52 protein-coding genes (2 of these 52 cut by a window edge) are annotated in these 57,671 nt (G+C 36.2%); 34 read left to right on the top strand and 18 right to left on the bottom strand.

Going from position 1 to position 57,671, the window contains the following annotated elements; all coding sequences use genetic code 11:
* Nucleotides 1-1,864: the 3' portion of a type IA DNA topoisomerase gene (locus A1704_RS07490; RefSeq protein ID WP_062672082.1), read on the top strand. It extends 263 nt beyond the left edge of the window; only the last 1,864 of its 2,127 coding nucleotides appear in the window; its start codon lies beyond the left edge, outside the window; it ends in the stop codon at nucleotides 1,862-1,864.
* A 536-nt stretch (nucleotides 1,865-2,400) separates the two neighbouring features.
* Here A1704_RS07490 and A1704_RS07485 read toward each other — a convergent pair.
* The 3 genes from A1704_RS07485 to A1704_RS24420 all read right to left on the bottom strand — a co-directional run bounded on the left by A1704_RS07485 (nucleotide 2,401) and on the right by A1704_RS24420 (nucleotide 4,343).
* Complete coding sequence (locus A1704_RS07485; RefSeq protein ID WP_062672080.1) at nucleotides 2,401-2,892, bottom strand: hypothetical protein; 492 nt, start codon at nucleotides 2,890-2,892, stop codon at nucleotides 2,401-2,403.
* A gap of 193 nt (nucleotides 2,893-3,085) precedes the next feature.
* Nucleotides 3,086-3,937, bottom strand: a complete 852-nt coding sequence (locus A1704_RS07480) for a helix-turn-helix domain-containing protein (RefSeq protein WP_062672078.1) — start codon at nucleotides 3,935-3,937, stop codon at nucleotides 3,086-3,088.
* A 259-nt stretch (nucleotides 3,938-4,196) separates the two neighbouring features.
* Nucleotides 4,197-4,343, bottom strand: coding sequence for a hypothetical protein (locus tag A1704_RS24420; protein ID WP_157885758.1), 147 nt, complete (start codon nucleotides 4,341-4,343; stop codon nucleotides 4,197-4,199).
* 21 nt (nucleotides 4,344-4,364) lie between these two features.
* On the opposite strand from A1704_RS24420, the gene A1704_RS07475 reads away from it, so the two are divergent.
* From A1704_RS07475 to A1704_RS07465, 3 genes are all read left to right on the top strand, one after another.
* The gene (locus A1704_RS07475; protein ID WP_062672076.1) at nucleotides 4,365-4,661 is read left to right on the top strand and encodes a GMC oxidoreductase; all 297 of its coding nucleotides are present in this window, start codon (nucleotides 4,365-4,367) and stop codon (nucleotides 4,659-4,661) included.
* A 122-nt stretch (nucleotides 4,662-4,783) separates the two neighbouring features.
* The gene (locus A1704_RS07470; protein ID WP_062672074.1) at nucleotides 4,784-5,206 is read left to right on the top strand and encodes a PaaI family thioesterase; all 423 of its coding nucleotides are present in this window, start codon (nucleotides 4,784-4,786) and stop codon (nucleotides 5,204-5,206) included.
* Nucleotides 5,207-5,324: 118 nt separating this feature from the next.
* Nucleotides 5,325-5,669 (top strand): phage holin family protein, encoded by a 345-nt coding sequence (locus A1704_RS07465; protein WP_062672072.1) that lies wholly within the window; start codon nucleotides 5,325-5,327, stop codon nucleotides 5,667-5,669.
* Between the two features lie 56 nt (nucleotides 5,670-5,725).
* Here the strand turns inward: A1704_RS07465 and A1704_RS07460 are convergent, their stop codons facing one another.
* Nucleotides 5,726-5,980, bottom strand: a complete 255-nt coding sequence (locus tag A1704_RS07460) for a hypothetical protein (RefSeq protein WP_062672070.1) — start codon at nucleotides 5,978-5,980, stop codon at nucleotides 5,726-5,728.
* Nucleotides 5,981-6,256: 276 nt separating this feature from the next.
* Here A1704_RS07460 and A1704_RS07455 point away from each other — a divergent pair, with 276 nt between their 5' ends.
* Together A1704_RS07455 and A1704_RS07450 are read left to right on the top strand one after the other, a co-directional pair.
* Complete coding sequence (locus tag A1704_RS07455; RefSeq protein WP_062672068.1) at nucleotides 6,257-8,251, top strand: S9 family peptidase; 1,995 nt, start codon at nucleotides 6,257-6,259, stop codon at nucleotides 8,249-8,251.
* 151 nt (nucleotides 8,252-8,402) lie between these two features.
* Nucleotides 8,403-8,894 (top strand): DNA-deoxyinosine glycosylase, encoded by a 492-nt coding sequence (locus A1704_RS07450; protein ID WP_062672067.1) that lies wholly within the window; start codon nucleotides 8,403-8,405, stop codon nucleotides 8,892-8,894.
* 146 nt (nucleotides 8,895-9,040) lie between these two features.
* On the opposite strand, the gene A1704_RS07445 is transcribed toward A1704_RS07450, so the two are convergent.
* From A1704_RS07445 to A1704_RS07420, 6 genes are all read right to left on the bottom strand, one after another.
* On the bottom strand, nucleotides 9,041-10,096 hold the full coding sequence (locus A1704_RS07445; protein WP_062672065.1) for a phosphotransferase enzyme family protein: 1,056 nt from the start codon (nucleotides 10,094-10,096) through the stop codon (nucleotides 9,041-9,043).
* Complete coding sequence (locus tag A1704_RS07440) at nucleotides 10,087-11,001, bottom strand: sugar phosphate nucleotidyltransferase (RefSeq protein WP_062672063.1); 915 nt, start codon at nucleotides 10,999-11,001, stop codon at nucleotides 10,087-10,089. The genes A1704_RS07445 and A1704_RS07440 overlap by 10 nt, the downstream gene beginning before the upstream one ends.
* Nucleotides 10,991-12,388, bottom strand: a complete 1,398-nt coding sequence (locus A1704_RS07435; protein WP_062672061.1) for a Gfo/Idh/MocA family protein — start codon at nucleotides 12,386-12,388, stop codon at nucleotides 10,991-10,993. The genes A1704_RS07440 and A1704_RS07435 overlap by 11 nt, the downstream gene beginning before the upstream one ends.
* 221 nt (nucleotides 12,389-12,609) lie before the next feature.
* On the bottom strand, nucleotides 12,610-14,145 hold the full coding sequence (locus A1704_RS07430; protein WP_082798734.1) for a M61 family metallopeptidase: 1,536 nt from the start codon (nucleotides 14,143-14,145) through the stop codon (nucleotides 12,610-12,612).
* A 57-nt stretch (nucleotides 14,146-14,202) separates the two neighbouring features.
* Complete coding sequence (locus tag A1704_RS07425) at nucleotides 14,203-14,895, bottom strand: AIM24 family protein (protein WP_062672057.1); 693 nt, start codon at nucleotides 14,893-14,895, stop codon at nucleotides 14,203-14,205.
* A gap of 36 nt (nucleotides 14,896-14,931) precedes the next feature.
* Complete coding sequence (locus A1704_RS07420; protein WP_202967939.1) at nucleotides 14,932-15,645, bottom strand: hypothetical protein; 714 nt, start codon at nucleotides 15,643-15,645, stop codon at nucleotides 14,932-14,934.
* Nucleotides 15,646-15,798: 153 nt separating this feature from the next.
* On the opposite strand from A1704_RS07420, the gene queA reads away from it, so the two are divergent.
* The 8 genes from queA (at nucleotide 15,799) to A1704_RS07375 (ending at nucleotide 25,618) form a co-directional block, all read left to right on the top strand.
* Nucleotides 15,799-16,848, top strand: a complete 1,050-nt coding sequence (gene queA / locus A1704_RS07415) for a tRNA preQ1(34) S-adenosylmethionine ribosyltransferase-isomerase QueA (RefSeq protein ID WP_034696367.1) — start codon at nucleotides 15,799-15,801, stop codon at nucleotides 16,846-16,848.
* 42 nt (nucleotides 16,849-16,890) lie between these two features.
* Nucleotides 16,891-17,238, top strand: a complete 348-nt coding sequence (locus tag A1704_RS07410) for a four helix bundle protein (RefSeq protein ID WP_062672053.1) — start codon at nucleotides 16,891-16,893, stop codon at nucleotides 17,236-17,238.
* Between the two features lie 32 nt (nucleotides 17,239-17,270).
* Nucleotides 17,271-18,305 (top strand): 23S rRNA (adenine(2503)-C(2))-methyltransferase RlmN, encoded by a 1,035-nt coding sequence (rlmN, locus tag A1704_RS07405; RefSeq protein WP_062672050.1) that lies wholly within the window; start codon nucleotides 17,271-17,273, stop codon nucleotides 18,303-18,305.
* Between the two features lie 74 nt (nucleotides 18,306-18,379).
* Nucleotides 18,380-19,330 (top strand): sterol desaturase family protein, encoded by a 951-nt coding sequence (locus tag A1704_RS07400; protein ID WP_062672048.1) that lies wholly within the window; start codon nucleotides 18,380-18,382, stop codon nucleotides 19,328-19,330.
* Between the two features lie 215 nt (nucleotides 19,331-19,545).
* Complete coding sequence (locus A1704_RS07395) at nucleotides 19,546-20,454, top strand: hypothetical protein (protein ID WP_062672047.1); 909 nt, start codon at nucleotides 19,546-19,548, stop codon at nucleotides 20,452-20,454.
* Between the two features lie 71 nt (nucleotides 20,455-20,525).
* Nucleotides 20,526-21,503 (top strand): polyprenyl synthetase family protein, encoded by a 978-nt coding sequence (locus A1704_RS07390; protein WP_062672045.1) that lies wholly within the window; start codon nucleotides 20,526-20,528, stop codon nucleotides 21,501-21,503.
* 245 nt (nucleotides 21,504-21,748) lie between these two features.
* Nucleotides 21,749-22,543, top strand: a complete 795-nt coding sequence (locus tag A1704_RS07385; protein WP_062672043.1) for a hypothetical protein — start codon at nucleotides 21,749-21,751, stop codon at nucleotides 22,541-22,543.
* Nucleotides 22,544-23,185: 642 nt separating this feature from the next.
* Nucleotides 23,186-25,618, top strand: a complete 2,433-nt coding sequence (locus tag A1704_RS07375; protein ID WP_062672037.1) for an alpha-ketoacid dehydrogenase subunit alpha/beta — start codon at nucleotides 23,186-23,188, stop codon at nucleotides 25,616-25,618.
* A 54-nt stretch (nucleotides 25,619-25,672) separates the two neighbouring features.
* Here A1704_RS07375 and A1704_RS07370 read toward each other — a convergent pair whose 3' ends face one another.
* Both A1704_RS07370 and A1704_RS07365 read right to left on the bottom strand, forming a co-directional pair.
* Nucleotides 25,673-26,089, bottom strand: a complete 417-nt coding sequence (locus A1704_RS07370) for a carboxymuconolactone decarboxylase family protein (protein WP_062672035.1) — start codon at nucleotides 26,087-26,089, stop codon at nucleotides 25,673-25,675.
* Between the two features lie 108 nt (nucleotides 26,090-26,197).
* Nucleotides 26,198-26,590, bottom strand: coding sequence for a winged helix-turn-helix transcriptional regulator (locus A1704_RS07365; RefSeq protein ID WP_062672033.1), 393 nt, complete (start codon nucleotides 26,588-26,590; stop codon nucleotides 26,198-26,200).
* Between the two features lie 165 nt (nucleotides 26,591-26,755).
* Here A1704_RS07365 and A1704_RS07360 point away from each other — a divergent pair, with 165 nt between their 5' ends.
* A complete protein-coding gene (locus A1704_RS07360; RefSeq protein ID WP_062672031.1) occupies nucleotides 26,756-27,817 on the top strand; it encodes an NADH:flavin oxidoreductase in 1,062 nt (353 codons plus the stop codon).
* Nucleotides 27,818-28,030: 213 nt separating this feature from the next.
* Here the strand turns inward: A1704_RS07360 and A1704_RS24415 are convergent, their stop codons facing one another.
* Complete coding sequence (locus tag A1704_RS24415) at nucleotides 28,031-28,195, bottom strand: bacteriocin-like protein (RefSeq protein ID WP_157885757.1); 165 nt, start codon at nucleotides 28,193-28,195, stop codon at nucleotides 28,031-28,033.
* 198 nt (nucleotides 28,196-28,393) lie between these two features.
* The gene (locus A1704_RS07355; protein WP_062672029.1) at nucleotides 28,394-29,596 is read right to left on the bottom strand and encodes a C1 family peptidase; all 1,203 of its coding nucleotides are present in this window, start codon (nucleotides 29,594-29,596) and stop codon (nucleotides 28,394-28,396) included.
* 205 nt (nucleotides 29,597-29,801) lie between these two features.
* Between A1704_RS07355 and A1704_RS07350 the strand changes: the two genes are divergently transcribed.
* From A1704_RS07350 to A1704_RS07280, 15 genes are all read left to right on the top strand, one after another.
* Entirely contained in the window at nucleotides 29,802-30,320 is a 519-nt protein-coding gene (locus A1704_RS07350; RefSeq protein ID WP_062672027.1) for an RNA polymerase sigma factor, read from the top strand.
* Nucleotides 30,321-30,332: 12 nt separating this feature from the next.
* Entirely contained in the window at nucleotides 30,333-32,645 is a 2,313-nt protein-coding gene (locus tag A1704_RS07345; RefSeq protein ID WP_062672025.1) for a T9SS type A sorting domain-containing protein, read from the top strand.
* 66 nt (nucleotides 32,646-32,711) lie between these two features.
* A complete protein-coding gene (locus A1704_RS07340) occupies nucleotides 32,712-35,480 on the top strand; it encodes a TonB-dependent receptor (protein ID WP_131797485.1) in 2,769 nt (922 codons plus the stop codon).
* 3 nt (nucleotides 35,481-35,483) lie between these two features.
* A complete protein-coding gene (locus tag A1704_RS07335) occupies nucleotides 35,484-40,004 on the top strand; it encodes a TonB-dependent receptor plug domain-containing protein (protein ID WP_062672021.1) in 4,521 nt (1,506 codons plus the stop codon).
* Nucleotides 40,005-40,160: 156 nt separating this feature from the next.
* Nucleotides 40,161-40,664, top strand: a complete 504-nt coding sequence (locus A1704_RS07330; protein WP_034696386.1) for a GbsR/MarR family transcriptional regulator — start codon at nucleotides 40,161-40,163, stop codon at nucleotides 40,662-40,664.
* A gap of 71 nt (nucleotides 40,665-40,735) precedes the next feature.
* Entirely contained in the window at nucleotides 40,736-41,368 is a 633-nt protein-coding gene (locus A1704_RS07325; protein WP_131797484.1) for a hypothetical protein, read from the top strand.
* Between the two features lie 77 nt (nucleotides 41,369-41,445).
* A complete protein-coding gene (locus A1704_RS07320; protein WP_062672017.1) occupies nucleotides 41,446-42,390 on the top strand; it encodes a hypothetical protein in 945 nt (314 codons plus the stop codon).
* Entirely contained in the window at nucleotides 42,383-43,045 is a 663-nt protein-coding gene (locus A1704_RS07315) for a class I SAM-dependent methyltransferase (protein WP_062672016.1), read from the top strand. Before A1704_RS07320 ends, A1704_RS07315 begins: the two co-directional genes overlap by 8 nt.
* 132 nt (nucleotides 43,046-43,177) lie before the next feature.
* Nucleotides 43,178-43,540 carry a hypothetical protein gene (locus A1704_RS07310; protein WP_062672015.1) on the top strand — a complete coding sequence of 121 codons (363 nt, stop codon included), beginning with the start codon at nucleotides 43,178-43,180 and terminating at the stop codon, nucleotides 43,538-43,540.
* Nucleotides 43,537-44,349: a DCC1-like thiol-disulfide oxidoreductase family protein gene (locus A1704_RS07305; RefSeq protein WP_065119571.1), complete on the top strand. Its 813-nt coding sequence runs from the start codon at nucleotides 43,537-43,539 to the stop codon at nucleotides 44,347-44,349. Before A1704_RS07310 ends, A1704_RS07305 begins: the two co-directional genes overlap by 4 nt.
* A gap of 32 nt (nucleotides 44,350-44,381) precedes the next feature.
* On the top strand, nucleotides 44,382-44,858 hold the full coding sequence (locus A1704_RS07300) for an SRPBCC family protein (RefSeq protein WP_062672013.1): 477 nt from the start codon (nucleotides 44,382-44,384) through the stop codon (nucleotides 44,856-44,858).
* Nucleotides 44,859-44,875: 17 nt separating this feature from the next.
* Entirely contained in the window at nucleotides 44,876-45,580 is a 705-nt protein-coding gene (locus A1704_RS07295) for a YqjF family protein (protein WP_062672012.1), read from the top strand.
* Nucleotides 45,581-45,703: 123 nt separating this feature from the next.
* On the top strand, nucleotides 45,704-46,603 hold the full coding sequence (locus A1704_RS07290; protein WP_062672010.1) for a TIGR01777 family oxidoreductase: 900 nt from the start codon (nucleotides 45,704-45,706) through the stop codon (nucleotides 46,601-46,603).
* A 50-nt stretch (nucleotides 46,604-46,653) separates the two neighbouring features.
* Complete coding sequence (locus A1704_RS07285) at nucleotides 46,654-48,096, top strand: alpha-L-fucosidase (RefSeq protein ID WP_062672008.1); 1,443 nt, start codon at nucleotides 46,654-46,656, stop codon at nucleotides 48,094-48,096.
* Nucleotides 48,096-50,759 (top strand): beta-glucosidase, encoded by a 2,664-nt coding sequence (locus tag A1704_RS07280; protein ID WP_062672006.1) that lies wholly within the window; start codon nucleotides 48,096-48,098, stop codon nucleotides 50,757-50,759. Before A1704_RS07285 ends, A1704_RS07280 begins: the two co-directional genes overlap by 1 nt.
* Before the next feature lie 53 nt (nucleotides 50,760-50,812).
* On the opposite strand, the gene A1704_RS07275 is transcribed toward A1704_RS07280, so the two are convergent.
* Complete coding sequence (locus tag A1704_RS07275) at nucleotides 50,813-51,700, bottom strand: hypothetical protein (protein WP_062672003.1); 888 nt, start codon at nucleotides 51,698-51,700, stop codon at nucleotides 50,813-50,815.
* Nucleotides 51,701-51,825: 125 nt separating this feature from the next.
* A complete protein-coding gene (locus A1704_RS07270) occupies nucleotides 51,826-52,212 on the bottom strand; it encodes a hypothetical protein (RefSeq protein ID WP_062672001.1) in 387 nt (128 codons plus the stop codon).
* A gap of 188 nt (nucleotides 52,213-52,400) precedes the next feature.
* On the opposite strand from A1704_RS07270, the gene A1704_RS07265 reads away from it, so the two are divergent.
* On the top strand, nucleotides 52,401-52,664 hold the full coding sequence (locus tag A1704_RS07265; protein WP_228432475.1) for a hypothetical protein: 264 nt from the start codon (nucleotides 52,401-52,403) through the stop codon (nucleotides 52,662-52,664).
* 228 nt (nucleotides 52,665-52,892) lie between these two features.
* Entirely contained in the window at nucleotides 52,893-54,281 is a 1,389-nt protein-coding gene (lpdA, locus tag A1704_RS07260) for a dihydrolipoyl dehydrogenase (RefSeq protein WP_047378183.1), read from the top strand.
* 150 nt (nucleotides 54,282-54,431) lie between these two features.
* Here lpdA and chrA read toward each other — a convergent pair whose 3' ends face one another.
* Nucleotides 54,432-55,556 (bottom strand): chromate efflux transporter, encoded by a 1,125-nt coding sequence (gene chrA / locus A1704_RS07255; protein WP_062671997.1) that lies wholly within the window; start codon nucleotides 55,554-55,556, stop codon nucleotides 54,432-54,434.
* Nucleotides 55,557-55,833: 277 nt separating this feature from the next.
* Between chrA and A1704_RS07250 the strand changes: the two genes are divergently transcribed.
* Nucleotides 55,834-56,634 carry a patatin-like phospholipase family protein gene (locus A1704_RS07250; protein ID WP_062671996.1) on the top strand — a complete coding sequence of 267 codons (801 nt, stop codon included), beginning with the start codon at nucleotides 55,834-55,836 and terminating at the stop codon, nucleotides 56,632-56,634.
* Between the two features lie 135 nt (nucleotides 56,635-56,769).
* On the opposite strand, the gene A1704_RS07245 is transcribed toward A1704_RS07250, so the two are convergent.
* A complete protein-coding gene (locus tag A1704_RS07245; protein WP_062671994.1) occupies nucleotides 56,770-57,207 on the bottom strand; it encodes a hypothetical protein in 438 nt (145 codons plus the stop codon).
* A 442-nt stretch (nucleotides 57,208-57,649) separates the two neighbouring features.
* On the opposite strand from A1704_RS07245, the gene A1704_RS07240 reads away from it, so the two are divergent.
* A protein-coding gene (locus A1704_RS07240) for an SPFH domain-containing protein (protein WP_062671992.1) crosses the window boundary here: on the top strand, nucleotides 57,650-57,671 show its 5' end (the start). The gene runs 1,916 nt beyond the window's last position; only the first 22 of its 1,938 coding nucleotides appear in the window; the start codon lies at nucleotides 57,650-57,652; its stop codon lies off the right edge, out of view.

Here is a 57,671-nt window from a genome sequence, read left to right as displayed (position 1 = left end):
TGAAAAGTTAGTTGAAGAATGTGATGAGGTCATTAACTGCGGGGATGCCGGGCAGGAAGGAGAACTGATTCAGCGTTGGGTGTTGCAGAAAGCAAAATGCAACAAACCGATTCAGCGTTTATGGATTTCTTCACTAACGGAAGATGCTATTAAAGAAGGATTTGCCAGTTTAAAACCGGCAGAAGATTATAAAAACCTTTATCTGGCCGGAAATGCCAGAGCCATAGGAGATTGGTTATTGGGAATCAATGCTACGAGACTATTTACGAAAAAATTTGGGGGAAATAAAGCAGTTCTTTCCATTGGAAGAGTGCAGACTCCTACATTGGCGATGCTTGTGCAGCGTCAGAAAGAAATCGATGCCTTTACCACGGAAGAATATTGGGAACTGAAAACCAAATACCGTGACGTGATTTTCAATGCAGCCATTGACCGTTTAAAAACGTTGGAACGTGCAGAAAAAGGATTGGAATATCTTAAAGTAAATCCTTTTGAGATCGTTTCTTTCGAAATTAAAGAAGGAAAAGAAAAAAATCCACGGCTTTTCGATTTGACCGGACTTCAGGTAGAAGCCAATAAAAAATACGGGTATTCAGCAGAAAATACCTTGAACTATGTGCAAAGTCTTTACGAAAAGAAGCACGTAACTTATCCCCGTGTTGATACCACCTACTTATCAGATAGTTTATATCCGAAAATTGCAGGAATTCTTCAGAAAATGTATCCTTATCAGGATCTGATTGCTCCGTTGCTGGAAGCTCCGATTCCAAAATCAAAAGCGGTTTTCGACGATACCAAAGTAACCGATCACCATGCGATCATTCCTACGGAAATTCCGCCTTCTCAGAATTTGAGCAGAGAAGAAAAACTGATTTATGATCTGATTGCAAAACGTTTTATAGCAGTATTCTATCCGGAATGTAAAATTTCCAATACTTTGGTAGAAGGAAAAGTAGGAACCATTCCTTTCAAAACCAGTGGAAGACAGGTTCTTGAAGCAGGATGGAGAGCCGTTTACGCCAAAGAGCCTAAAGAAGAAACCACCGATAAGGAAAAAGAAAAAGAGGAAGAACAAACCATCCCTGAATTTACTGTAGGAGAAACCGGACCCCACGATCCGATGATTCACCAGGGAAAAACAACGCCTCCAAAACCTTATACCGAAGCAACACTGCTGAGAGCGATGGAAACTGCCGGAAAACAGGTTGAAGATGAAGAATTGCGTGAAATGCTGAAAAACAACGGGATCGGAAGACCATCTACCCGTGCCAACATCATCGAAACCCTTTTCAAAAGAAAATACATCGAGAAAAAAAGAAAAAATCTGATCGCTACCCAAACCGGAATCCAGCTGATCGATACCATCGAAGACGAACTGTTAAAAAGCCCGGAACTGACCGGAGAATGGGAATCCAAACTTCGTAAAATTGAAAAAGGAGAGTATGAAGCTAATCTTTTCAAAGAAGAACTGATTCAGATGGTGACAGAACTCACTGAAAAAGTGGTGTACGGAAAAGGAAAAGTAATTACCCTCCAGGAAGAAGAAAAAGAAGAAGTCAAGGAGAAGAAAAAAAGAGAACCCGCACAGAAAAAAGAACTTCAGTCCTGGGAAGAAACGAAATGCCCGAAATGTAAAGAACATAATCTGATCAAAGGAAAAACCGCTGTAGGCTGCTCCGATTTCAAAAACTGCGGTTTTAAAATTACGTTCGAAATCTTCGGCAAGAAACTATCCGATAAACAACTTTTAGATTTGGTATTAAAAGGAAAAACTTCAAAATTAAAAGGCTTCTCTACCCACCCGGAAGCAATCACAGAAGGTGTTTTGACTTTAAGTGATGATTTCCAGGTGCAATTGAGCTAATCAATAGTATACTTAATCTAAATTATCAGCTACCATTTGGAAAGAATAAACTAACTGGAATTATCAGGTGGAGAATACGGGATTCGAACCCGTGGCCTTTTGACTCCCAGCCAAACGCAATAGTTTTTTGTATACGCTATACATAATGGAATGAGATAAACATTCTCTCAAAGATAATAAAATAATTGCATGAACTTGGCGCAGATAGGTGATTCAGCTTTTGATGTTATCACATTTTATCGGAGATAAAATCCTTGCGTCTTACAATATAAAACTTAGGAGCAAAACTTGCGCCTTTGCGTTTTCCAACCCATCTATACATAGATTCTATGGAATGACAAAGTGTACGGATAAGCAAAACGTTGTATTTGTTATTCAGCGGAAGCCAACCATACAATTATTTTTAGAATTAGAATAGTTATCCTATTTACAAATACCCCAACTAAAGACGTAAAAATTCCCCTCCAGTGGAGGGGTGGCCAAAATTCAAAGAATTTTTGACGGGGTGGTTTTACAGTTTCTTAAATACCGTGTCATCATGAAACTTCAACATTCTCCCTTTTCTGTTTGATAAACTGAAAAACAGATCCAACAATAAAAAGCAGAAGAATAACAAGAAGAGTCTGCCCGATGATGGGATCTTTGATATCTTTAGCCAAAGGATGTCCAATCGGAACCCGTGTGAATGTCTCGTTAACAGTGGGAACCAGCGACAGGAAAAAGCTGAATGACAACAGGAAATTCTCAAAATACCTGGCTTTCTTACTTTCTTTTTTATTGGCAAAAAGAAAATAGGCCACAGTGATCAAAACAAGGATAAATAATGAGAACACATGTCCTGCATTAAAACCTCCGTTTTTGGAGATACCTAATGCTGTAAGTGAAGTGACGGCCGTCGCATAAAAATAGACTTTTCCTGACGGCTGAGCCAGATTGATTTTACCATATCTGATAAATCCTATCACTGCGCCAATAAGAGCTGTTACGCCAATAATAGTGTGAAAAATTCCTAAACCTGATAGATTCATATTGATTGTATTTTAAAATTGATACTTATAAGCTGCAGGTATATTACTGTTCCCTGTAACTGACAGTACAAATTTGCGATAGAAATACAGAAATGATTTTGTGATTTAGTTCAAGAATTTGGGATTTTGGTTCAAAAAAGAACTCCTTATCAAAACAGGAAATACATTCATAATCTTTAAAAAGGTACGATTATCATCCTTTCCTTTCCTGGCGGTAATTGGAGGGCGTTATATGAAATTTATCGCTGAAGTTTTTGGTAAAAGTGGCCAGATCGTTGAATCCGCATTCGAACGCGATATCGGTAATGCGTTCATCGGATATTAAAAGTAATTCGGCGGCTTTTTCCAGTTTTTTGTTTCTTATATAATTGGCGGGGGTATCGTTGTAAAGTTTTGAAAATTCTCTTTTGAAAGATGATACACTTAAATTGCTTTGCTCAGCAAGCTGTTCGATTGTTAGCTGTGAAAATAAATTCGCTTCAATGATTTGCTTAAAAGAATAGGTGGTGGGAGAGAAAAGCTGTGACAGGATCAGCTGAACGGCCTTAGCATTCTGTGACTGAGCCAACAGCAAAATGATTTCCTTGAGTTTTAGAACCAATATATCTTCATTAACGAGGGAAGGGTTTTCAAAATAAAAAAGCAGCCCTTCTACATACTTCTGAATCAGAAAGTCATTGTTTATTTTCTCATTGGATTTATTCGAAACGATATCGGAAGGTTTTTGCAGTAATAAAGGCAATTCTCTGTCATAGATTTTTTTCAGGATGTCAGGATAGAACGTAACGATCACAATCTCACAATGATCTTCTGACGCTGAGTTCTGAATATGTTTTCCGGAGCTGATACAGTTCAGAAAAAGAGAATAATTTGCAGAAACATCAAACTCCTGTTCCTCTGTTTTGTACTGAAACTCACCTTTAAGCACATACAGAAAGCAGGCTTGCTCCGAAACCGGAAAATCATACCTGAAGGACCCTGATATATCAATTTTCTGTATCAGGGTTTTCCCAAACAATTCGTGTTTTTTGTAATCATTCAGCATAATGGAGTACGTGAGTTTTTGAATTCAATAATAGGAAAGTTAAATAAATTTTTTTGTAAATGTAAAGCAATATTATATTTTATCGGAGATCAAATCTTAACGCTTCAAAAACAAATAGTTTGGCGACAATTGGCGACTTTGCGTTTTTCAACCTATCTATCCAGAGATTCTTACGAAACCACATTATGTACGAATAAACTAAACGTCGTAAATTTCATTCCGAAGAAATCCGGCCTTACACTTTTTTTGACAGGTGGTTTTACCGGAATAACTCGTCATACCAGCCATCCACATCGCTTTTAATCTCCTCATGATGCTTACATAAAATCATAGCCAGCTCCAGTTCATATCTCTCAGATTGATAAGGATTCTTTCTGAAGAATCCGATCTGGAAGCACTTTATCAATGTGTTGAAATATGCCGCGAAATGGGAAAAACAAAAGAGGAAGTGATAGATTATATTAAAAAATCATGTTCCACCTATCATCATATGACCGGAACCTGTAAAATGGGAATCGACAGCCTTTCTGTAGTAGATCCGAGACTGAGAGTATATGGAATAAAAGGATTAAGGATAGCTGACGTATCGATCATGCCGGATGTGGTTTCCGGAAATACCAACGCACCTACCATTATGATTGGTGAAAAAGAAGCCGATATGATCAGAGAAGATCATCATCTGAAAGCGTCAGGTTTATCTGAAAAATTATCATTTGTTGTGTAAGCAGGGTTTAAAAACTTGGAAAGAAGCCGTTTCCTGTTCATGGAGCGGCTTTTTAATGAAAAATTGAAAGATCATTGAGATCAAAAACTTTATAGCGCTTACCTTTGTTTAAAATAAAATCCATGACACCAGAAAAAAAGAAACTCATTACAGACAGCTTCAGCCGCTCGGAAACCTTGAAATTCTATAAAGCAGAACTGCTGGAAGTAGAAACTGATTTTATATCGATGAAGATCCCTAAGATGGAAATGATGACCCGAAAAGCAGGCATGTTCAATGGCGCAATGATCGCCTCTCTGGTAGACGTTTCTTCAGGATATGCCGCTGTGAGCCATTATCCGGAAGACTGTTATGTAGTGACCGTTGAATTGAAAGTGAACTACCTTCGTCCGGCAATGGGTGATGCTTTGATTTCGAAATCCTATGTTATCAAAGGGGGAGGGAAAATTGTTGTGGTGAGAACGGAAATCTATGTCCAGACCGAAGGTTCTGATTCTGAAAGTCATGTAGCCACCTCATTAGTAACCATGATGAAAATAAAATAAGAAATTAAGAGAAAATAAAAGACAAGATATTCCTTCAATAAAGGGTTTCAAAGCATTTTTTTTCCGAAATGGAATAGCTTTTGCTCAACAAACCCCATAAACATTAAAAAATATCACAATGAACTTAATTATCCGACTTTTTATTACAGCAATTGTTGCTTATCTTTTAACTAAAATTTTACCGGGAGTACAGTTTGAAGGATTTTCTTCAGCCATCATCTTTGCGATTGTGCTTGGGGTTCTTAACATATTTGTAAAGCCAATTTTAAGTCTGTTTGGCCTTCCGCTGACTATTCTTACCTTAGGATTCTTTGCGCTGGTAATTAATGCCGCAATTGTCCTTATTGCAGACTATTTCATAGACAGTATGGTTGTAGATGGCTTCTGGTGGGCATTTATCTTCAGTATATTATTATCAATCGTAACTTCTCTGGCGAATTCAATGTTCTCAGATGGAGAATAGAATACCAATAACGATTACATACAATAGGCTGTCCTTTTGGACAGCCTATTCTTTTTTTAACAGTTCTTTTTAATCCACTTAATACAGTCTTCGTAAGTCAGTTTCTGGTTATCTTTCTTCATGTAAGGGGCATTAATCGGTTCGTTTTCTGCAATATTTGCCATGATCTGTTCAAGAGTCCTTCCTGCAAAATTGACTCTCGTTTCCTTTATAGATCCATACTTGAAATGGCCTTCATGGACGTGCCAAAGATTGGGTGCGCCTGCGTCTACACGCGTTGCTTTAAAATCGCCTGTGTCTGGTGTACTCATAATGTAAAATTTTAATTAGGTTGTTATTGGTTATATCGGACGTCTGATATTGTAAATTTCACTATTTCAGACAGGCAGAGTAACAGAGAAAATCCCCATATTTAAAAAGTAGGTGTTTTCCCCGAAAAGAGCTCATCTGTGAAAAAAGAATTTTAATGTTAATTCTTTCGTCCGTTTTTATTTTAAATATTAACTTTGGCAATCTTTGAATTTAATAAAAGGATGAATGAAATCACTGCAATTTCATAAATCCGTTAAAAAAATGAATATCAACATATGAAACTTAAGTACAGTCTGCTGGCTTTGGCAGCTCCGCTTTTAATGAATGCACAACAAGTAATGACGCCTGAAATCCTTTGGACTTTGAAAAAAGTTGGAGTACAGGCAGTTTCACCGGATCAGGGTTCCCTTATCTATAAAGTAGGACAGGTAGACCTGAAAACAGAGAAAACGAAAAACGAGAACTATTTTCTGAATGTTCTTAATCATCAGTCTTCCAAAATTGATTTCGGTAAAAAAGCACTTATTCAGTGGGATAAAAACGGAATTTATGCTCAGGAAGGAGATAAAATTTATCTTTCCAAAGATGCCGGAAAAACCTGGACAGAATTTTATACCATCGGGGAAGCTGATAATATTGTCATTTCTCCTGACGGGAAGAAGATTGCCTTCAGCAAGCAGGTATTGGTGGAGAAAGTAATGGGGAAAGATAAATTCAGCGATACTCCTAAAACAACGGCTCAGGTATACACAGACCTGAACCACAGACACTGGGATTACTTCAATGAAGGTAAGTACAACCATGTATTTGTAGTGAATACAGCCGATAAAGTAGAAGGAGCGAAAGATCTTCTGGAAGGAAAAACCTGGGATTCTCCGCAAAGACCTTTCGGTGGTGCTGAAGATTTTATCTGGAGCCCGGATTCTGCACAGCTTTTATATGTTACAAAACCTAAAAGTGGTAAAGAATATGCTACAAGTACCAATACCGATATCTTTGCTTATGATCTGGCATCAGGTACTACCAAAAACCTTACGGAATCCAACAAAGGATATGATGTAAACCCAAAATTCAGCCCGGACGGAAAATCTTTAATCTGGCAGAGTATGGCCAGAGACGGATATGAAGCTGATAAAAATGATGTGAAAATTTTAGACTGGAAGTCAGGGAAGACGACTAACCTTACTTCAGGTTGGGACGAAAGTGTTTCAGGAGATGTGCTTTGGGGAGCAGATTCAAAAACAATCTACTTCACAGCGGCATTCAGAGGTACAAAACAGCTTTTCTCGCTGGATTCAAAATCAGCAAAAGTACAGCAGATCACCAAAGGAGATTTTGACGTTAACGAAATCTTTACAGATAATAAAACTTCACTTCTGGTAGGAAGAACAGACGTAAACCATGCCACAGAATTATTCTCTGTAAACGTTAAAAATGGAGAAATGAAGCAGGTTACTGAAGCCAACAAGGAAACTTATGCTAAGCTGGCTCAGGGGAAATCTGAACTTAAAATGGTGAAAACTTCAGACGGTAAAGAAATGGGAGTTTGGTTCCACTATCCACCGAACTTTGACCCGAACAAAAAATATCCTACTTTGGTATACTGCCAGGGTGGACCACAGTCTGCACTTACTCAATATTTCAGTGTAAGATGGAACTTTGCTCTTATGACAGCTAACGATTATATCGTAGTAGCTCCAAACAGAAGAGGAATGCCAGGCTGGGGAACAAAATGGAACGAAGAAATTTCAAAAGACTGGGGCGGACAGCCAATGAGAGATTATCTGGCGGCAACAGACTTTGCGAAAACTTTACCATACGTGGATGGTGACAGAGTAGCAGCTGTAGGAGCTAGTTACGGAGGATACAGTGTATTTATGCTCGCTGGAATCCATGAGAACAGATTCAAGACTTTCATCGCTCATGATGGGTTATTTGATATGAAATCCTGGTATCTGACTACGGAAGAATTGTGGTTTGCAAATTGGGATCTTGGTTCTCCATGGGAAAAACCACTTCCAAAAGCATACACAGAATTTAATCCAAGCAACTTCGTAGAAAAGTGGAACAAGCCGATCATGATTGTTCAGGGAGGAATCGATTTCCGTGTTCCTTACGAGCAGGGTCAGGAAGCTTTCCAGGCTGCAAAATTAAGAGGATTAAAATCTAAACTGGTGTACTTCCCGAACGAAAACCACTGGGTACTTCATCCACAAAACGGATTGGTATGGCAGAGAGAATTCTTCGACTGGTTGAAGGAAACTTTGTAGACAAACAATATAAAATATCAATAGAAACGGGCTTTAGCCCGTTTTTTTTAATTAAAAAAACAATGACTTTAGCCAAAACCTCAATAACTTCTTTCTTCAGGCTCCCGGCTTCCAGCCTAATTAAAAATAAATTAAATCTTTATATTTGAATATGCAAAGCCGTATTTCTTCATTTCCACCCATTATTGACGCTCAGTCTGAAATTCTGATTTTAGGATCAATTCCCGGAGTGAAATCACTGGAAAAACAGCAGTATTATGCCCATCCGCAAAATAAATTCTGGAAAATCATTTTTGAATTGCTGAACGAACAATTTACTGATGATTACACACAAAGAATTGAAACGATAAAGAAACATCATATTGCCCTGTGGGATGTCATTGATTCCTGCGAGAGAAAAGGAAGCCTGGATTCTGAAATCAGGAATGAAGAAGCCAATCAGATTGCTGAACTGTTGGAAAAACATCCGAATGTAAAAGCTATTTTCTGCAATGGCGGAAAGTCTTACAAAAACTTACAAAAGTTGTTGGGGAAAAATTATAAACTTCCCGTTTTTTTATTGCCTTCTACAAGTCCGCTTCATACCGTTTCCTTTGACAAAAAGCTGGAAGAGTGGAGGAAAATACTGGATTTTTTGGTTTGAGTGTGGGAGAATTTGAGAGTTTTGGAATGACAGGGTTTGAGAGTGAGAAGATAAAGCTAGATTTCTGAGAAATGACAAACAGAGCGCTTTATTTATATGCACCCTTTGTCATTTTTTAGAAATCTATGGTCTTACAAAACTAACCCTCAAACTTTCCCACTCTGAAACCCATTAGCTTCCAGATATTCTCTCAATCCCTTCAACAGTTCCAGCTGGTTTTTTGTCCTGTCCAGATTATGTTCAGGATGCATGATAGAATAGTAGGTACTTCCGTTAAGGTAATCTGTTAGAAAGCGAAGTTCCTGAATATAAATAGCGACTTGTGCTGCATAATCAAGATTCTCATATTCTTCAGGCGTCAGCTTTTCCTTTAAATGAAATAAGAATCCCTCTTTTACTACCTTATACATTTCAGGGTTGAAATTGTTTTGGGCTGTCCCGTCATCTTCCTGTGTTGTATTGGTGTAAGACTGAATCATGGTTCCAAAATCATACAAAATAGTAGAAATCATCATGGTATCAAGATCAATCACAGCTAATGGATTACGGTTCTGATCAAAGAGAATATTACTGATTTTTACATCGGCATGAATAATCCTTTTAGGGATCTGGTTGTTTTTCTCCATTTCAATCCATCGGTCAGGTAAGGACAAAAGCTGGTTGGTGATTTCTATTTCAGTCTTAGCATTTTCTATAAAATAAGGCTCTGCATTTTTTAAAGAGTCTTTATAATCTGCAACCCTCTTCTCAAAATTGAGGAAATTGGGAAGAGAATCTTCAATGGCAGGTAATTGTTCAGTATTTACCGTATTGAGAAAATAACTGAAGGTTTTAGCCGCATCAAAAGCCGTCTGTAAGGAGGGAGCAGTAAGGAATGTAGTGCTGTTTTCTACAAAACTTAACATACGCCATGGCTGACCATTTTTATCTTTTACCAGAATTTTACCGGTAAGAGAAGGAATAGGTTCTATAATTTCAAATTGATAATTATTTGACCTGAGCACATCATTGATCATTAAATGGTTATTAACGACCACTTCCGGCTGTTTAAAAACATGATTGTTGATTTTCTGCAGAATAAACTTTTTTCCCTGATCTTTATTCTCCAAAAGATAAGTGGTATTGATCAATCCATCAGTAATAGAAGTGAGTTCGTAATTATTCGTAGTTATAAAAGCAGCAATAATATCATTTAGCTCCATAAATCTTCCGGGTATCTGTTATTTTTAATCTCTGAAGTCAGAAAATCTATAATTTCCTTTTTATCGTCAGCATAGGTAACTCCCATCCATCGGGATGGAGATGTTTTCACTTTTACTTTGACTCTGTTTTCGTTCATCATTTTTTGTACTGCGGAAGGAATGTAAAATTCCTGATTGGGCAGTGGATCAGATTCTATGAAATCATAGAAATAGGCTTCCAGATAACAAAAAATATGAGGATGGAAAATAAAAAAGTTCATGGATACCAATGTTTCGGGATCTAATTTTATATTTTTTCCGTTTTCAACATAAATGATTGAATGATTGATCTTTTGAATAGAAGTTTGTTCCTCTACTTTAATCAGATAATTTTCAGCATCCAACGTACATATTCCTCTTGCTACAGCACCGTTGCCACTCAATGTTGTACCCACAGGATAAGCAATCATCCCTAATTGTGTATCTGAAATATAATGATGGTTAATTTCATCAGCAGCCAGTCGATAGGCTTCTTTTCCGTAGAAATCATCTGCATTGATCATCACAAAAGGTTCCTGTATTGAATATTTGGCACAAAGTACAGCATGAGCAGTTCCCCATGGTTTCTCACGATCCGGATAATCAAAGCCTTCCAGTGAAATAGGAATGGTATCTATCTCCTGATATACCCAAAGCAATTCAAAATTTTTAGCTTTTGAGATGCCGTTGAGCCTTTCAATATAACTTTCAGGAATCAGTTTGTTAACAATAATAACTACTTTTTGGAAACCAGCTTCCAGAGCATCAAAGATAGAATACTCAAGAATCGGGGAACCGTTATCAAGTATTCCGTCTATTTGTTTAAGTCCTTTGTACCTACTGCCTAACCCACCTGCTAATATGAGTAATGTCTTCTTAGAACTCATCAGTCATTCCAAATACAGGTTTACGGGTTTTCCATTTTCCATTGGTAAAATCAGGGATATCAACTACCTGACCACCTTTGGCAATAGACTCTTCACTCAATGGGGTTATAGAATACCATAGGGCAAGATCATATACATCCATCGGGAATTCTATATTTCGTTTGATACATTCAATAAAAGTATTCATTACAAAGAAATCCATTCCGCCATGTCCGGCGCCTGCAGCGGTAGTTTCAAACTTCTTCCACATTGGATGATCATATTCTTTCATCCATTTTTCAGTATTATCCCAACGGTGGGTATGGTTCATTGTTTTTTCAAAATAGATATGTCCCTGGTTGAAATCTCCCCATCCGAAATCCTGCCACAATCCCTCAGTTCCTTGAACTCTGAAGCCAAGATCATATGGTCTCTGCAAACTTGTATCATGAGTAAGAAGGATAGTTTCTCCATTGGCACAGGCAATCTGCGTGGTTACAATATCTCCCTGGTTGAATTTTACTTTGGCACTAGGATGGTTTTCTCCTCCTTTTGGATGTTCAACAATATATTTATGAAGGCCTACAGATTTTGATGAGAATGAAGAAAGCCTCGTTAAACGATTTCCTCTGTTGATATCCATCATCATCGCAACCGGACCTAATCCATGGGTAGGATAAAGCTCTCCATTACGCTTTACATAATGTTCGGTTCTCCATTTTGCTTCACTGAATCCTTTTTCTCCAAATTCAGCCCCGGAATTGTACGGATTAACTCCATCATTGAAAAGAACACCTCTCAGATCATGCTGATAACCGCCTCTTCCATGCACCAGCTCTCCGAACATTCCTTTACGGACCATATTCAGGATGGCCATAATATCTCTGCGGTAACAAACGTTTTCCATCATAAAGATAGGAACTTTCGTTTCCTCATATACCTTTACAAATTCCCAGCAGTCCTGAAGCTTTATAGCCCCGGAAACTTCCATGCCCACAATTTTTTTAGCACGCATAGCTTCTACGCCCTGGGTAAGATGCCATTCCCATGGAGTAGCAATCACAACAGCGTCTATAGTTTTTAATTTTAAAAGATTTCGATAGTCATATTCCCCGTTGGAAAACTCCTGAGCAGCCGGTTTATTGTTGTCTTTTAAGATTTTTTGAGAAGCAGCAAGCATTCTTTTCTCCGGATCTGCAAACGCAACAATCTCTACATCATTACGTTTTGCCAGTAATTTTACATGCTCCTGGCCACGAAGGCCTACACCGATAAAACCGACGCGGACTTTTTTATCCGTTTTAAAATCATTGGAATAAGCAAATAAAGAATTGGGTAAAACCAATGCCCCAAAGCTTGCTAAAGCTGCGGTCTTAAGAAAGTTTCTGCGGGAGTTACTATTGTTCATCTATTTTTTTCTTAAATATATTAAAACTTTTGTAAATCCCGATAAAGTGATAGATAATAGGAGAATGAAGAAACAGAAGTAGTTGGTGAGAATTTGTAGCTTGTTGGATTTTAAAGTTGAATGATTTTGGAATTGTTGACGTATGGATTATTAATTTTCGCTTTTTTCTCTATTTTGATCATTTATATTTTTTTTACATATTTTGTTATATGCGTAAAAATTTATTGATTGATCCAGGCTTTTCTTAATGCAATCTGTTTTGAATCGGGGTTGGAAACAGGAGTTACCTTTCCGGTAGCTTCATCATAGTTGAATCCTGCTTTTTCCAGATACTCTTTTAAAGGAATGGGTTGAGTGCCTTGTACGAAATCTCTAAAAAAAGTCTGTATTTCGGGATAAGTCATTTTGGTAATCTCATCAAAAAGTTCATCATCATTAAAATATTGACCTGCTCCATACTTTTTCATAAGCATCTGCATCAGATCCTGAGTTCCCATTTTCCCGTTAGAAAGTTCTCTTAGTCTTATATCCAGACATAACCCGAGTAATGCTCCTTTCATATAAAAGTTCATATACTGATCCTGTCTTTCCATAGATTTTTTACTCATTTCTGTTAAAGATAGAGTGTTGTCAAATGCTTTCATGCCTTTGATCTTTTCTTCCAGACTTTTTTCAAAATCTTCCAGACTGATCATTTTTTGTTTGATAGGCATATGAATGGTCGCATATTCAGTCATCCCTTCATATAACCAAAGGTGTTGAGACATGACAGGATTCAGGAAATCATAATGCTGAATTTCCTCTGAATGAATGTTGAGTGGAGTAACAACATGGAAAAACTCATGGGAAGCCACTCTGTTCAGAGCATTTGGAAGAAACTTCATACTTCCGGAACGGTACAGGCAGACCGTAGAGTGGGAATGTTCAAGTCCGTCCCCTAAAAATCCGTTCTCATTGGAAGATTCATAATAAATCAGAAAAGCATATTTGTTGACAGGTAATGTTCCGCCAAGATAAGCCTGCTGATTTTTCAGAATATTTTCTATTTCGTGAGCAATCGTTTTGGAGTAATGTCTTTCCTTTTTATTGTAGAATGAGACAAGTACTTTGGTATGACCTATTTTCAGCCAGGTGGTATCAGGAACGGAATATAAAACGGGAGAATCTACCAGTTCACGGTAATCCTTTGCCCAAACCATATCCGTATTCTTATTTTTCTGTTGATAATTTAAAGCAGAAGATGCGTAGAAATCCTTATTCTTTGTAATGGTAATCTTATAAGGAATATCTTTTAGTTCTTCAAAATATCCCACTAAAGAATTATAATTGATGACAAAAACACTGTCTTTTATAAACATGCTGCCGGCAGATCTGGCTTCGTTAGATTCTTTTTCCAAAGAGTCCCACCCGTCAGCTACCTGATAAGATATTTTCTTTACACGATTGAGATCATGTACCATCCAGCTGTTTTTATCCAGACGTTCGGTTACTACTTTTTTACCGTTTTTATCGGTGGCGGTGAAATCAGAAACATATTGTCCGAAATTCATAGCCTGATAAAACCCGGGTATCAGTTTGGGAATGATAAATTTGCCCTGTTTAAGATTATTCTTTGGAGGCGAAAAAGATACCCGGACTTCATCATTGGACATATGAAGAAGATCTATAGAATATTCGTAATTTTTCTTTGAAGTCTGGGCAATCATTAGGCTAGGTAGTATGATGACCACAAAAAATAGCTTTATAAGGGTATTCATGGGCTGCAAATCTTAATTATTACGAAAATTCTAAATCACTTCTAAGTTTTGTTGGTCTTATTTTTCCATATAGTATACCTCCTCATAAGGCTGAATCAGTACCCATCCATGTCCTGAAAATTTCATCTGAAACTCTTCGCCGCTTCCTCTGCCGATAAGACTTTTGAAAGAAACATTCGTTTTCAGTTCCGGGCTTAGGTTTCCGGACCATGCCACAGTAGCATTCGGATCTGTAAACACAGGAGTATCTGGAGTAACCAACAATGTAAGAGGATCTCCGTGAGTTGTAATGGCAATATGTCCAGTTCCTGAAAGTTTTGCCTGAAAAAGTCCTCCGGACATCATTCCTGCAATACTTTTCAGCATGGTGATATCACTTTTGACGCTTTGTTCGTGGGCAAGGATATCATTTCCGTTTACACAAACAGATTCATTATTCAGATACAGAATACGGACTTTCTTCCCGGAATCTGCAACATATAGTTTTCCGGTTCCTTCTGCTTTCATCAGCCTGGCTCCTTCACCGCTGATAGCTTTCTTTAAAAGATTTCCAATTCCTCCGGACAGCATTCCCTGTCTTTCAAAATTGATATTTCCCACATAGCTTACCATGCTTCCTCTTTTCGTCCATACTGCCTGATTGTTAAGGTTGATTTCCAGAAGATGTTTCGTTTCCAGTTCAAAATAATCTCTTTGCTGCGGATTTTCTTTCGTTTCGTTGATAAATGCTTCAATTGAATATTTACTCATAATGATATTTTTTAATTGGCTGTTTTTATAGTGTTATTACTTTAGTTTGTCGAGTTTATACTCCCTTTTGTTACTTTTAGGATTCAGATCTACAAATTCATACGCTTCAAAATTGGCAAGTCTGGTTTTGAACATTTCAGTTGCTTTTTCTAATGACCATGTTTTAGGATAATGAAAACCTTCAAATTCAGTATTGAAAATTTCTGCTTTGAAATCATGTGAAAACTCATAATCGCCTGCGTAGGTCAGTGCTATTTTGCCCGTCCATGTAATATCATACCGGTTATTCTCTTTTTTTGAAAACCGGATCTGATGTCCTGCACAGCTATCATGTCCCAGCAGGTAGATGTTGAAAGCAAGATCATCATCATCAGAATGTTGTTCAGACGGAAGATCATTACTGAAAAGATCATTTTGAACAACAGCATCGAAATCTAATTTTTCATCAAGGTTATTAATTCTGATTCCTCTCTGTTCACCCCAATAGTTGGACGAGAGTGTACAGGCATGATAGTTTCTCCATACGATTTTGGAGTCCCAGTCGGACATATCTTCGTCGTCTTCTTCCCCGTTTTCATCGTCATTGGCGTAATAATTTTCAGTTTTTAAATGAAAATCAAACCAGATAAATCCATATTCATCAATCCGCCCGCTCCAGCTAAAGGTTTCAATTTTGTGGCCATTAGGATACGGATTATCAATGAAGTATATTTTACTTACAGATTCCATGTTGAATTTTAATTTTTCCAAAAATACTCTTTTATGCCTTGGAAATCCTCGTAAAATCACGGTTTTATATTTGATTGTAAATAATACTTGACAAAGGGGTGTTCAATGTCGTATATTTGCACTCCGAAAATTACACCTTGTAATTTCAGTAATTTTTAAACCGTAATTTAAAAAATGAAAACATCAGATTTTAATTTTGATCTTCCTGCGGAATTATTAGCAGAACACCCATCAGAGCACAGAGACGAAGCGAGATTAATGGTACTTGATAGAAAAACACAAACTATCGAGCACAAATTATTCAAGGATGTTGTGGATTATTTTGATGAAGAAGATTTGTTCATCTTCAACAATACAAAAGTTTTCCCTGCACGTCTTTACGGAAATAAAGAAAAAACAGGTGCTAAAATTGAGGTTTTCTTATTAAGAGAGCTTGATAAAGAAACCAGAGTTTGGGACGTTTTGGTAGACCCTGCAAGAAAAATCAGAATTGGTAACAAATTATTCTTCACAGAAGATGAGTCTTTGGTAGCTGAGGTTATTGATAACACAACTTCAAGAGGAAGAACATTAAGATTCTTATTCGACGGTTCTTACGACGAATTCAGAACGAAATTAAAAGAATTGGGAGAAACTCCGCTTCCAAAATATATCAAAAGAGCAGTAGAGCCGGAAGATGCAGAAAGATATCAGACAATCTATGCAAAAGTAGAAGGAGCAGTGGCTGCCCCTACAGCAGGTCTTCACTTCTCTAAGCATTTGATGAAGAGATTGGAGATCAAAGGAATCAATTTTGCTGAAGTTACCCTTCACGTAGGATTGGGAACATTCAACCCGATTGAGGTAGAAGATCTTTCTAAGCACAAAATGGAGTCTGAAGAAATTATCATTGATGAGAAAAATGCTGCGATCATTAATAAAGCAGTTGAATCTCACAGAAGAGTATGCGCAGTAGGTACTACTACCATGAGAGCATTGGAAACTTCTGTTTCTTCAAACAAAAAAATCTCTGCTTTCAACGGATGGACAAACAAATTCATTTATCCTCCTCACGATTTTGGAGTAGCGAACTCAATGATCACGAACTTCCACACACCGAAGTCTACTCTGATCATGATGATTGCTGCATTTGCCGGAAGAGATTTCGTAATGCACGCTTATGAAGAAGCCGTAAAAGAAAAGTATAAATTCTATTCTTATGGTGACGCAATGTTAATTCTATAAAAAAAAGTAAAAAGAGCCAAGTTAAAGGTAATAGAAGTAGAGATGAGACAAAATGATTTACTTATAAGAACTTTTACATTTGGAGTTGATTGTCTTAAGTTTTTAAGAACGCTTCCCAATGATTCTGAAAGTAAATTAATACGATTTCAGCTCGGAAAATCAGCTACTTCAATAGGCGCTAATTATGAAGAATCCCAGGCAGGATCTTCTAAGGCAGATTTTAAAAATAAAGTAAAAATTGCTTTGAGAGAAGCCAGAGAAAGTCATTTTTGGCTTAGAGTTTTAGAAGAATTAGATGGTTATGATTCTGAGGAATTTAAAGCTTTATTGAATGAAAGTAACGAATTGAAAAACATTTTGGCTGCAATAGTTAACAATACTAAACTTTAAACCTTTTACTTTTAACTTGGCTCTTTAATATTATGAAAGATATCCGTACATTATCACTAGACCAGCTTAAAGAATACTTTGTGTCTTTAGGAGAAAAGCCGTTTCGTGCGAAACAGGTCTATGACTGGCTATGGAGTAAAAACCTCCATTCGATTGACGAAATGACGAATCTTTCAAAATCACTTCGTGAGAGAATTTCGGAAGAATATACCATTAATCCTGTTTCCGTAGACCTTCTTCAGAAAAGCTCTGACGGAACCATCAAAAACGGAGTGAAACTTCACGACGGGCTGATGGTGGAATCTGTTCTTATTCCTACAGAAACAAGAACTACAGCCTGTGTCTCTTCACAGGTAGGATGCTCATTAAACTGCGAATTCTGTGCTACGGCAAGGCTGAAAAGGATGAGAAACCTTGAAGTTGCTGAAATTGTAGATCAGGTAGCTCTGATTGACAGCCAGAGTAGAATGTATTTCGACAGACCGCTTTCCAATATCGTATTTATGGGGATGGGAGAGCCGATGATGAATTACAAAAACGTAGTGGAAGCCATCAAAAAAATTACCCAGCCGGAAGGTTTGGGAATGTCTCCAAGAAGAATTACCGTTTCTACATCCGGTATTCCTAAGATGATCAAAATGCTTGCAGATGACGAACTGCGTGTGAAGCTGGCTTTATCCCTTCACTCTGCTATCGAATCCAAGCGTAATGAGATCATGCCTTTCTCTGATAAATTCCCGTTAACGGATATTATGGAGGCTCTTCAGTACTGGTATCAGAAGACCGGTTCTGTTATTACATTTGAATACTGTGTATGGAAAGGAATCAATGACGGTGATGAGGACATTAAAGCTTTAATCAAATACTGCAAACAGGTTCCTTCAAAAGTAAATCTGATTCAATACAATCCGATCGGGGACGGAAAATATGACCAGTGCAACAAACAGGCAGAAGAAAATTATATCCGTCAGCTTGAAAATGCAGGGATTACTGTAATGGTCAGAAGAAGCCGTGGAGGTGATATTGATGCCGCTTGCGGACAGTTAGCCAACAAAACAACAGATTAAAATTTCCTTAAAAAAAGCCTAAAACTTTCTTAAAAAATAGCTTAAAACCCTACCTTTGCACAAATTATTTTGTGATGATGGATTTTCTTATGAGCGAGGACGGGCTGGAAAATGTGTATGCATGGGCAATCCCATTGCATGCCACTGTTATTTTAGCTGAAATGATTTACAGCCACGTTTCAGAAGCTAAGTTATATAGTGGAAAAGATCTTGCCACCAATGTTTATCTTGCATTGATGAACTTTGGTCTTGACCTTATCATGAAGGCATTTGCCATGGGCGTAATGTTCTTCTTTTACCATCACAGGCTTTTCTCTTGGGACCTTAGCGTATGGTACTTGCTGGCATGTTTTATCATCACAGACTTTGCCTATTATGTGCTGCATTATGTGGACCACCGTTCCAGAGCATTCTGGGCAGTACATATTACGCATCACAGTTCAGAATATTTTAATCTGACAACAGGATTCAGAAGCCCTGTATTACAGCCGCTTTACAGATATTTGTATTTTTCACCGCTTGCATTTTTAGGATTCAATCCCTGGCACATCATGGTGGCATACGCCATCGGACAAGTGTATGGGACATGGGTGCATACGCAGACTGTGAAGAGTATGGGATTTCTGGAATATATTCTGGTAACGCCTTCTCATCACCGTGTACACCATGCTTGTAACGTAAAATACCTGGATAAAAATATGGGAATGTGTCTCATTATCTGGGATAAAATATTTGGAACCTTCCAAAAAGAAGATCCGAATGTACCCGTGAAATATGGAATCTATCCAAAAATGCCGGATAACAGACCGGATACGGTATTATTTTATGAATGGAGAAAAATCTGGAAAGATCTTAAGCAGCCAGGACTAAAATTTACAGATAGAATCAATTATATCTTTAATTCTCCGGGATGGAGACATGACGGAACAGGAAAAACCGTAAGGCAGTACCAGAAAGAGTATTTTGCAAGACAGGCACAAAAGAAAGAACAACAGCAAAATCAGAAAGAGCAGAAAACTGCTTAACTTTTGATTTAAAATCAATAGAAATCTAAGTGAAAAACGGGCTATTTTAGTCCGTTTTTCTATTTTTAGAATTGGCATTTTCGAAGGCTATACAGTATTTATATTCCGCAGGAATCCACACTCTCCCCTCAAACCCGCATCCCGCATCACTTGTAAACGCTTTTAGTTCAAACCCTCCAACTCTCTAACTCACAATAAAACCTTATTTTTGTCTTATGAAAAAACTCCTTCTGATTGTAGCTCTTTTCGTTGGCCAATCTGCATTTTCCCAGCGGACTGATTTTCTGAAAATAAAAAAATACAGAATAAACTACCTGGATGATAAAATTCAGGAAACTTCAGGACTGAATATTTTAAACGGCAAATTATATACATTCAATGACAGTGGAAATCCTGCCGAACTTTTTGAATTGGATAAAAAAAGTGGCGAAATTATCAGGATACTGAAAACCAACTTAATCAATACAGATTGGGAAGCGTTAGCCAATGACGGAGAAAATTTTTATATCGGGGATTTCGGAAACAATACCGGAACAAGAAAGGATCTGACGATTTACAAAGTTCCATACGAACGTCTCGATGAGTCTAATGCCATTAAAATTCCAGGTTCGGAAAGGGCCTTAGATGGAACGAAAATTTTGTTTTATTATCCTGAACAGACCGAATTTATTGCTAAAAACACAAAGAACGATTTCGATGCAGAAGCTATGATTTATCTGAATGGAAAATTGCACCTATTTACCAAAGAATGGGCTTCAAAAGCAACCTCGCACTATATTGTAGATCCTGAACTCTCAGAACTGCAAAAAGCAGAAAAAATAGAAACCTATAAAACAGGTTTTGTAGTTACAGATGCCTCTTATTTTGATAAAAAGCTTTATTTGATAGGATATACAAAGAAAACAGAAGTCTTTTTAGATATTTTTACAGAAACAGAACCCGGCATATTTTTTAAAGAAAAACCAAAGCACTATTACCTCGGGACTGCGCTTTCATTAGCACAGATTGAAGGAATAAGTGCAGATGAAACGGGAATTTATATTTCAGGGGAAAAGTTCAGATCTCCGTTGGGAACTACAAAACCTTCATTTTATTTTATCCCGAAAGAACAACTCAAAGATTAATTTGTCTTAAAATTGAGCGAAAAAAATTATCTTTGTGAGAATTAATAATTATTCACCCAGCATCGCAGATTGTGGCAAACATTGTAGAAGAGATTAAACGACCGATCAATGATGAAATGAAACTTTTTGAACAGAAGTTTTATGAGTCAATGCAGAGTAAAGTAGCTTTATTGGATAAAGTAACCCGTTTTATTGTTACCACCAAAGGAAAGCAGATGCGTCCTATGTTTGTCTTTCTTTGTGCCAAACTGGTGGGTGAGGTGACGGAAAAAACGTACCGCGGTGCTTCTATGATCGAACTGATTCACACCGCTACTCTGGTACATGATGATGTGGTGGATGAAAGTTTTAAACGTCGTAATTTCTTTTCAATCAATGCATTGTGGAAAAATAAAATTGCGGTTTTGGTGGGGGATTACCTTTTATCAAAATCAGTTTTACTATCTACAGACCACAAAGATTATGATCTGCTTGGGGTGATTTCCAGAACCATCCGTGAAATGTCTGAAGGAGAACTACTTCAGCTGGAAAAGGCCAGAAAACTGGATATTACGGAAGAGGTTTATTATGAAATTATCCGGCAGAAAACAGCAACTCTGATTGCTGCATGCTGTGAAATAGGAGTTCTTTCCAATAATGCGGATGAAGCTTTAGCCAAAAAGATGATGGATTTTGGCACTTATACCGGAATGGCATTTCAGATCAAAGATGATCTTTTCGATTATTTAAGTTCAAACGTCATCGGTAAGCCTGTAGGAATTGATATTAAAGAACAGAAAATGACCCTGCCTTTGATTCATACCTTGAAAATAGCGTCTGAAAAAGATAGAAAGTATTATTTCGATACCATAAAACGATATAATAACAATCCCAAACGTGTAAAGGAGCTTATAGAATTTGTTAAAAGTTCAGGTGGATTGGATTATGCCATTACAGTGATGAAAGAATTTCAGCAGAAAGCAAAAGATATCCTGAATGAATTTCCGGATTCTGAAGCAAGGAAATCGTTGCATATTATGCTTGATTATGTTATTGAGCGAAAATTCTGACATTAATATTTTATCCGTTCTGATTTTTTTATTCATTTATTTTCTTCCCGTATGGTACGTAAATTTTATTGAAATAAATAGAGCTATCTTTCAATAATTCAATCAGTTGTGATTATCTGTGTGTTTTTATGGTATTAAATTGCTGTAAACTAGCATTTTGCATAATTCACATAAAGTGCTTGTTAACAATTCATTGATGTTCCATATAATTTTTGTTAATTTGTCGTAAGAAAAAACAACAAATAATGAAAAAAATTCAGACAATGATGATAGCGTGTGCTATCAGCTCAAGCTTTATCACGTACGCACAAGTGGGAATAGGTACTCAAAATCCCCAAACAACTTTTCATATTGACGGCTCTAAAGACAATCCTGCAACAGGAATTCCTTCTGTGGCTCAACAGGATAATGATTTCAGTGTAACTTCAGGTGCTAAAGTAGGGATTGGCACAGTTTCACCCACTGAAAAATTAGATGTAGCGTCCGGAAATGCCCGTATTCGTAATATTAATTCAAATATCGGGGTCGGAGGAACTGACAGGGTGGTTGTAGCTGATGCTACCGGAGTACTGAAGACTATAGACTTTACTGCTTATTCACTGTTTCATGCGCGTTTAGCAGCGAATCAGAACATCAGTTCTTCTACGATCACGACTTTATTATTCGCTGCACCAATAGCAACTTCTCCTTTCTATTCCTATAATACCGGAACTGGAGTGATGACTTTTAACCAGCCTGGAAATTATCTGGTAACGTTACAGGCAAGTTTTACCAATATGCCTGCAGATACTCAGTTGCTTATTGGTATCAGACCTGTACCGGATGCTAATTACCTGGGAAGAGGAAGCCATTATAATGCAGTTGCTGCTTCAGGAACTGTGGGTGAGCTGATGAATTATACGACTGTAGTGGTAGCTCCCACAGCCGGATACCAGATTCGTTTTACAGCAGCTCCGAATCAAAATGCTACGATCATTTCAACAGAAACAGGATCTACTGGAAGCGGTAATGTCACCAATGTAACTGTTCAGAAGATATAAATTTATCTTTTATTATAATTAAAACTAAAGTGTTTTGTATATGTTTTCAGGAAACTGGAAATGTATACAGAACACTTTCTCTTTTATATTCAGAATCTGATATGGATTCAGTGTAAAAAATGAGAAAGAGCTTTTTATTGAATTCTCAAATTTTTATATGATTGCCCTTATGTATTACTCTAAATTACGGTATTGAGCGAAATTTTTAAATTAAATAATTTTCAGAGTTACAATAATAACGGCTAGAACTATACAAAATAAAGCGATTAAAAATAAATAATCCGCAATGTTCTCAAACGTAGATTCCCGCTTTCTATTACGAGTTCTGATCGCCAGAAATGAAAAGAAACAGCTACAGGCAAAAAGAATACAGGCAAATCCCGCAAATTCGTCCAAATACGTATTCTGACTGATCTTAGAGATTTTCAGTGACGTAATAATGATTAATGAAAATCCTAAAAGATTGCTGGACGCATTCAAGATATGGGGTGATTTTTTTTCCATCTTTTACAATTTTTTTCAAAATAAAGCACAATTTTTTTTATTATCAAATTTTTAAAAAAGATTATTAAAAATTAAAATTAATTTAAAAAGTGTATATTAGCAAAATACTTGAAGATTAAAAAACTTTTTTACTTAGCTATGCAAACAACCTATATTGAAACACAGCAAATATCCTTTCAAGATTTTAAAAATCAAATACTTGGAGACTACAGGTTAGGAAGGATCTCTCGTGAAATGTCTTATCTCGGAAGGAGAGAAGTACTCACTGGAAAAGCTAAATTTGGAATTTTTGGGGATGGAAAAGAACTTCCTCAGCTTGCAATGGCGAAAGTTTTCAGAAATGGAGACTTCCGTTCAGGATATTACAGGGATCAGACTTTTGCATTGGCAATAGATGCCTTAACAGTAGAAAGTTTCTTTGCACAGATGTATGCAGATACCAGTGTGGAAAGAGAGCCTGCTTCAGCAGGAAGACAAATGAACGGGCATTTCGCAACAAGAAGTTTAAATGAAGACGGAAGCTGGAAAGATTTGACAGCTCAGAAAAATATTTCTTCCGATATTTCTCCTACAGCCGGACAAATGCCAAGATTATTGGGATTGGCTCAGGCTTCAACGATCTATAAAAGCGTAAAATTTGATGGTTCAGAAAAATTCTCAAGAGAAGGTAACGAAATTGCTTTTGGAACTATTGGGGATGCTTCTACAGCAGAAGGACACTTCTGGGAAACTCTGAATGCAGCATGTGCTCTTCAGGTTCCTATGATCGTTTCTATCTGGGATGACGGATATGGAATTTCAGTTCCTACGAAAAATCAGAGAGCAAAAGCTGATATCAGTGAAATGCTAAGTGGTTTCCAGAGAAAAGAAGGAGAAAACCAGGGATGTGAGATTATCCAGGTAAGAGCTTGGGATTATCCTGCATTATTAGATGCCTATGCTAAGGCAGAACATTTTGCAAGAACAGAAAGTGTACCGGTGGTAGTGCACGTGGTAGACGTTACTCAGCCTCAGGGACACTCTACATCAGGATCTCATGAAAGATATAAAAACGAAGAACGTCTGGCTTGGGAAGCAGAGTATGACGGACTGGCAAAATTCAAAGAGTGGATTCTGAACTATTCTATCGAAATTGATGGAAAAGAAGAAGTAATTGCTACTGCTGAAGAATTGGAGGCGATAGATGAAGAAGCGAAAAAAGCAGCAAAAACAGGACAAAAAGTAGCTTGGGAAAACTATCAGAAAGCTATTTCAGAACTTATTCAGTCTATTTTACCTTTAGTAGAAAATCTTAAAGGACAAAATGCTGAAGTGGAAACTTATATTTCTCATTTCAACAAATTAGTTTCAAAAGCTAAGAAAGATATTTTCCATTTGGTAAGACAGACTTTACTGGCGACAAGAGGAACAAATTCTGCGGAAAGAAATCAGCTGATGCAGAAATACAATGAAGTATCTGCTGTTGAAAAAGACAACTATTCTTCTCACTTATATTCTCAGTCTGAATGGAAGGCTGAAAACGTACAGGAAATCAAGCCTGTATATTCTGACAGCTCTGAGGATGTAGACGGAAGAGTGGTGATCAGAAACAATTTTGACAAAATTTTTGAAAAATACCCTGAAACTTTAATCTTTGGAGAGGATACCGGAAATATCGGTGACGTGAACCAGGGATTGGAAGGAATGCAGGAAAAATACGGTGCTCTACGTATCGCTGATACAGGAATCCGTGAAGCAACAATTCTTGGACAGGGAATTGGGATGGCGATGAGAGGTTTAAGACCAATCGCTGAAATCCAATACTTAGACTATGTTCTTTACTGTTTACAGGGAATGAGTGATGACCTGGCAACCGTGCATTACAGAACCAAAGGTGGCCAGAAAGCTCCGTTGATTATCAGAACAAGAGGTCACAGATTAGAAGGAATCTGGCATTCAGGTTCTCCAATGGCTGGTATTCTGAACCTTTCAAAAGGTATTTTGGTATTGGTTCCTAGAAACCTTACGAAAGCAGCAGGATTCTACAACACAATGCTTCAGGCTGACGAACCTGCGATCATCGTAGAATGTCTTAACGGATACAGATTAAAAGAAAAACAACCGGATAACCTAGGTGAATTCACTGTTCCTGTAGGGAAAATTGAAGTAACAAAAGAAGGAAAAGATGTTACTTTGGTCACTTATGGATCTACATGGAGGATTGTAACGGAAGCCGCTAATGAATTGGAAAAATTAGGAATTTCTGCTGAAGTAATTGATATCCAGTCGTTGATCCCTTTCGATCTATCTCACGAAATTGCTGAAAGTGTTAAGAAAACCAACAGATTAGTCGTGATTGACGAAGATGTACAAGGGGGAACTACAGGATTTATCCTACAGCAGATCCTTGAAAAGCAGAAAGCATTCAGATATCTGGATTCAGATCCGTTGACGATTTCTGCTAATGATCACAGACCTGCTTATGCAAGTGATGGTGATTATTTCAGTAAGCCGTCTGCAGACGATATGGTAGAAAAAATCTACGCAATGTTTAATGAAACAAATCCTCAGAAATATCCAGCGATATTCTAATCGGGATTTTAGATAAATTTAAAACCGCTTCCTTTGGGGAGCGGTTTTTGTTTGCTAATCTTCTTCCGCCAAAACAATTCTCAATTTATTCAAAGTATTCATCAAAGTTATACTTGCGGTAAGCTCTACAATCTCTCGTTCTGAAAATTGGTCTATCAGCTTTGCTTTGGTGCTTTCCAAATTATCTTTGCTGTAAATGACAGCTTCTGCCCATTCTAAAACAAGCTTTTGTTGGTCATTAAAGACATTGGTGTGTTTCCAGCCCGAAAGTCTGTTGATGACATCTTGTTCAAAGCCAAAATCAGAGAGCTCTTTAGCATGATAACTACAGCAATAGGCACATCCATTGATCTGAGATACCCGAAGCTCCACTAAGGCAATCAGTTTTTCATCAATACCGGATTTTCTAATGCTGTTATGGGCTCTGTACAGATTTCCAATCGTTTCTTTTGCAATTTCTTTGTAATTCATAATGAATATTTTTGTGCAAATTTGCATCAGAAATAGTTTTGAAACTATATACTTACATTTTGGTGATATACTTACCTTTTTGAAAGTGCTATCCAAGATAAAAGGCTATCAGACATTGACAGCCTTTTTATTTTTTACATCTTCATTCAGAAAAGCACAATCTTTATTTTCATGCTGTCCTTTCACCTGATATTTTGCTTCCCACTCCTCAAGTAAATATAAAATAGGGAGCAAAGCCAATCCCTTTTCTGTAAGAGAATATTCCACTCTTGGAGGAAGTTCTTTAAACTCTTCACGGATTACCAATCCATCAGTTTCCATCTCCCTCAGCTGATCGGTCAAGACCTTTCTGGAAATAACATTAATACGTACTGCCAGTTCCCCGAAACGTAACTTCCTGTCCTTGATAACAAGAACTATAATGGGTTTCCATTTGCTTCCCAAAGCGGCCATTGCCTTACCCAGAGGGCAGCTGTATTGCATTAATTCATTCTTTTTCATAGAGAGATCTTTATTTTAATATCATATGAAACTGCAGTTTCATATGTTACTTTGATGTTACTAATGTAAGTTACTGCGAAGTTACCACTATTTTTTATATAAAAGATACAAAAGTGAACTATTATTAGTTACTTTGTGTAACAATTATAAAATATAAATTTAAATATGAGCACATCATCATTATTTAAACCGTTTCAATACAAGAATTTACAGCTTAAAAATAGAATTGTAATGGCTCCAATGACCAGAGCACAGTCTGACAATGGAGTTCCTACACAGAACATCGCAGATTATTATGGAAGAAGAGCCGCTTCAGAAGTAGGATTGATTCTTTCTGAAGGAACTGTGATCAACAGACCGGGATCAAAAAATATGCAGAATATTCCTGATTTCTATGGTACAGAAGCTTTAAACGGCTGGAAAAATGTTATTGATACTGTACATCAGAATGGAGGTAAAATGGGACCTCAGATCTGGCACGTAGGAGATACGAGAATGTCTGAGGACTATCCGTTGGTTCCAATGGAAAAGGCTTCAACAATGACTATTGAAGATATTCAGGATACCATTGCGCAGTTTGCAGCATCTGCAAAATCAGCAAAAGACCTTGGTTTCGACTGTATTGAAATTCATGGTGCACACGGATACCTTATCGACCAGTTTTTCTGGGAAGTAACCAATACCAGAACCGATGAATATGGCGGTAAAACATTGAAAGAAAGAAGCAGATTTGCTGTAGAAGTAGTAAAAGCGATCAGAGCAGCAGTGGGAGAGGATTTTACCATTATTATCCGCCTTTCACAATGGAAACAACAAGATTATAAAACCAGACTGGCATTTACTCCTAATGAAATGGAAGAGTGGTTATTACCATTAAAAGAAGCTGGAGTAGATATTTTCCATTGTTCACAGCGTCGTTTCTGGGAACCGGAATTTGAAGGTTCTGACTTAAACTTTGCAGGATGGGCAAAAAAAATTACCGGGCAGCCAACTATTACCGTAGGTTCTGTAGGCTTGAACGGAGATTTCCTTAATGCTTTTGCAGGGCAGGGAACAGAAAAAAGAGATCTTACAGAACTAATCAGAAGACTTGATAATGAGGAATTTGATCTTGTTGCAGTAGGAAGAGCTATTTTGCAGGATCACCAGTGGGTACAGAAGATCAAAGATGGTAATACGGAAGCCCTTCTTGATTTTTCAGCAGAAAGTATGGGCGTTTTATTTTAATATCAATAATGAATTGTGAATTTGTTTCGCAGTGGTTTTTTAACAGCATAATTTATTCACTTGGGAAGAGGAATTGACGATTCAATATGGTCATAAATTAGCGTAATTCACTTTATTTTATATTTAATTTTCACCTATTTATTAAAGAACCCGATTTCAGAATTTCTGAAATCGGGTTTTTATTTGCTTCTTTTCTAAAAGCTTAAATTCATTTTATAAGAATCTGCATCCTGTTGCAGCGGGTTCACATGACCAATAGGCAGGAACACCATTTTCAGCTTTATGTCGGCATGCAACAGTATCGCCTTCGCATTGTGGAGCATTTCCTCCAATGATGTTCTTTAATGTCGATTTTGTTAATTTCTTTAGATTTTTCATGTTAATTAGTTTGTTGATTTATACAAATATAATATTTTTTGTAAATCAAACAATATTTTGCGCAAAAATGGGAATATATTCTTTCAAATAACATATTCTAAAAATAAACCCGCTTCCGGAATTTCCAGAAGCGGGTTTTAACAGATTTAAATATCTAAAACTACCTTTTAATTAAATGGCAGAAATGATTTCTTTATCTTATAAACCAATATTCTTAGTTGGTTTCAATTGCTTTAAGATGCTTTTGGGAATTGCATTTTTGTGAACAAGTATTGCTGTTGATTTATATTCAACATAAGGTCTTGTTACATACAGATATCCGGCAAAGTCATTGGTTACTCCCCATGAGTTTTTCACCATATAATATTCTTTACCCGTTTGATCTTTAGCCAAACCTACGATGTGCATCCCATGGTCATCCGTTGTAGAAAGGTTGTTAAGTGCTTTCTGACGCATGTCTTCAGTGATGGTTTTATCTTTTTTAGGCTCTGTAAACAAAGTCTGCTTGTTCTCTGCAGTAATTTGGTCAAGATCCATATCCGGAACGTAAGCTACACCGTTTTTATAAGAAAAATAAGGCTCAGAAACGTCAGTTGCCCAACCCACAGAATATCCCTTTGTTACCGCATTGTCGATGATTGCTGTAAGATCTTTCATCGGAACATTCCAATCAGAATCGTGGCTCCAGTTATCAGGAATCGGAACTACAAATTTCTGAAAATATGGATAATCTTTATAAGAAGATAATTCCACATAATCTTCAGGGTTGATTCCTACTACTTCTTTAGCAAATGTTTTCGGAGTGTAGTTTTTCCCTTCATATGTGAAGTTAGAAGGTACTTTGCCTAAATATTCATCAAGAATAGCATCTACAGAATCCATCCAGTTATCTGTCAGTTTTCCTTTTGAAGAAGCCTGAACAAGGCTGTCAAGAACTGGTTTCAGTTTGCCCTGCATTTCCTTAAAGTTATTGGTAGTCTGTCCAGCTTTTAATCCTGTGTAAACATCCTGAGGAACTGCTCCGTATTTTTTGTACATATTGATTACGTCGTGAAGTTCTCCTCCGTCACCCCAGCTGATAGCGCCATTATTCAAAACATATAATTTTGCTTTATCGTGGTAAGAATTTCTTGCAGTAAAGATTTCAGCAAGATCTACAGGTTTTTTGCCCATTCTCTGCATTTCAGATTCAAGGAAAGAGTTTCCGGAGTAGCTCCAGCAAGTTCCTGATGAACCCTGGTTCTTTACAGAAGTTGCACCCACGTCTTTTAACGTTGTGAACTGAAAATTAGCATTTTGTGATTGGTTGTTTTTTAACTTGTTGATTAAGTCATCTTGGGCAAACATCATACTTCCTGCAGACAAAACAAAAAGTAATGATGCAATTTTGGCATTTTTCATTACTATAAAAAGATTATTTATATTAAAAGTCGTTGATAATAGAGATTTGTTACAGATGGAAAAGTTAAATTTGAAATTAAAAAAATTACAAAAAGGGTGAAATAATATAGGCATATCAGCTCATTTGCCCCTTTGCTTAAAAATGTTGATCATGTTTCCAACCCTCACAAATGTTTCTGCATCTATAATAGTATAACTCCTGACTATGGAACAAGAATTATTATTGGAATGCCAGCGTAACAACCGCAATGCCCAGCGGAAAGTTTACGAGAAAATGGCGGGCAGGCTTTACTCAGTCTGCAAACGCTATTTGAAAAACGATGAAGATATCGAAGAAGTATTGGCCGATACATTCTACAAAATCTTCACGAAAATCACCCAGCTTCAGAATGCCGATACCTTTGAAGCATGGGCAAGAAAAATTGCGGTAAATGAATGCCTGCAGAAACTAAGATCCAGCAAAGGACTGTTTATTTCCCTGGAAGAAAATTTCACCGATCATTCTGAAGGAACAACGGAAAACCTTTCCCTGGAAAAAGATATTCTGAGCTTACTGAATTTTCTCCCGGAAGGCTGCAGAGCTATCTTTAATCTTTTTGCTATTGAAGGATATCCTCATAAGGAAATAGCCACTATGCTTTCCATCAGCGAAGGAACATCAAAATCCCAGCTCAATTTTGCACGAAAAAAGCTGCAGGAACTTCTAGTGAATCAAAACATTTAAACTTTTACAACAATGGAAAATAATCATATAGATCAACAATTCAATGAAGCTTCCAGACTTTCAGAAGAGCCAGCTGTTTTTCCTGGTTTTGAGAAAGTATGGGATAAGATTGAAGAGAAATTAGATAAAAAAGAAGATAAAAAAATCATTCCTCTTTGGCTGCCCTATGGTATTGCAGCAAGTTTGATGATTGGTCTTGGGGCTTTTTACTTTATGAATAAAAAAGAGACTGCAGAACCTTTACAGCCTGTAATTGCAGTGAATACAAGCTCAGGTGGCCCGATTAATAAAACAGATATTGCAAAGATAGACAGGACCATCAAGGAGAATATCAGAAAAGAAGAATTGCCTGTAACAGTACCTCTTCCCACAGAACCTAAATCTTCATCAGTTGCAGGAATAGATCCTTATAAATCTCATCCTATCTGTAATATACCGCCATTGGAAGCTTCTGAGAGAGTAACAGCATCTCTGCCTCAGATATACAGTGATACCTTAAAAACACAAGAAATTGATGAAGTTGTTGTCACGGCGTATGGGATTAAAAAGAGTTATAAATCTGTTACCGCTTCCTCAACGGTTATGATTGCTTCTACAGACAAAACTCCTGTGCATGCTCCGGCTGCCGTTTCTTCACTGGCTGGAAGAGTTGCCGGGTTAGAAGTGTCAACCGGAATTAAAAAGCATGATGCAATATTAATAAGGGGTTCAAGAAGTATAGATGGTCGCTCGACGGCTCCTTTATATATTGTTGATGGAGTTGTTTTAGGCAGAGAATCTGGATTTTTAAATACTCTGGATCCAAAAAAAATAAAAGAATTAAAAGTACTGAAAGGGCTTGAAGCTACTGCCCTGTATGGAAGCAAAGCTAATAACGGAGTTGTTATAATGACCACAAAAGGTTTATCTAACGATGAAATAGAAAAACTCAAAAAGTTATCTTCAGACAATGCTGAGAAAATACTAAAAGAAGCTGAAGAACCTGAAAAAGAACTTCCCAAAGCAGGCCAGCTCACAGCAGGAGAAGTTAACGATTTTTCTAAGTGGGATTATTGGAAAGATATTGCAGTTCCTACACTGGATCAGTATAAAAATACATGGAAATTCTTTCCTGATAAAAGGATTTCAGTTCAGTTGGTCAATAAAGACAGAAAACCGATAATAGGGGAGAAAATAAAACTATTGGATGATAAGAAAAATATTATCTGGGAAGCCGTTTCAGATAATCTGGGCAATGTGGAATTATGGATATCACCGATGACTGATGAGAAACCTGACTCAGAGAAATATTATTTATCTGATGGTTCAGGGCAGATCATCAGTAGTAATCTCAGAACCTTTAAAAATGGACAAAACCTGATTATTCTTGATAAACACTGTCTGCAAAAGCGTGTATTGGATCTTGCTTTTGTAGTTGATGCTACAGGTTCTATGGGGGATGAAATTTCTTATCTCCAGTCTGAACTTTTGGATGTATTGAAAAAGATTGAAGGACAGCTTAAAAATACAACGGTAAGATATGGATCAGTTTTTTATAGAGATCAGGGAGATGAATATGTGACCCGAAAATTTGACTTTTCTGATAATGCAGAAGATCTTGTTGGGTTTATTAAAAAACAGAACGCTGGGGGTGGCGGAGATACACCGGAAGCGGTTGTTGAAGCATTGGAAGTTTCTGTTGATGAGCTGAAGTGGAGTGATGAAAATTCAACGAAAATTATGTTTTTAATTCTGGATGCTCCTCCACACCATTCGGAGCAGAATATAAAGGATTTATACAGAGCAATAAAGACTGCGACAAAGAAAGGGATTACCATTATACCATTGGCAGCCAGTGATACCGATAAACAAACAGAATATCTGATGCGTACATTTGCTTTACTCACCAATGGAACCTATACGTTCCTTACAGATGACAGTGGAATAGGAAACAGCCATATTAAACCTACCATAGATTCTTATGAAGTTGAAAAACTGAATGATTTATTATTAAGATTAATCCTTCAGAGAGCTGTTTTGCCAGAATGCAGCGCAGGAATTTCAAATGATAACATCAACAAAAAAATGGAAAAAGAAATTGACAGTCAGATTGATATTAAAACTGTGCTATTTCCAAATCCTACAAAAGGTCAGCTGCAGATTAAAACAAGAAAACCAATTGAAGAACTGTTTGTGTATGATCTTGCCGGAAAGATTATTATGAGAAAAGAAAAACTTCCGGAAGGTAAAAATACAATTGATTTAACTTCTTATCCTCAAGGGATTTATCTTGTCCGTATTCATACTAATGATCAATGGGAAACATTTAAGGTCATTAAAAATTAACTGTCTTAAAAAAAGAAATTTCCGGGGAAATTTCTTTTTTTATATTTTTAAGCATACTAATAACTGATGAAAAAGAATTATTTGCTGTTGCTGCCATTTACGATTACTTTGTTACAGGCACAAAATTCACAATTGTACTATTCCGGAAAATTTTTAACATCTAAGGATAAAGAACAGAATTTTTTAAAGGTTTATAATAAGAACAGCGGTATCTATGAACTGACTGATGAGAAAGGGGTTGCCATCATCGCTGCCAAGCCTTATGATACCCTTGTATGGAACCAAGGGAAAAATACCCATGTTATTTCTTCTTATGAACTCAGGGAATTAAAAACGATTCTGGAAAATCAGACAGGAAATAAAAGTGTAGATAATATTTACAGTAAAGCCTATGACAGTCTTGTTTCAAAGGAGATTAAAGACGATTTCAGTATTGAAAAAACTAAAACCCATCTCAGTAAAAGATCACATTCTTATTTTGATAAAGTAAGAAAATTAAAGCAGAAGAATGATAGTGTTTATGTTTTAAAAAGGATCAATAAGACAACTTTGCTTTTTAACGGAAGCTTTACCACGTCTTTTGATATTAAAAGCAGGAATGCTGTTCCGGAGACTCAAAATAACTATGTTCAGGGAAGATCTGAAAATGGAAATCTTGCTTGGAAAGGTCCTGAAACGGATGAAATGTTCAGTTTTGGACCAGATCTATCTACACTTGGGTTTAATGGATTGCCTTATGAGTACGATCAGAATGGAAAACTGATTCCGTGGATTGATGGACTTCAGCGTGCAAAAAGATATAATAATAACCTTTTTAAAACCACAGTAGGATATAATAACCAGTTGAATGTAAATGCTTTTATACAACAGGGTAACAATGAAAAACTCCGTCTTGCACTGAATCTGGGGCAGCAAAAGAATCAGATGTATTTTATTGACCAGTTTGATATTACCAATACCCTTAAAGCAAAACTGAATGCAGATTTGGGTAGGTATTACATTAATCTGGCTTTTAATTACGAAGAAGATAAAGCTACGAATACCAATAGAACAGGCCTGTTCAGCAGAGCTTACCAAAACTCATTGTTAACACCGGTTTCTTTTTCAAATGAACAAAATACTTTGCTGAATAACGGTTTACAGAGAAGCTACAGCAAATATGCAGACAATCCTTCATTCCTTTTTGCACAGGATAGCAAATACCGCTATAAGAATCGGGACAGACAGTTTAGTCTCAACGTAGCGAAAGACTGGGATCAATTTAAATGGAATATTACTCAGTCCTATGAAAGTATTACGATCTGGAATCAGGATCAATATAAACCTTCTACTTATGGTTTCATCAGCGGTGTATCGAATGAAAGGATTCAAAACAACAGCTCTTATCATTCCAATATACAGGGCTCTTATTCATTGGGAGATTATGACTTTAGAAATACTTTCAGCCTGAATTTTATTTTAAATGATAAAAAATCCGACATTTATAACAGCCTGACTTATCAAAAATATTTCTATCAGAGAACTTCACAGGATCATATTTTTAATTATAATATGAACATCCGCGATTATGATTTTGAAGCAGGTTTTAATCTTGGGAATTCATTTTATATTTCCAATACTTCACTTAAAAATAATTATTGGCTTCCAAAAGCTAACTTTTATTTGAAGTTCAATGGCATCTTCAATTGGTATAATTACAATTTTAAATTATTGGGAAGCTACACACAATTAAGCTCCGAGCCGGAAATTATAAGATCCTATGCTTCGTATTCTACTACTTTGCTGAAAGCAGAGAATTACAATCAATACTTTCCGGTGCAGGAAGTAGAAAGCTTCCGGGGTTTATTTAATATTAATACACAGGAATGGAAAATTGGAGCCAGGCTGAATCTTGGGTATAAAATAAGTGTAGATGGAGAATATTTTAATAAAAAGAATACTGACGATATATTTCCTGTCTTTGAAAACAATCAGCTGAGGTTAAAGAATGCAGCAGATCATACCTACAGCGGATATGAATTCAATTTTGCTTACGAAAAGTTGCAGCTTGGATATGATTTGTATATCACCAATAAAGTTTCATTCTTTAAATACAAAGATATTGTAGACCGCACGGCTCCCGGATATCAGAACCTTGCCGTTTCGGGATTTAAAGACATTTATAAAACACTATCGGAAGGTCAGGCTTTGGGTGCTGTGATGGGCAGTTACTTTGAAAGAAATGCAGCCGGACAATTGGTCATTGATGAGTTTGGATTTCCTAAAAAAGCAGACGGAATGAAAATTATTGCAGATCCTACACCGGATTTTGTGATGAAATTCAACCACAGTTTTGCCTATAAAAACTGGTCTTTAGATATCAATTGGGAATGGAAAAAAGGAGGGCATCTTTGGAACGGAACCCAGGCTGTCCTTGATTATTACGGACGTTCTTATGGCTCGGGAGAAGAAAGGAATATCAAAAATTATATTTTTGAAGGCGTACAGGCCAATGGAACTGTCAACCAGATTCCTGTGGATTTCTATGATCCCAACAAGGATGTTATGGAAAACAGATGGTCGAGGTACGGTTATTTAGGGGTGGCTGAAAATTATGTTCAAAAAGCAGATTATATAAGAATCAATACTATATCCCTTTCCTCAGATTTCCCGATTAATCATAATAAACAGGCTCTCAGACTGACTTTTTATGTAAATAATATCATGCTTTGGCAGGCTAATAAAGGCGCAGATCCTAATCAGAACTTCTACGATATGAATAATGGAAGAGGACTGGATTTTTTTAATCTTCCCTCTTTTAAAACATTTGGCTGTATTGTTTCACTTAAATTTTAACTCATGAATCTCAAGTTTATATCCACCTATATCATCCTGCTGTGCTTATTGTTTTCAGCCTTTTCTGTGAAAGGACAGCAACCATTTCAGGATTTTGAAAAAGAAAAGACCTACATTCAGACCAATCATGTTTTTTATAAACCTGGGGAGCAAATGTATTTTAAAATATATGTTGTAAAAGGAAACAATAATTTACCGGTCGAAGAAAGCAGGGTCGTAAATTTCGAAATAACAGATCCTGCAGGAAGTGTTGTGAGAAAATTGAAATACGAAATTACCAATGGATATGCCCAGGGAGACTTCTATTTTGCTGAAGACATGAAGGGGGGGATCTATAAAATCAGAGCTTTTACCAACTGGATGCAGAATGAAGAAGGAAAAAATACCTTCGAAAAAGAAATTACCCTCCAGAAAATTGTATCACCAAGAATTTTAATGAAGCTTGATTTTCCTAAAAAAGGATATGGCCCGGGAGATGAGGTAAGTGCAGATTTTTCAATGAGAAGTCTTAGCAATCTTCCGATTCCTTTTTATGAAGCTGATTATACCATAATGCACAACGGAGAAACTATTTCAGAAGGAAAACTCATTACCGATAAGGAAGGTAAAAAACTGTTGACCTTTAAGCTTCCTGAAGTTTTGAAATCCTCTGATGCTCTTTTGAATATCAAAGTGAATTTTGATGGATTTACAGAATCTATCTCCAGAAATATTCCTGTTGTTCTGAATAATCTGGATGTGAAATTCTTACCGGAAGGCGGAACTTTTATCAATGGAATAGAACAGAATATCGCCTTTAAAATTCTGGATGAGTTTGAAAAGCCTGTAGATGCTGTCTTGGCTGTTTACAATCAGAATCATGAAAAAATAAAAGAAATTTCAGCCTATAATTTTGGAATGGGAAGCTTTCTTTTTACCCCGAAAAATGGAGAAAATTACTATGCAAAAGTTGTAAAGCCGGAAAATATTACCCAGACTTTTGATCTCCCGGTGGCAAAAAATGAAGGACTGGTTTTAAATATTCGGAATGAAAATAAAAACCTGAATTTTACGATATTTTCTACCCAGGAAAAAACAATTACCCTGTTGGGAAGTTTCCGCGGAAAAGAAGTTTACAGCAAAATCATTTCGCTGAAAAAAGGAATGAATTCTTTGGAAACTGCAGAAAAGAATTTCCCCACAGGAATCTGTAGGTTTACCATTCTGGAAAATAATATGCCGCTTGCAGAAAGGATTGTTTTTACTAATAAAGTAAACCATCTGAATATAAAAGTTACCCCTGTAAAGCAGCATTATCTGCCAAGAGAAAAGGTGGTTCTGGACATTGAAACCACGGATGAGAATAACAAACCTGTTCCTGCTAATCTTGGAGTAAGCGTAGTAGATGATAAACTATGGACCTATGCTGACGACAGACAGAATCATATTATTTCCTGGCTTTTGATGGATTCTGAGCTCAAAGGGAAAATTGAAAGGCCTCAGTTTTATTTCGATAAAAAAGAAGAAAAAGCAGATAAAAGCTTAGATCTTGTGATGCTGACAAACGGTTACCGATATTTTGAACCTATTCCGGAAATTCTGAAGACCAATAAATACAAATACCTTCCTGAAAAGAAAAACACAATCTATGGCGTGGTAGAAGATGAAAACAAAAAACCGGTGAAAGCAGATGTTTTTCTTTTGGATATCTATAATAAAATGATTCTGAAGCAGGCCGTTGCAGAAAATGGAAAGTTCTATTTTTCGGATTTAAATGCAAATAATTCTTATAAAATTATTGCAAAGTCCTTTCAGCCTAAACATCAGCTGAAAATCAAAATTCTGTCTTACAATCTGGATATTAATCCTTTAGTAAAACAGAAACTTGCCAACATAGACGTAGAAGAAATTGTAAAGGAAGCTGAAAGAAAAGAAGAAATAAAAACAGAAAATAAAAACAATACCAGTCAGTTAAATCAATCACGAAGATCAAAAACTGATACAATCAGAAAGAATACAAGTATTGAAGAAGTAGTTGTTGTGGGCTACAGTGTAAAGAATGATAAAGCAGCAGTGGCTTCTACAACAATAACATCTTCTATGGAGATGCAGAATGCCAGCGTAACTTCTTTGTTGAGTGGAAAAGTTGCGGGATTAATGGTAACAAGTGCCGGGCAGCCGGGAGCAGGAGAGCAGATCAATATCAGAGGAACGGCCTCCATTACCAATAAAAACCCTTTATTCATTGTGGATGGTATTCCTGTCGAAAATTTTAATACGACGATTAATCCAAATGATATCAACAGTATTACCGTTTTGAAAGATGCTGCGGCTACCGCTATTTACGGAAGCAGAGCTGTGAATGGAGTGGTGATCGTCAACTCAGCTAAAAATAGAAAATCAGAAATAAGTATTGATATTACCCCGAAATCTTACCTCGCCATACAAACTTTGCCCTATGGAAAGCTTATTTCATATGCCGGAGCAAGAGAATTTGTTTATCCCGAATATAAAACAACCAATACCTCTTACCGTTTTGACTATAGAGAAGCGCTTTACTGGAATCCGGTAGTAGAAACGGATAAAAATGGGAAGGCCAGAGTGGAGTTTTATAATTCAGATGCGAATTCCACTTTCAGAATTATAACAGAAGGAATTTCTGCATCAGGACTTTTGGGAAGAGATGAAACGACGTATGCTGCCCAGAGCCTGATTTCGATAGATACTAAAATTCCTCAGTACCTGACGAGAACAGATCAAATGACAATTCCTGTGGTAGTTAAAAATAATTCTCCAAAAACCCGCAAAATGACCATGGATGTGATTGTTCCCAACCATGTAAAACTCATCAGTTCTGATAGTCTTATCACTCTGAAACCCCTAGAATCAGGAAGATTATTTGTAAGAATACAGACCGATGAGATAGTGAATTCCAATATCCAGTTTACCATCAAATCAGGAGATTTCAGAGAGACAATGATTCTTCCGTTTAAAGTAGAAGAAAAAGGATTTCTCCATCAGTTTTCCATCATTAATAGTAAAACAGAAGATCTCAAAATCAATATTCCGGAGTATATTAATGGAAGCCTGTATTCATCCTATTATGTATTTGAAAATACAGCTCTGAAGATGTTTGGAGACATAGAACAACTGAAAAAAGAACCTCATGGATGTTTTGAACAGCTTTCCTCAACAGTATATCCTAACATTTTTATTCTTGACTATTTAAAATCAAGTAAAAAAATAAACACCGCAACTGAAAATCTGGTGATAAAAAATCTGAAAAAAGGCTTCCAGAAGCTGCTGAGTTATAAAAATAAGGACGGAGGTTTCGGATATTTCAGCTCCGCAGAATCAGATGTCGCCCTTTCAGCATTTGCGTTATTGGAATTTATGGAATTAAAGAAGTACGTGAATCCGGATGCTAAGCTCATCCAGGAACTTTCCTCATTTATTTTGTCAAAAAAGAATGCAAACGGATTATTCGAAGTAAGAAAACCCTATGAATCCAAAAAAGACTTTTCTGAATTTTCCTGGTCGAGAAATATGTATGTTGTATATGCTCTGTCCAAACTTGGGTTTAAAAATGAAATTGAAGATTCCTTTCAGGTAATGCTGAAAAGAGCTTTGGCTACAAAAGATTCTTATCAATTGGCTTTACTTGCTAATGCAGCAGCATATCTTGGGAAACAAAAAGAATATGATGATATGATAAAAATTCTGGACAAACAATATGAAACAAAGAAGGTAAAATCTGAAGTTACTTTTACTGGTTCATGGGGAATGTCTGCGGATGCGGAGACACTTTCATTATATATTATGGCCCTTCAGAAAGATGAGAAACTCAACCAGTTGAAAATTGCTGAAGCAGCTGATCAGCTTATTGGTTTGAATGGCTATTTCGGATTCGGCTCTACACAGGCCACAACACTGGCAATCCAGGCATTATCTGATTTTTTCTCTAAAAATGAGAAATTGTATGGAACTGAAAAACCGATTATTAAGATTAACAAAGCGAATACTTATCCTAATATAAGTCTGTCATCAGCATATAAAACAGGGGAAAATGATATCACTATTCATTATCCATCACAAAAAGGACTTCCTTATAAGCTGGAATATCAATATTACACGCTGCAAGCTCCGGAAAGCAAGGATATTCCACTTACCATGGAGACCAGATTAAAATCCGGAACGTCAAAAATAGGGGAGACCAAGAGAATGACCATTACCGTAAAAAACAAAATAAACGGTGAGCTGCCAATGACCATAGCAAAAATTGGTATCCCGGCAGGATTGACGCTGCAAAATGCCTTGCTGAAAGATATGGCGGACAAAAAACAGGTTTCTTACTATGAGATTTTTGACAACTATCTGGTTTTATACTGGGAACATTTCAATGCTGAGGAAACAAAGACTATTAATCTTGATCTCAAAGTAGAATTTGCCGGAACGTATACAGGAAAATCAAGTAATGTTTACCTCTATTATATGCCGGAAGCTAAGTATTGGAATCAAGGAATTACAACCAGTATTGAACCTTAATTTTTTATAAACTGAAACAGACATCCATTGATCCTTGTGATAAGTTTGGAACCTTGACAAGGATCATAGAAAATCTTTCTAAAATTAATTTTCAATAATTATTGAAAATTCAAAAAATATAATTACATTTGTTACAGAAATTAAAAAGGAAACAAAATGCAACTTTCAGAAGCAAAAGAAAAATACATTCAGACCTGGGGAACCTTTGCTACCAATTGGGGAATCAACCGTACGATGGCACAGGTGCATGCATTGCTTCTGGCGAGCGGAAAACCTCTTTCTACGGATGAAGTTATGGAACAGCTGGAGATTTCAAGAGGAAATGCCAATATGAACCTTCGTGCTCTGATAGACTGGGGAATCGTGAAGAAAGAATTTGTAAAAGGCGACCGTAAAGAATATTTTGTAGCAGAAAAAGATGTATGGTATTTGTTCAAGCAAATTACCAAAGAAAGAAGAAAAAGAGAAATAGAGCCTGTCATTTCCTTTCTTGAAGAGTTAAAAAATATTGAGGATAAAGATTCAGAAGAAGCTCAGGAATTTATCAAGCTGATGAATGATTTCAGTTCTGTCACCGGAAAAATCAATAACATCATGGATCTGGCAATAAAAAGTGATGACCACTGGCTGGTAGGAAAAATTACCAATCTGTTGAAATAAATTTTCAAGAAATGAGAGGCCTTTTATTACTATGTCTTTTAGCTCTGATGATGAACTGTCAGAAAAATGTAATGGCAAATTTCGATATTCATATAGAAAACTCTGATAAATATGATAATGGGCGTCACGATTTGTACAAAATTGAAATCTATAAGGATGGGAAGATTTTCAAAATTCTAGAACCTGAAGGGTCTGCTCTTTTCTTAAATTCCAATATAAAATTTGACAGTTTAAAAGAAGGAAAGTATTCATTTGTTTATGAAAATCTTTTTGGAGAAACCATAAAAAAAGAAATAAAAGTTGATGAATCTAAAACATACAGAGTTAGTATTAATCCTGATTATTTATTAAAAAAAAATAAAAAAGCTGTTTTTGAAAATCTAAAAGACTCGGAAGCAAAATTGGTATTTCAATCAAGAGGATGTTTTCATCAGGGTAAAGATTCAATAATCATCATTAATAAGGGAAAGAATTACTTTCTCCGCCTGAAAAATGGTAGTTTGAAAATTTTGGATAAAGAAGCATGGGCGTATTTGGTAAAAACGGAAAATATAATAAGAGAAATTCCTGAAGATGGAGAGTGTACCACAAGAGATGAATATATTTTCTATCATAAAGGAAAATCGGATACCATTAATGACACTACATGTAGATTTTCTACTTGGTATACGCTGAAAGACTATTTAAAAAAGAATATACAATAAAATAAATCTGGATGAAAATCCTTTTTTATTTCAAATTAATTTTCAAAAATTACTGAAAATATAAAACTTATAATATCATGAAGAATTTTTTTAAACGTTATCTCTATTTAAGTCTCTTTCTGACTGTTGTTTTAATTGTTGCCGTATGGTTTTTTCTGGTTGCCAAAGGTGAATATGGAGTGACACTGTTCTTCACCATTCCGGTTTCTATTGGATTTATCATTGGCTATGTAAAGTATTTTAAAAACATAGGATTAATAAACGTTTTAAAGACAATCTTAAAAATAGTCTTGGGATTAGTCATTTTCTCTCTTATTTTAATAGGAGCTGGCGTTGAAGGAGCTATTTGTATTATTATGGCTATTCCATTTATTGGCTTTGCGATGTTCGTGGGCTTCAATATTGGATTTATTATTGGAGTATTTGACGAAAAACGACATACCGGAAGTGTTATAGTATTTATTCTTTTTATCAATCCCGCATCTTATATTTTCGATACCTATACAAAACCAATTGAGGAAACTATTACAACAGAAATGATTGTGAATTCTTCCAATGAAAAAGTTTGGAAACTTTTAAATACACAAATCAATTTCAATACTCCTGATTTTATCCTGTTTGAAAAAGGAGTCAGTTATCCAAAGAATATAAAACTTGTTAATGAAAACGGAAAATTGGGCTATAGCTGTCAGACCAATAATGATGATTTACATCTTAGCATCAATGAATTTATTGAAAATAAGAAAGTGAAATTCTCCTTGGAAAATCAGACTGTTCCAATGAAAGAAGTAACACCTTATAAAGATATTGATGCAAAACATTTGCATGATTATTTTATTGTAAAATATGGTGAAATTACTTTAGAAAAGCTATCAGAAAATAGAACAAAGATAATTGCAAAAACAAAATACAGTTACAAAATTGCCCCTACCTGGTATTGGAAAAAATGGTCCGGCTATATCATTGATAAAATGCAAAGCCATGTATTACAATCTATAAAAAAACAATCTGAAAATGAATGATCTGCAAGAATATTTTGACAATCTGCAACCCAGATATTATATTAATGAAATTGCATCTTTAGGGTTTACCAGACTGTTTAGGAAAATGGCTGTTCAAAAGGTGAAAAGCTACGGGAATAAAAGAGTTTTGGACTTGATGAGCGGGCAGGGAGAAAATTTAGAATTTATACAGGAACACAATGATAATACAGAAATTGTAGCACTGGATTTCTCATCAGCAATGCATATGAAACTGGCTGCAACATTCAAAAATAAATTGTCAATACAACAGATCCGGAATGATTTTTTCGAAAGCCAAATTCCTGACCATTCTATGGATATTATCCTTTGCTCTTACGGGACAAAGACGATAGAAGAAGACCAGAAGCCAATTTTTGCGGATAAACTATCAAATATCATTAATGAGAAAGGTGAAATTATCATTGTAGAATTTGTTAAACCCAAAATAAAGTGGAGATTCAATTGTGTGAAATGGTATATAGAGGTTCTTGTGACAAAGGTTTTTGGGAATGAATTTGGAAAATTGTTCCATTATATCAATAAAAATGAAAGCCTGGAAGATCTTAAAAATCAGTTTATCAAAAACGGACTCTCCATCATATCGCACAAAAGATATCTGGATCTGGTTGAAATTCTTCATGTGAAAAGAAACTAGTTTTTATTTAAACATATGTTTCAAAAATTACTGAAAATTTTAAATGAATAATAATTATGAAAAATTTAATCATTCACTTATTCCTGATTATTTATTTCAGAAGAAAAGGATCACTTTAAAACCATTGCTGCCATGAAAACATTTGTAAAATATGATTATTACATTCAGTTATTCTTTATAATAATTGGGCCTAAGGCTTTTATATTTGGTGGTTTGTCTGGATTTGTTCTGTTTTATTTTATAGTAGGAATTCCTCAATTGGTAAGTTTCCTGATCAAACTGTTTTTCAAAACAAAAAAGTCAGCATTGTATATCGCGTATGGAATTGTAATAGTACCGATCTGGATTATTGTAACCATCTTGTTTACAGAGAAACACATCAATGATTTTTTTGGATATGTTTTAATGGCCGCTCTTTTATATAGCCCTGTGATGGCAGCGGCGTATGTTTATGACTGTTACACTACTTATGAACCTTATAAATCACAATTATGAAAACGCTCAAAAACCACACATTAATCTACGACGATGAATGTCCTATGTGTAATCTCTACTCCAAAGGTTTTACAAAATGCGGAATGCTGGATGAAGAGGGAAGAGAAGCCTTTACAGAAATCACATTGAGAAATAAAACCCTGATAGATTTCAACCGGGCAAAGAATGAGATTGCATTGATAGATCATAACAGAAACGAAGTTGTATATGGATTAGACAGTCTGCTTCTCATCATTGGAAACTCTTTTCCATTGTTAGAGAAAATAGCAAGAATGAAGCCTTTGTATTGGTTTTTCAAAAAGTTGTATTCCTTAATTTCTTATAACCGGAAACAGATCATTCCTTCTCAAAAAGACTATACAGAACAATCCTGTGCTCCGGATTTTAACCTGAAATGCAGAGTTGCATACATCAGTCTTGTTGTTATTTTTTCGGCATATATCTTAAGTGTATTTTCCGGTAAACTGAACTTGAATTTAGAGCGAAATTTCGTGAGAGAATTTGCCGTTTGTCTTGACCAGATCCTTTGGCAGACTATCTTTTTAAAAACTTATCTCAAAGATAAAATCTGGGATTATCTCGGAAATATGATGACTGTTTCTTTAATCGGAACTTTACTGTTAATTCCTGCGCTGATGACCAGTTTTACTCCTGTTTTTTATATGATCTATTTTGGAATTGTAGTATTGATCATGTTTGTGGAACATATCAGGAGATGCAGAATTCTAAAGCTGAATTATCTTCCCACCATTTCATGGATATTGTTTAGAATAACAGCATTAGTATTAATTATTCTGTCAACTATGTAAATTAAAATGTAATCGCTAAAACCTATTAAAAAATGTCAACCATCTATTTAAACACAGTCATCAAAGCAGATATTTACTATGTTTTTGATCTGGCAAGAAATATTGATCTCCATCAGAAATCCACTTCTAAGTCTCATGAAAAAGCCATTGCAGGGCGTATTTCAGGATTGATTGAAAAAAATGAAACTGTAACCTGGCGTGCAAAACATCTTGGAATTTATCAAAATCTTACCACAAAAATTATCAGCATGGAAAAACCGTTTCAGTTTATTGATGTCATGCAGAAAGGAGCATTCAAATCTATGCGTCACCGACATATTTTTAAATCTGTAAACGGAAATACGTTGATGACAGATATTTTCGAATTTGAATCTCCGCTTGGCATTTTAGGGAAATTATTTAACTCAATTTTTCTTAAAGGATATCTAAGGAATTTTTTACTAAGAAGAAATGAAATGATCAAAACTATTGCAGAATCTTCTGTCCGTGACGGAATTGCGATTTTTTAACCTAAAAAAACAGAGTTATGAACTTTTTAAAAGCAGAATGGCGAAAACTGGCCATCATCAATTACGAGATCAATCCTGAAATTTTGCAGCCCTATCTTCCAAAAGGAACAGAACTCGATTTTTATAAAAGCAAATGTTATGTAAGCCTGGTAGGATTCATGTTTTTAAATACCAGACTACTGGGGCTGCCAATTCCTTTTCACCGAAATTTTGAAGAAGTGAATCTAAGGTTTTATGTAAAGAAAAAAGAAAACGGAATCTGGAAAAGAGGAGTGGTGTTTATTAAAGAAATTGTCCCCAAACCTGCATTAAGCATGGTCGCCAATTCTATTTACAAAGAAAATTATCATACCATGCCCATGAAAAATCAAATGGAAAAAGGAGAGGATGAACTGCTGATCCGCTATTCATGGAAGGATAAAAACTGGCACTCCATTCAGATTATGGCTGAAAATGTAACAAAACCTATGGAAGAAAATTCAGAATTTGAATTCATCACAGAACATTATTTTGGCTTTACCAAAAAAGAAAACACAACTTCTGAATATGAAGTCTGTCATCCGAAATGGGAATGGTATACTGTAAAAGAATATCAGTTAGAAGTAGATTTTCAAAAGATCTATGGAAATGATTTTGAATGCCTGAATCATCAGAAACCTCTTTCTGTAATGCTTGCCGAAGGTTCAGAAATTCAGGTCAAAACCAAAAAATACATTCATTAAAAAGTACAAGAGTAAAGAACATCTTTCTCTCTCCAGGATCATCTGTGCCAATCAGTGAAATCTGTGGGCAAACCATAAACCTCAAACTTTGAACTTTGAACCCAAAACATTAAATCTCAAACCATGAAAATAATCATAGCCGGAGGCTCCGGATTTCTCGGCGAAAACTTAGAAAAATACTTTACAGAAAAAGGAAATCATGTTTACATCCTTACCCGCAATCCTCAACGTAAAAACGAAATCTATTGGGATGCTCAAACACTAAGTGAATGGAAAACCAGCTTTGAAAGCGCAGATGTTCTCGTCAACCTTACAGGGAAATCTGTGGATTGCCGCTATCATGAGAAAAATAAACAGGAAATCTATTCTTCAAGAATCAACAGCACAGGAATATTACAGAAAGCGGTGGATGAATGTTCTGAAAAGCCAAAAATATGGCTGAATGCCAGTTCTGCAACCATTTACGTTCATTCTGAAAAGCACCTCAATACAGAAGAAAACGGAATTGTAGGAGATGATTTTTCCATGAATATATGCAAAAGCTGGGAGAACGAATTTTTTGCAGTTAAAAATGAAGAAATACGAAAAGTTGCTCTCCGAACTTCTATTGTTCTGGGAAATACGGGCGGTGCTTTTCCAAAACTGAAAATGATTACAAAACTGGGTTTAGGAGGAAAACAGGGAGGGGGAAATCAGATGGTAAGTTGGATTCATGTTGATGATTTCTGTAGAGCAGTAGACTGTATTATTCAGAATGAGAATCTTTCGGGAACAGTAAATATAACCGCTCCGAACCCTCTTTCCAATCAAAGCATGATGAGAAAACTGAGAAATAAAATAAGAATTCCTTTTGGACTTAATGCTCCTGTATGGCAGCTCGAAATAGCCTCCATATTCCTGAATACAGAAACGGAATTATTATTAAAAAGCAGAAACGTCTATCCTGAAAAACTTATAAAAAACGGATTTAAATTTTCATATTCTACATTTGATGAAGCGATTCTTAATCTCCTGGAATCCTAATGTTTGCGGGTTTCCCTAAGGATAATTAAATTAGCGCAAAACTATTCCATATGCTGGTTATATCCAAAATAAAACCCTTTTTTCTTTCATCCTTTTTAATAAGTTCAATCGCTTTTTCACAAGCTCATAATGTATCAGAAGGTTATCAGAAGCCTACAGACCCGTTGGTTGTCCAGAATCTGGAGCAGTGGCAGGATATGAAATTCGGGCTGTTTATGCATTGGGGAACCTACAGCCAGTGGGGAATTGTTGAAAGTTGGAGCTTATGCCCGGAAGATGAATCATGGACACAGAGAAAACCTGAACACGGGAAATCTTACTACGAATATGTGAAGAATTATGAAAATCTTCAGACAACTTTCAATCCAACCCAGTTCAATCCTCAGAAATGGGCTGATGCAGTAAAAAAGGCCGGAATGAAATATGTGGTTTTTACCACCAAGCATCATGATGGTTTTGCCATGTTTGATACCCGTCAGTCAGATTATAAAATCACTTCTCCTAAAACCCCTTTTTCAAAAAATCCAAAATCTGATGTGACGAGAGAAATTTTCAATACCTTCAGAAAAGAAGGATTTAAAATAGGAGCTTATTTTTCAAAACCAGACTGGCATTCCGATGATTATTGGTGGTCCTATTTTCCAGCCAAAGACAGAAATGTCAACTATGATCCAAAAAAATATCCGGAAAGATGGGAGAGTTTTAAAAAATTCACCTTCAATCAGCTGAACGAAATTACTTCCAATTATGGGAAAGTTGATATTCTCTGGCTGGATGGAGGCTGGGTACGTCCTTTTCATACCATAGATCCAAAAGTAGAATGGCAGCGCACGATCAAAGTAGAGCAGGACATCAATATGGACAAAATAGGCACGATGGCTAGAAAAAATCAGCCGGGAATCATCATTGTAGACCGGACCGTTCCGGGAAAATGGGAAAACTATGTTACTCCTGAGCAGGCAGTTCCGGAACATGCTCTTTCCATTCCCTGGGAAAGCTGCATCACCATGGGAGATTCCTTTTCTTATGTTCCCAATGACAACTATAAGACCTCCCAGAAGATCATTGAAACATTGGTGAAAATCATTTCAAAAGGTGGAAATTACCTTATGAATATTGCACCAGGACCTAACGGAGATTACGATCCCATTGTATATGAAAGGTTACAGCAAATTTCAGGCTGGATGGATAAAAATCATTCTGCGGTTTTTGCAACAAGAAGTATTGCGCCTTATCACGACGAAAATTTTTATTATACACAAAGCAAAGATGGAAAAACATTGAATATTTTTCACTTGGATGACAAAACAAATTATGAGTCTCCATCAACATTAAGGTTTACCATTCCTGATCATTTTCAACCAAAATCTCTGAAAGTTTTAGGCTTATCAAACAAAATTCAATGGAAAAAATCAGGGAATTCAATTGAAATTAACTTGCCGAAAGAAAGAACTCAATTAAAATATTCAACTGTAATTCAAATCGTTCAATAATGAGATGTATTTGTTTTAAACTTGCCGGAGCCGCATTATTGTTGAATGTTGTGATTGCTTTTGCTCAAAAACCTTTGTATAAAGATCCCAAGCAGCCCATTGAAACCAGAATTCAGGATCTGTTGAAGAGAATGACCCCAGAAGAAAAATTCTGGCAGTGTTTTATGATTCCCGGAGATTTGGATAACGTCCCGAAAGGACAATATTCACATGGAATTTTTGGACTTCAGGTGAGCGCAGGAAATCAGGGGGGCGGAGCAGCAGGACAACTGCTAAAATACAATGCCAGCGTAGATGCAGAGAAATTGGTGAGAAAGATCAATGCCATTCAAAAATATTTCGTTGAAGAATCAAGATTGGGAATTCCCATCATTCCTTTTGATGAAGCCTTACACGGATTGGTTCGGGAAGGTACTACCGCTTTTCCGCAGGCAATAGGTCTGGCAGCTACTTTTAATCCGGAATTAATGACCAATGTTTCAACAGCCATTGCAAGAGAATCAAAATTGAGAGGAATCCGCCAGATTCTGACCCCTGTAGTAAACCTTGCCAGCGATGTGAGATGGGGAAGAACAGAAGAGACCTATGGTGAAGATCCATTTTTGACCTCCGTAATGGGAGCCAGCTTTGTCAATTCATTTGAAAATATGGGAATTATTACCACACCTAAACACTTTTTAGCGAATGTAGGAGAAGGAGGAAGAGATTCTTACCCTATTCATTGGAGCAAAAGATATCTGGAAGAAACCCATTTAATTCCTTTTCACAGTACTTTTACAAAAGGAAAAAGCCGTTCTGTGATGACTTCTTATAATTTGCTTGATGGAAGACCTTCAACCGCCAATCATTGGTTATTGACTGAAAAACTAAAAAAAGACTGGAATTTCAAAGGCTTTGTTATCAGTGATGCAAGTGCGGTAGGAGGAGCCAATGTTCTCCATTTTACAGCAAAAGATTATGATGATGCTTCTGCACAGGCTATCAATGCCGGGCTTGATGTGATTTTTCAGACGGAATATAAACATTATCAACTGTTTATTCCTCCTTTTTTGGATGGAAGAATCTCAAAAGAAAGAATTGATGATGCTGTTTCACGAGTATTAAGAGCGAAATTTGAACTTGGATTATTTGAAAACCCCTATGTTTCTGTTAAGGAAACTGAAGAATTAAAAAAACTCAATCACAAACCTTTGGCAGAAAAAGCAGCTGCAGAGTCTTTTGTTTTGCTTCAGAATAATAATCATACGCTTCCTATTCCTGGAAATGTTAAAAAAATTCTTGTAGTGGGAACAGATGCTGTGGATGCAAGATTAGGAGGGTATTCAGGGCCTGGAAACAAAAAAGTAAATATCCTGGATGGTCTTAAAAGTTATGTGAAAAATACAGACCTTGAAGTTATATATTCGAAAGGAATTGATTGGAATGTAAAAGACTTTACCTCTATTTCAAATGAATATTTATCCTCCGAAAACAAAAAAGGATTAAAAGGAAGCTATTTTTCCAATACGGATTTAAAAGGCAATCCGGTCTTTGAAAAGCAGGATGAACAGTTCAATTTTAAATGGACTTTGTATTCTCCTGATCCGGAAAAATTGCAGCCGGATAATTATAGTATCCGGTGGACCGGAAAGCTGGAAGCTCCCAATTCCGGAAAATACCAGATCGGCCTGCGTGGAAATGATGGTTTCAGATTATACCTGGATGGAAAATTAGTGATTGATCAATGGGAAAAGCTAAGCTATTCTACAAAAACAGTGGATGTAGATTTTATAAAAGGGAAAAAATATGATATTAAGATTGAATTTCATGAAAATCGCGGCGAAGCCAATTTAGAATTGATCTGGAACTATGGTTTATATGATTATCAGAAAGATTTTAAGGAAGCTTTAGATCTTGCCCAAAAAGTAGACTATATTCTTGTTACGGCCGGAATTCATGAAGGTGAATTTCAGGACCGATCATCATTAAGTTTGCCTGGAAATCAGGAAGCGTTTATTCATGAGGTTTCAAAACTGAAGAAACCTGTAACAGTTCTTCTGGTAGGCGGCTCTGCCATAAAAACAACAGCGTGGAAAGATAAAGTAGGAGCCATCTTAGACATTTGGTATCCGGGAGAAGAAGGCGGAAATGCGGTAGCAAAAACGCTTTTCGGAGCTGAAAATCCATCCGGAAAACTGCCGGTCACTTTTCCGGTTCATGAAGGGCAGTTACCTTTAACTTACAATCACCATCCAACAGGAAGAGGAAATGATTATTATGATCTGAGTGGAGAACCACTATATCCGTTTGGCTTCGGACTCAGTTATACCTCTTTTGAAATTTCTGATCTGCAATTGAGCAAAGCCCAATATTCAGAAAATGACACTGTGATTGCTAAAGTCAAAGTACAAAATACAGGTTCAAAAGCTGGGAGTGAAGTCGTTCAGCTATATGTAAGAGATATATTGGCTTCAGTGTCAAGACCAATTATTGAGCTCAAAGGCTTTCAGAAAGTCGAATTACAACCGGGAGAATCAAAAACGGTCACTATAGAAGTTCCGGTAAAACAACTACAGTTTTTAAATGAAAACATGGACTGGACTGTAGAAAAGGGAACGTACAGAATTATGATCGGTAATTCATCGAAGAACCTTCCTTTAAAACAAAATATTGAAGTTTTATAACCATAAAAAAGAGCAGAAAAGTCTGCTCTTTTTACATATTATATTGAAGATATTTAATACTTTCTTGCCAGCAGCACGTTCAGTAGGAATGTTCCTGCCCAGTTACTGTTATTGGTCGTGGCACCATTTGTACCGATAAAGTCTACACGGGCAACAGATACAGTAAGCCTGGTTCTACCACCTGTACCATTATTGGCCAGACTTACAAAAGATGCTGTAAACACATCCGGGAAACTTGAGTTGTTTCCTGCAGTAAGAATAGGATACATATTGGTAACATTGAAAGGAGTTCCCTGATATTCATAAACAAGGGTCATTCTGCTGGCATTGGAGTAGGAAGCAGTTTGGGCTCTGTCCACAGATGTTTTACTCACGATCCACCATCTGTCTGTTGCAGTACCTGAATCGTAACCTGCATTAGCGTGATTGGTCCAGTCAGCAAGAGCCGCCGTTCCAAGGGCATGAGGAGGAATGAAAAGCTGTGTACCGTAAATCTCTACATTGCTTGGTTTAGGCAGAACTGTGAAAGACAGGTCCCATGTTCCTCCGGAAGTATTGCTGTTGTTTACTACCTCAGCATATGCTCCTGTAGGAATTACAAAAGATGCCACCGGTGTGTTGTCTATTCTTAAGGTATTTCCACTGGAAGCCTGCAGTGTAATAGCATTTGCTGAAATGTTCTTGATCTTATAAATTCTTCCTGTAAAACTGGTGGTCCCTGTTCCTATGACGGGAAGAGTAAACGTGGCATCCGCAGTTCCATTATAAGTAATATAATGATCAGTAGCCAGAATATTATACGTTGTAGCAGTAATCTGAGTGTAACCAGCCCTTAAAGAACCGTTTACGGCAAGCGTACTGTTAGGTGTTGTTGTATTAATACCTACTTGTGCGGTTAAGGGAACAGCAGCCAATAAAAAAATCGAAATGTATTTTTTCATATTGTATAATTTAATTAAGACAAAAATATAAAAAAAAGTAGCTAAAAATCACTCAGAAATGAATATTTAAGATGATTTTAATAAAAATCACTCGTTGGTGATAGGAGTTATTCTTTGAAAATTAATTAAATCAATCTGCAAGGGACTTCCAAGTCTTCAGTAAGATAATAGCTGGAACACAGGCGATGATAACCATCCGCAATGATCAGCTCATTTTGCCCTCTGACAAGCAATATTGGGGAAAGTTTTTTGTTTTTCTCTACTTTTTTAAGGTTTTCTTTCACATGAATATTGGTTTCCGGTAACAAGGTAAGTTTACTGGCTCTTAAAATGTCTTTCGACTTCTTTATAATAGTAGGAGCAGCCTTTAATTTTTCAACCATTTTTTCAACTTCATCAGGTTGAAAAAGCAATTCCAGATAGTCCTGAGCTGCCGGAAAATCATGATCTTCCGGTTCTTTCAGCCAGATATTGTCTCTGGTAAGATGAGTTTTTTTGGGAAAAGTCTTCATAAGTGCTTATTTAAAAGATGAATAAATGTATGAAAAATAGATCGTCCTTTAATAAATAACCATGAATACATTCCCCTTTTTATTTCTTATGAAAATCTTGGTATGATATATGCAAGATTTATCATGAACCGGAATGAATTTCATTAATAATATTGAATTAATTGAAATCATTCAAAAATATGAGCATTATGAAAAAGTTATTAATTTCAACAGTACTGTTATTAGGTTTATCCATGAGTGTTTCTGCACAGAAACATCCACCAGTTCCCCCACATCCTTCAAAAAGCGAGTTGGTGAATATTAAAATGCAGGAGCTTACTAAAAAATACAATCTTGAGAAAAAGCTGATCCTTAATCATCCGCTTGCTACCAAACAGATGAAGAGAGACCAGATGAAAGCCTTAAATCAAAGATATGCGACTGAAAAGCGATTACTTAGACAGGCGAAATAATACAGAATTTTTACAGTTATTAAAATAAAAAAAGCTGTTTTTTATATTTTGAAATTTAAGAAGTTTTCAATGTAAAGGAAAATTTATTGAAAGAGAATGCGTTTTGTGTTCTCTTTCTTTATTTGGAATTGAATAAAAATGGCTTTATTGATGCATTTTAAGATCGGTCTGAAGAAACATGAAACATCCAATATTTTTCCTTAAATTCGCATAAAAATTTTTAAAGTAATGAATTACGATATTATTGTCATTGGAAGTGGTCCTGGTGGATATGTTACTGCGATCAGAGCAGCGCAATTAGGTTTCAAAACCGCAATTATCGAGAAAGAAAATTTAGGAGGAATTTGCCTTAACTGGGGATGTATTCCAACTAAAGCTTTATTGAAATCTGCTCAGGTTTTTCATTATATCAACCATGCTGAAGATTATGGTTTGAATAAAGTGGAGGCAAGCTTTGAATTCCCGAATGTAATTCAGAGAAGCCGTGGTGTTGCCAGCAAAATGAGCAAAGGAATCGAATTCTTGATGAAAAAGAATAAGATTGACGTAATTCTTGGTACTGCAAAAGTACAGAAAGGTAAAAAAGTTTCTGTTACAGATAAAGAAGGAAAAGTAACTGAATATACAGGTACTCACATTATTATCGCTACAGGAGCTCGTTCAAGAGAATTACCAAACTTACCGCAGGATGGTAAAAAAGTAATCGGATACAGACAGGCATTATCTCTTCCTGAGCAGCCGAAATCTATGATCGTTGTAGGTTCTGGAGCTATCGGGGTAGAATTTGCAGATTTCTATAACACAATGGGAACTAAAGTAACTGTTGTTGAATTCATGCCAAACATCGTCCCTGTAGAAGACGAAGAAATCTCTAAACACTTAGAGAAATCTCTTAAAAAGACAGGAATCGAGATCATGACAAACGCTTCTGTAGAAAGTGTTGATACAAGCGGAGAAGGAGTAAAAGCTACTGTGAAAACAGCTAACGGAAACATTACCCTTGAAGCTGATATTTTATTATCTGCTGTAGGTATTGCTGCTAATATCGAGAACATCGGATTAGAGGAAGTAGGAATCCAGACAGACAAAGGAAGAGTATTGGTAAACGAATGGTATGAAACTTCAGTACCTGGTTACTATGCGATCGGTGATATCATCCCAACTCAGGCATTGGCTCACGTGGCTTCTGCAGAAGGGATCACTTGTGTTGAGAAAATCAAAGGAATGCACGTTGAGAAAATCGACTATGGCAATATCCCTGGATGTACTTACTGCCACCCTGAAGTAGCATCTGTAGGTCTTACTGAAAAGCAGGCTAAAGAAAAAGGATACGAAATCAAAGTAGGTAAATTCCCTCTTTCTGCAAGTGGTAAAGCTACTGCAAACGGAAACACAGACGGATTTATCAAAGTGATTTTTGATGCTAAATATGGTGAGTGGTTAGGATGCCACATGATCGGTGAAGGAGTAACTGATATGGTTGCTGAAGCTGTTGTAGCCAGAAAACTAGAGACTACAGGTCACGAGATCATCAAGTCTATCCACCCGCATCCAACAGTTTCTGAAGCGATTATGGAAGCTGCTGCTGCTGCTTATGGTGAGGTAATTCACATTTAATATAGTATTGGCTGTCATCGATTGACATCAATTAAATAATAAGGAGACCGGAGAAACAATAGTTTTTCCGGTTTTTTAGTAATTATAATTATCCCTGCGCATGTATTGAGGTGGTTTTTTTATGGAAAATGTTTACTGTTTATTCCATATTCACGTCAGAAAATATAACAAATAACCCAGTAACGCTCCTCCAATAACTACAAAAGCACTATTTATTTTTTTTAATCGGAATACAACAGCTATACTTATACAGGCGATAAGAGTTGTTTTCCAGTCGGTAATGCTGTCAATTCCCATCGTGATGCATACAGACAGAATGAGAGCTACAGAAGCCACATTTACACCGTTAAGAAAAGAAGAAAATGTTGCAGAATTTCTCATTTTATTTACGAAAGGACCAGATAAAGCAACAAATATAAAAGAAGGAAGGAATATGGCTAAAGTAGATACCAAAGCCCCCGAAAGTCCATTGATCTGATATCCGATAAATGTCACCGAAGAAAACACGGGCCCCGGCGTAAACTGGCCTACGGCGACTGCATCTATAAGTTCCTGACGGGTAATAATCCCTCTTGAAACAAGCTCTGTATCCAGAAAGGCGAATAAAACATATCCGCTTCCGTATAATATGGCTCCGATTTTCAGAAAGATCCAGAATAATTTTAAATTAAGCAGAGAAGAAGCATCGGATAGTAAAAACTGAAGTGGGCTAATAAAAATAAAATTGTTGAGTTTTTTATTTCTTTGATACTCTATTATCAATATTAAAAGTCCGGCTCCGAACATTAATACTATCTCATTGATTTTAAAAAAAGAACATAGGAGAACAATTCCTCCCACAGCTGCTAATGGGAAAGTTTTTACTGATTTTTTTGCCAATGGGAAGGCAGCACCTATTATAATTGCTATAATGGCAGGTTTTATTCCATAAATAAAAGGAGAAACTTCAGGAAGTTGGCCATATTCTTTGTATAGCCATGCAAAAATACCGGTAATAATAACCGCAGGAAATATAAAACAAAAACCGGCCACTATCAGCCCTTTCCAGCCCGCTCTTTCACGTCCTATATGTATTGCCATTTCAGTACTGTTAGGACCAGGAATAAGATTGGTAGCTCCAATAAGATCCAGAAATTCCTGATCTGTCAGCCACTTCTTTTCAGCTATCACTTCTTTTTGCATCATTGCGATATGGGCTGCAGGGCCTCCAAATCCAATGATTCCCAGCTTCAGAAATAATTTGGCAAGGTCTTTTAAGTCATTATTATTGTTCACTTTAAATGATTTGTTTTACAAGGCTCATTCTTAAAAATTGATTTGATAAAAGTAAAAAACTACAGTATATATTTTAATATCTGAATGATCATTTTTACATTAATTTTGAAAAGTATTGGTTTTAATAGTAGATAGAAGGACATGCTGCTTAAGGAGTTAAAATTATTTTGATTGAATTTTGATGTGATTTTAATGATTTTTCTTAAAATAATTTTAAAATCAGCATATTTATAAAAATTAACTTAATTATTTCAGCCTGTTTTCTTACATTTATTCAATGAATTTTGAGAGAGTAGGACTTGTTTTATCAGGAGGCGGTACCAAAGGAATCGCTCATGCAGGAGTATTAAAATTCTTACAGGAAAAAAGAATTGAAGTCGATATCCTTTCCTGCTGTAGCGCAGGTTCTATTGTAGGATGTCTGCATGCTATAGGAAAAACTCCGGAAGAAATCCTGGAATTTTTCAATTCCGTCTATTTTTTCAACTGGAAGCACTTTACCTTCAATCAGCCGGGCTTGGTTTCTTCAGTGATCTTCAGAAACTATCTGAAACCTATTTTCCATGATATGAAATTGGGAGATCTTGATATCGAGGTGAAAATTGTAGCCACAGAGCTTGTTGGTGGAACCCAGAAGATTTTTGATAAAGACTTTGAGATTGTTGATGCCATTATTGCTTCATGCTCTATTCCGGGAATTACCACTCCTTATATCATCGGTGATGAAATGTATTGTGATGGAGGAGTACTGAATAACTTTCCGGCAGATATCATCAGAGAAGACTGTGATAAGCTGATTGGTGTATTTGTATCCCCACCCAATGAAGCAAAGATTAAGGATCTAAACTCTATTAAAGCTATTGTTTCCCGCTCTTACGACCTTCTGTCCTACAGGATCGAAAAAATAAAATTTGATTACTGCGACTGGTTCATTTCTTCCCAAAAATTATCTTCCTACGGAACTTTCGAACGGAGAAAAGACAGACTGGAAGAGATTTTCAATATCGGTTACAAAGCAGCAAAAGAAAGCTATGAAGAAAGTACTTTTTTCACAGAATTAAAACAATCCGGAACATAAAAAAATCCTGCATTAATCAATACAGGACTTTTATTTTATAAGAAAGGAAAACAATCTTGGGTTCTAAAAGAGAAGTTATAGGCAGACTATAACAACTTTTCAGCCTCATTCTTTCAGCTTCCCTCTTTTATAATTCTAATTTTTCACGACATATCCGTCCTGGCGAACGATTTCACGGTCATCCGCATCATTTACAACTAATGTATAAGGTGCTTTTTTCGGAGAATCTGTAAGATAATTTCTCCAGATCTGATAACTGTGCCCCTCATTATTGAAGTTGATATAATAGTTGCCTCCTGTACCATCAGGAATCAGTTCTCCGTCACTGATGATCATGCTTGGTTTTGCCGTAATCTTTGCGTTGGCATTCCACGACTGGTAAAGGTACTTGCCATTCGGTTGTTTGTCGATTCTGATCTTGAACTTTTTGGTTTTAATAATAACAGTTTTCGGTACCTGCTGAAGGGTAGAAGAAGTTATAAAACCGTCTGTCTTCGAAGCGGGAACTTCTTTAGCATGAACAAAAGAAAACTGAGCTAAGCAGAAAGTCCCTAATAAAATATGCTTTATCATATTGAGTGGTTATTGGTTAACATTTCAGACTCTATCAAATATAGAGCCAATTTTCGTTAAATAGACCGGGTATCGTTCTGAAAAAGAAGTTCTTAGGACTTTTATTTATGGGTTCTTGAAAATAATAATATTGATTTTCAGTTGATTACTATTTTGTTGGCGAAATAGTATCAAATTCTGAAACAACTGAATACTTTTCTTATGTACATTTGTATCATCAAAGGATCTCGTTCCTTTATTATCAAAATGAAACTAATTAACTTTAAGTTTTTTCTATTAAAAGTATCAGAAATCATCTTCACGATTTTTAATACATCTCCTCCTGTAATTTCTTAATTTTTTCGAAAGAATTATAACATAATTCGTACTCTGTTTTTTCGTATTCTGAAGAATCAGAGCGCAATCCCCGTTTTAAAATTTAACTAAAAAACAAAAACAAACTATGGAATTAGGTTTTCATGGCT

It is taken from the genome of Chryseobacterium cucumeris, from assembly GCF_001593385.1.
Taxonomy (GTDB): Bacteria; Bacteroidota; Bacteroidia; order Flavobacteriales; family Weeksellaceae; genus Chryseobacterium; species Chryseobacterium cucumeris.
Note: the sequence above shows the minus strand (reverse complement) of the source record. Positions and strands in the feature narration are given on the sequence as shown.

What these genes read in the sequence shown, in the direction of transcription:
- A1704_RS07485 (WP_062672080.1), bottom strand. Translation starts at nt 2,892, where the DNA reads ATGAATCTATCAGGTTTAGGAATTTTTCACACTATTATTGGCGTAACA.
- A1704_RS07480 (WP_062672078.1), bottom strand. Translation starts at nt 3,937, where the DNA reads ATGCTGAATGATTACAAAAAACACGAATTGTTTGGGAAAACCCTGATA.
- A1704_RS07475 (WP_062672076.1), top strand. Translation starts at nt 4,365, where the DNA reads ATGGGAAAAACAAAAGAGGAAGTGATAGATTATATTAAAAAATCATGT.
- A1704_RS07470 (WP_062672074.1), top strand. Translation starts at nt 4,784, where the DNA reads ATGACACCAGAAAAAAAGAAACTCATTACAGACAGCTTCAGCCGCTCG.
- A1704_RS07465 (WP_062672072.1), top strand. Translation starts at nt 5,325, where the DNA reads ATGAACTTAATTATCCGACTTTTTATTACAGCAATTGTTGCTTATCTT.
- A1704_RS07460 (WP_062672070.1), bottom strand. Translation starts at nt 5,980, where the DNA reads ATGAGTACACCAGACACAGGCGATTTTAAAGCAACGCGTGTAGACGCA.
- A1704_RS07455 (WP_062672068.1), top strand. Translation starts at nt 6,257, where the DNA reads ATGAAACTTAAGTACAGTCTGCTGGCTTTGGCAGCTCCGCTTTTAATG.
- A1704_RS07450 (WP_062672067.1), top strand. Translation starts at nt 8,403, where the DNA reads ATGCAAAGCCGTATTTCTTCATTTCCACCCATTATTGACGCTCAGTCT.
- A1704_RS07445 (WP_062672065.1), bottom strand. Translation starts at nt 10,096, where the DNA reads ATGGAGCTAAATGATATTATTGCTGCTTTTATAACTACGAATAATTAC.
- A1704_RS07440 (WP_062672063.1), bottom strand. Translation starts at nt 11,001, where the DNA reads ATGAGTTCTAAGAAGACATTACTCATATTAGCAGGTGGGTTAGGCAGT.
- A1704_RS07435 (WP_062672061.1), bottom strand. Translation starts at nt 12,388, where the DNA reads ATGAACAATAGTAACTCCCGCAGAAACTTTCTTAAGACCGCAGCTTTA.
- A1704_RS07430 (WP_082798734.1), bottom strand. Translation starts at nt 14,145, where the DNA reads ATGAATACCCTTATAAAGCTATTTTTTGTGGTCATCATACTACCTAGC.
- A1704_RS07425 (WP_062672057.1), bottom strand. Translation starts at nt 14,895, where the DNA reads ATGAGTAAATATTCAATTGAAGCATTTATCAACGAAACGAAAGAAAAT.
- queA (WP_034696367.1), top strand. Translation starts at nt 15,799, where the DNA reads ATGAAAACATCAGATTTTAATTTTGATCTTCCTGCGGAATTATTAGCA.
- A1704_RS07410 (WP_062672053.1), top strand. Translation starts at nt 16,891, where the DNA reads ATGAGACAAAATGATTTACTTATAAGAACTTTTACATTTGGAGTTGAT.
- rlmN (WP_062672050.1), top strand. Translation starts at nt 17,271, where the DNA reads ATGAAAGATATCCGTACATTATCACTAGACCAGCTTAAAGAATACTTT.
- A1704_RS07400 (WP_062672048.1), top strand. Translation starts at nt 18,380, where the DNA reads ATGATGGATTTTCTTATGAGCGAGGACGGGCTGGAAAATGTGTATGCA.
- A1704_RS07395 (WP_062672047.1), top strand. Translation starts at nt 19,546, where the DNA reads ATGAAAAAACTCCTTCTGATTGTAGCTCTTTTCGTTGGCCAATCTGCA.
- A1704_RS07385 (WP_062672043.1), top strand. Translation starts at nt 21,749, where the DNA reads ATGAAAAAAATTCAGACAATGATGATAGCGTGTGCTATCAGCTCAAGC.
- A1704_RS07375 (WP_062672037.1), top strand. Translation starts at nt 23,186, where the DNA reads ATGCAAACAACCTATATTGAAACACAGCAAATATCCTTTCAAGATTTT.
- A1704_RS07370 (WP_062672035.1), bottom strand. Translation starts at nt 26,089, where the DNA reads ATGAATTACAAAGAAATTGCAAAAGAAACGATTGGAAATCTGTACAGA.
- A1704_RS07365 (WP_062672033.1), bottom strand. Translation starts at nt 26,590, where the DNA reads ATGAAAAAGAATGAATTAATGCAATACAGCTGCCCTCTGGGTAAGGCA.
- A1704_RS07360 (WP_062672031.1), top strand. Translation starts at nt 26,756, where the DNA reads ATGAGCACATCATCATTATTTAAACCGTTTCAATACAAGAATTTACAG.
- A1704_RS24415 (WP_157885757.1), bottom strand. Translation starts at nt 28,195, where the DNA reads ATGAAAAATCTAAAGAAATTAACAAAATCGACATTAAAGAACATCATT.
- A1704_RS07355 (WP_062672029.1), bottom strand. Translation starts at nt 29,596, where the DNA reads ATGAAAAATGCCAAAATTGCATCATTACTTTTTGTTTTGTCTGCAGGA.
- A1704_RS07350 (WP_062672027.1), top strand. Translation starts at nt 29,802, where the DNA reads ATGGAACAAGAATTATTATTGGAATGCCAGCGTAACAACCGCAATGCC.
- A1704_RS07345 (WP_062672025.1), top strand. Translation starts at nt 30,333, where the DNA reads ATGGAAAATAATCATATAGATCAACAATTCAATGAAGCTTCCAGACTT.
- A1704_RS07340 (WP_131797485.1), top strand. Translation starts at nt 32,712, where the DNA reads ATGAAAAAGAATTATTTGCTGTTGCTGCCATTTACGATTACTTTGTTA.
- A1704_RS07335 (WP_062672021.1), top strand. Translation starts at nt 35,484, where the DNA reads ATGAATCTCAAGTTTATATCCACCTATATCATCCTGCTGTGCTTATTG.
- A1704_RS07330 (WP_034696386.1), top strand. Translation starts at nt 40,161, where the DNA reads ATGCAACTTTCAGAAGCAAAAGAAAAATACATTCAGACCTGGGGAACC.
- A1704_RS07325 (WP_131797484.1), top strand. Translation starts at nt 40,736, where the DNA reads ATGGCAAATTTCGATATTCATATAGAAAACTCTGATAAATATGATAAT.
- A1704_RS07320 (WP_062672017.1), top strand. Translation starts at nt 41,446, where the DNA reads ATGAAGAATTTTTTTAAACGTTATCTCTATTTAAGTCTCTTTCTGACT.
- A1704_RS07315 (WP_062672016.1), top strand. Translation starts at nt 42,383, where the DNA reads ATGAATGATCTGCAAGAATATTTTGACAATCTGCAACCCAGATATTAT.
- A1704_RS07310 (WP_062672015.1), top strand. Translation starts at nt 43,178, where the DNA reads ATGAAAACATTTGTAAAATATGATTATTACATTCAGTTATTCTTTATA.
- A1704_RS07305 (WP_065119571.1), top strand. Translation starts at nt 43,537, where the DNA reads ATGAAAACGCTCAAAAACCACACATTAATCTACGACGATGAATGTCCT.
- A1704_RS07300 (WP_062672013.1), top strand. Translation starts at nt 44,382, where the DNA reads ATGTCAACCATCTATTTAAACACAGTCATCAAAGCAGATATTTACTAT.
- A1704_RS07295 (WP_062672012.1), top strand. Translation starts at nt 44,876, where the DNA reads ATGAACTTTTTAAAAGCAGAATGGCGAAAACTGGCCATCATCAATTAC.
- A1704_RS07290 (WP_062672010.1), top strand. Translation starts at nt 45,704, where the DNA reads ATGAAAATAATCATAGCCGGAGGCTCCGGATTTCTCGGCGAAAACTTA.
- A1704_RS07285 (WP_062672008.1), top strand. Translation starts at nt 46,654, where the DNA reads ATGCTGGTTATATCCAAAATAAAACCCTTTTTTCTTTCATCCTTTTTA.
- A1704_RS07280 (WP_062672006.1), top strand. Translation starts at nt 48,096, where the DNA reads ATGAGATGTATTTGTTTTAAACTTGCCGGAGCCGCATTATTGTTGAAT.
- A1704_RS07275 (WP_062672003.1), bottom strand. Translation starts at nt 51,700, where the DNA reads ATGAAAAAATACATTTCGATTTTTTTATTGGCTGCTGTTCCCTTAACC.
- A1704_RS07270 (WP_062672001.1), bottom strand. Translation starts at nt 52,212, where the DNA reads ATGAAGACTTTTCCCAAAAAAACTCATCTTACCAGAGACAATATCTGG.
- A1704_RS07265 (WP_228432475.1), top strand. Translation starts at nt 52,401, where the DNA reads ATGAAAAAGTTATTAATTTCAACAGTACTGTTATTAGGTTTATCCATG.
- lpdA (WP_047378183.1), top strand. Translation starts at nt 52,893, where the DNA reads ATGAATTACGATATTATTGTCATTGGAAGTGGTCCTGGTGGATATGTT.
- A1704_RS07250 (WP_062671996.1), top strand. Translation starts at nt 55,834, where the DNA reads ATGAATTTTGAGAGAGTAGGACTTGTTTTATCAGGAGGCGGTACCAAA.
- A1704_RS07245 (WP_062671994.1), bottom strand. Translation starts at nt 57,207, where the DNA reads ATGATAAAGCATATTTTATTAGGGACTTTCTGCTTAGCTCAGTTTTCT.